The 57,671-nt window shown below is 40.1% G+C and carries 54 protein-coding genes and 1 riboswitch (1 of these 55 running past the window's edge); of the genes, 30 read left to right on the top strand and 24 right to left on the bottom strand.

What is annotated here, in order from left to right; all coding sequences use genetic code 11:
• The 3 genes from PE36_RS03195 to PE36_RS03185 all read left to right on the top strand — a co-directional run.
• Positions 1 to 618, top strand: the final stretch of a protein-coding gene (locus PE36_RS03195; RefSeq protein ID WP_006030516.1) for a lipopolysaccharide assembly protein LapB. Its footprint begins 717 nt before the window's first position; the window shows 618 of its 1,335 coding nt (coding positions 718-1,335); the start codon falls outside the window, past its left edge; it ends in the stop codon at positions 616 to 618.
• A 361-nt stretch (positions 619 to 979) separates the two neighbouring features.
• Entirely contained in the window at positions 980 to 1,282 is a 303-nt protein-coding gene (locus PE36_RS03190; protein WP_006030515.1) for a hypothetical protein, read from the top strand.
• Positions 1,282 to 2,640 carry a PKD domain-containing protein gene (locus PE36_RS03185; RefSeq protein WP_006030514.1) on the top strand — a complete coding sequence of 453 codons (1,359 nt, stop codon included), beginning with the start codon at positions 1,282 to 1,284 and terminating at the stop codon, positions 2,638 to 2,640. The genes PE36_RS03190 and PE36_RS03185 overlap by 1 nt, the downstream gene beginning before the upstream one ends.
• Positions 2,641 to 2,764: 124 nt before the next feature.
• On the opposite strand, the gene PE36_RS03180 is transcribed toward PE36_RS03185, so the two are convergent.
• Positions 2,765 to 3,172: a hypothetical protein gene (locus PE36_RS03180; protein ID WP_043993782.1), complete on the bottom strand. Its 408-nt coding sequence runs from the start codon at positions 3,170 to 3,172 to the stop codon at positions 2,765 to 2,767.
• A gap of 281 nt (positions 3,173 to 3,453) precedes the next feature.
• On the opposite strand from PE36_RS03180, the gene PE36_RS03175 reads away from it, so the two are divergent.
• A complete protein-coding gene (locus PE36_RS03175) occupies positions 3,454 to 4,491 on the top strand; it encodes a phosphagen kinase (RefSeq protein WP_043993781.1) in 1,038 nt (345 codons plus the stop codon).
• An 80-nt stretch (positions 4,492 to 4,571) separates the two neighbouring features.
• Here the strand turns inward: PE36_RS03175 and PE36_RS03170 are convergent, their stop codons facing one another.
• Entirely contained in the window at positions 4,572 to 5,405 is an 834-nt protein-coding gene (locus PE36_RS03170) for a sterol desaturase family protein (protein WP_006030511.1), read from the bottom strand.
• 186 nt (positions 5,406 to 5,591) lie between these two features.
• Between PE36_RS03170 and PE36_RS03165 the strand changes: the two genes are divergently transcribed.
• Genes PE36_RS03165 through PE36_RS03155 form a run of 3 tightly spaced genes read left to right on the top strand, consistent with a single transcriptional unit; the run spans position 5,592 to position 7,756 of the window.
• On the top strand, positions 5,592 to 6,023 hold the full coding sequence (locus tag PE36_RS03165; RefSeq protein ID WP_006030510.1) for a hemerythrin domain-containing protein: 432 nt from the start codon (positions 5,592 to 5,594) through the stop codon (positions 6,021 to 6,023).
• 18 nt (positions 6,024 to 6,041) lie between these two features.
• Entirely contained in the window at positions 6,042 to 6,377 is a 336-nt protein-coding gene (locus PE36_RS03160; RefSeq protein ID WP_232286518.1) for a DUF2249 domain-containing protein, read from the top strand.
• On the top strand, positions 6,374 to 7,756 hold the full coding sequence (locus tag PE36_RS03155) for a hypothetical protein (RefSeq protein ID WP_006030508.1): 1,383 nt from the start codon (positions 6,374 to 6,376) through the stop codon (positions 7,754 to 7,756). Before PE36_RS03160 ends, PE36_RS03155 begins: the two co-directional genes overlap by 4 nt.
• Before the next feature lie 64 nt (positions 7,757 to 7,820).
• Here PE36_RS03155 and PE36_RS03150 read toward each other — a convergent pair whose 3' ends face one another.
• Together PE36_RS03150 and PE36_RS03145 are read right to left on the bottom strand one after the other, a co-directional pair.
• Complete coding sequence (locus PE36_RS03150; RefSeq protein WP_006030507.1) at positions 7,821 to 8,843, bottom strand: calcium/sodium antiporter; 1,023 nt, start codon at positions 8,841 to 8,843, stop codon at positions 7,821 to 7,823.
• 103 nt (positions 8,844 to 8,946) lie between these two features.
• A riboswitch (yybP-ykoY riboswitch) is annotated at positions 8,947 to 9,030 on the bottom strand.
• A gap of 123 nt (positions 9,031 to 9,153) precedes the next feature.
• On the bottom strand, positions 9,154 to 10,182 hold the full coding sequence (locus PE36_RS03145) for an endonuclease/exonuclease/phosphatase family protein (protein ID WP_006030506.1): 1,029 nt from the start codon (positions 10,180 to 10,182) through the stop codon (positions 9,154 to 9,156).
• 329 nt (positions 10,183 to 10,511) lie between these two features.
• On the opposite strand from PE36_RS03145, the gene udp reads away from it, so the two are divergent.
• Together udp and PE36_RS03135 are read left to right on the top strand one after the other, a co-directional pair.
• Positions 10,512 to 11,279, top strand: a complete 768-nt coding sequence (gene udp, locus PE36_RS03140; RefSeq protein ID WP_006030505.1) for a uridine phosphorylase — start codon at positions 10,512 to 10,514, stop codon at positions 11,277 to 11,279.
• Between the two features lie 157 nt (positions 11,280 to 11,436).
• Positions 11,437 to 11,832 (top strand): hypothetical protein, encoded by a 396-nt coding sequence (locus PE36_RS03135; protein ID WP_006030504.1) that lies wholly within the window; start codon positions 11,437 to 11,439, stop codon positions 11,830 to 11,832.
• A gap of 92 nt (positions 11,833 to 11,924) precedes the next feature.
• Here PE36_RS03135 and PE36_RS03130 read toward each other — a convergent pair whose 3' ends face one another.
• Positions 11,925 to 12,587 (bottom strand): glutathione S-transferase, encoded by a 663-nt coding sequence (locus PE36_RS03130; protein WP_043993779.1) that lies wholly within the window; start codon positions 12,585 to 12,587, stop codon positions 11,925 to 11,927.
• Positions 12,588 to 12,764: 177 nt separating this feature from the next.
• On the opposite strand from PE36_RS03130, the gene PE36_RS03125 reads away from it, so the two are divergent.
• The 5 genes from PE36_RS03125 (at position 12,765) to can (ending at position 18,389) form a co-directional block, all read left to right on the top strand.
• On the top strand, positions 12,765 to 13,268 hold the full coding sequence (locus tag PE36_RS03125) for a Tfp pilus assembly protein FimT/FimU (protein ID WP_006030502.1): 504 nt from the start codon (positions 12,765 to 12,767) through the stop codon (positions 13,266 to 13,268).
• A 297-nt stretch (positions 13,269 to 13,565) separates the two neighbouring features.
• Positions 13,566 to 15,047, top strand: a complete 1,482-nt coding sequence (zwf, locus tag PE36_RS03120) for a glucose-6-phosphate dehydrogenase (RefSeq protein ID WP_006030501.1) — start codon at positions 13,566 to 13,568, stop codon at positions 15,045 to 15,047.
• Between the two features lie 46 nt (positions 15,048 to 15,093).
• A complete protein-coding gene (pgl, locus tag PE36_RS03115; RefSeq protein WP_006030500.1) occupies positions 15,094 to 15,813 on the top strand; it encodes a 6-phosphogluconolactonase in 720 nt (239 codons plus the stop codon).
• Positions 15,814 to 16,365: 552 nt separating this feature from the next.
• Positions 16,366 to 17,559, top strand: a complete 1,194-nt coding sequence (nhaA, locus tag PE36_RS03110; protein WP_006030499.1) for a Na+/H+ antiporter NhaA — start codon at positions 16,366 to 16,368, stop codon at positions 17,557 to 17,559.
• A gap of 206 nt (positions 17,560 to 17,765) precedes the next feature.
• The gene (gene can, locus PE36_RS03105; protein ID WP_006030498.1) at positions 17,766 to 18,389 is read left to right on the top strand and encodes a carbonate dehydratase; all 624 of its coding nucleotides are present in this window, start codon (positions 17,766 to 17,768) and stop codon (positions 18,387 to 18,389) included.
• Positions 18,390 to 18,562: 173 nt separating this feature from the next.
• Here can and PE36_RS03100 read toward each other — a convergent pair whose 3' ends face one another.
• Together PE36_RS03100 and PE36_RS03095 are read right to left on the bottom strand one after the other, a co-directional pair.
• A complete protein-coding gene (locus PE36_RS03100; protein WP_006030497.1) occupies positions 18,563 to 18,772 on the bottom strand; it encodes a cold-shock protein in 210 nt (69 codons plus the stop codon).
• A gap of 727 nt (positions 18,773 to 19,499) precedes the next feature.
• Entirely contained in the window at positions 19,500 to 19,766 is a 267-nt protein-coding gene (locus PE36_RS03095) for an acyl-CoA-binding protein (RefSeq protein WP_006030496.1), read from the bottom strand.
• Positions 19,767 to 20,264: 498 nt separating this feature from the next.
• Between PE36_RS03095 and PE36_RS03090 the strand changes: the two genes are divergently transcribed.
• Entirely contained in the window at positions 20,265 to 21,104 is an 840-nt protein-coding gene (locus tag PE36_RS03090; RefSeq protein WP_043993777.1) for a hypothetical protein, read from the top strand.
• A gap of 72 nt (positions 21,105 to 21,176) precedes the next feature.
• Here the strand turns inward: PE36_RS03090 and moeB are convergent, their stop codons facing one another.
• Both moeB and moeA read right to left on the bottom strand, forming a co-directional pair.
• Complete coding sequence (gene moeB, locus PE36_RS03085) at positions 21,177 to 21,974, bottom strand: molybdopterin-synthase adenylyltransferase MoeB (protein ID WP_006030493.1); 798 nt, start codon at positions 21,972 to 21,974, stop codon at positions 21,177 to 21,179.
• The gene (moeA, locus tag PE36_RS03080) at positions 21,974 to 23,206 is read right to left on the bottom strand and encodes a molybdopterin molybdotransferase MoeA (protein ID WP_006030492.1); all 1,233 of its coding nucleotides are present in this window, start codon (positions 23,204 to 23,206) and stop codon (positions 21,974 to 21,976) included. The genes moeB and moeA overlap by 1 nt, the downstream gene beginning before the upstream one ends.
• Before the next feature lie 185 nt (positions 23,207 to 23,391).
• Here moeA and folE point away from each other — a divergent pair, with 185 nt between their 5' ends.
• Together folE and PE36_RS03070 are read left to right on the top strand one after the other, a co-directional pair.
• Positions 23,392 to 24,042, top strand: a complete 651-nt coding sequence (gene folE, locus PE36_RS03075; RefSeq protein ID WP_006030491.1) for a GTP cyclohydrolase I FolE — start codon at positions 23,392 to 23,394, stop codon at positions 24,040 to 24,042.
• A 256-nt stretch (positions 24,043 to 24,298) separates the two neighbouring features.
• The gene (locus PE36_RS03070) at positions 24,299 to 24,856 is read left to right on the top strand and encodes a hypothetical protein (RefSeq protein WP_006030490.1); all 558 of its coding nucleotides are present in this window, start codon (positions 24,299 to 24,301) and stop codon (positions 24,854 to 24,856) included.
• A gap of 42 nt (positions 24,857 to 24,898) precedes the next feature.
• Here PE36_RS03070 and PE36_RS03065 read toward each other — a convergent pair whose 3' ends face one another.
• A complete protein-coding gene (locus PE36_RS03065) occupies positions 24,899 to 26,842 on the bottom strand; it encodes an exoribonuclease II (protein ID WP_006030489.1) in 1,944 nt (647 codons plus the stop codon).
• A 72-nt stretch (positions 26,843 to 26,914) separates the two neighbouring features.
• Positions 26,915 to 27,394 (bottom strand): glutathione peroxidase, encoded by a 480-nt coding sequence (locus PE36_RS03060; RefSeq protein WP_006030488.1) that lies wholly within the window; start codon positions 27,392 to 27,394, stop codon positions 26,915 to 26,917.
• Positions 27,395 to 27,676: 282 nt separating this feature from the next.
• On the opposite strand from PE36_RS03060, the gene htpG reads away from it, so the two are divergent.
• From htpG to hemH, 3 genes are all read left to right on the top strand, one after another.
• A complete protein-coding gene (gene htpG, locus PE36_RS03055) occupies positions 27,677 to 29,587 on the top strand; it encodes a molecular chaperone HtpG (RefSeq protein ID WP_006030487.1) in 1,911 nt (636 codons plus the stop codon).
• Between the two features lie 186 nt (positions 29,588 to 29,773).
• On the top strand, positions 29,774 to 30,418 hold the full coding sequence (adk, locus tag PE36_RS03050; protein WP_006030486.1) for an adenylate kinase: 645 nt from the start codon (positions 29,774 to 29,776) through the stop codon (positions 30,416 to 30,418).
• Between the two features lie 160 nt (positions 30,419 to 30,578).
• Positions 30,579 to 31,559: a ferrochelatase gene (gene hemH, locus PE36_RS03045; protein WP_043993775.1), complete on the top strand. Its 981-nt coding sequence runs from the start codon at positions 30,579 to 30,581 to the stop codon at positions 31,557 to 31,559.
• A gap of 10 nt (positions 31,560 to 31,569) precedes the next feature.
• On the opposite strand, the gene PE36_RS03040 is transcribed toward hemH, so the two are convergent.
• From PE36_RS03040 to PE36_RS03030, 3 genes are all read right to left on the bottom strand, one after another.
• A complete protein-coding gene (locus tag PE36_RS03040; protein ID WP_006030484.1) occupies positions 31,570 to 31,875 on the bottom strand; it encodes a hypothetical protein in 306 nt (101 codons plus the stop codon).
• A 194-nt stretch (positions 31,876 to 32,069) separates the two neighbouring features.
• Positions 32,070 to 33,398: an amino-acid N-acetyltransferase gene (gene argA, locus PE36_RS03035; protein WP_006030483.1), complete on the bottom strand. Its 1,329-nt coding sequence runs from the start codon at positions 33,396 to 33,398 to the stop codon at positions 32,070 to 32,072.
• Between the two features lie 76 nt (positions 33,399 to 33,474).
• Positions 33,475 to 33,789, bottom strand: coding sequence for an HI1450 family dsDNA-mimic protein (locus PE36_RS03030; protein ID WP_006030482.1), 315 nt, complete (start codon positions 33,787 to 33,789; stop codon positions 33,475 to 33,477).
• Between the two features lie 193 nt (positions 33,790 to 33,982).
• On the opposite strand from PE36_RS03030, the gene aroG reads away from it, so the two are divergent.
• Both aroG and PE36_RS03020 read left to right on the top strand, forming a co-directional pair.
• Positions 33,983 to 35,044, top strand: coding sequence for a 3-deoxy-7-phosphoheptulonate synthase AroG (aroG, locus tag PE36_RS03025; protein WP_006030481.1), 1,062 nt, complete (start codon positions 33,983 to 33,985; stop codon positions 35,042 to 35,044).
• A gap of 108 nt (positions 35,045 to 35,152) precedes the next feature.
• Positions 35,153 to 35,647 (top strand): DUF3085 domain-containing protein, encoded by a 495-nt coding sequence (locus PE36_RS03020; protein WP_006030480.1) that lies wholly within the window; start codon positions 35,153 to 35,155, stop codon positions 35,645 to 35,647.
• A gap of 99 nt (positions 35,648 to 35,746) precedes the next feature.
• Here the strand turns inward: PE36_RS03020 and ylqF are convergent, their stop codons facing one another.
• Positions 35,747 to 36,673 carry a ribosome biogenesis GTPase YlqF gene (ylqF, locus tag PE36_RS03015; RefSeq protein WP_006030479.1) on the bottom strand — a complete coding sequence of 309 codons (927 nt, stop codon included), beginning with the start codon at positions 36,671 to 36,673 and terminating at the stop codon, positions 35,747 to 35,749.
• Positions 36,674 to 36,990: 317 nt separating this feature from the next.
• Positions 36,991 to 37,902 (bottom strand): LysR family transcriptional regulator, encoded by a 912-nt coding sequence (locus tag PE36_RS03010; RefSeq protein ID WP_006030478.1) that lies wholly within the window; start codon positions 37,900 to 37,902, stop codon positions 36,991 to 36,993.
• A 160-nt stretch (positions 37,903 to 38,062) separates the two neighbouring features.
• Between PE36_RS03010 and PE36_RS03005 the strand changes: the two genes are divergently transcribed.
• Together PE36_RS03005 and tdh are read left to right on the top strand one after the other, a co-directional pair.
• Entirely contained in the window at positions 38,063 to 39,253 is a 1,191-nt protein-coding gene (locus PE36_RS03005) for a glycine C-acetyltransferase (protein WP_006030477.1), read from the top strand.
• 88 nt (positions 39,254 to 39,341) lie between these two features.
• Entirely contained in the window at positions 39,342 to 40,367 is a 1,026-nt protein-coding gene (gene tdh / locus PE36_RS03000) for an L-threonine 3-dehydrogenase (protein ID WP_006030476.1), read from the top strand.
• A gap of 275 nt (positions 40,368 to 40,642) precedes the next feature.
• Here tdh and PE36_RS02995 read toward each other — a convergent pair whose 3' ends face one another.
• The 5 genes from PE36_RS02995 to PE36_RS02975 are packed head-to-tail and all read right to left on the bottom strand — an operon-like array spanning position 40,643 to position 46,330.
• Positions 40,643 to 41,341: an ABC transporter ATP-binding protein gene (locus PE36_RS02995; RefSeq protein WP_085983521.1), complete on the bottom strand. Its 699-nt coding sequence runs from the start codon at positions 41,339 to 41,341 to the stop codon at positions 40,643 to 40,645.
• Between the two features lie 40 nt (positions 41,342 to 41,381).
• Entirely contained in the window at positions 41,382 to 42,632 is a 1,251-nt protein-coding gene (locus PE36_RS02990; protein ID WP_006030474.1) for an ABC transporter permease, read from the bottom strand.
• 35 nt (positions 42,633 to 42,667) lie between these two features.
• A complete protein-coding gene (locus tag PE36_RS02985) occupies positions 42,668 to 43,885 on the bottom strand; it encodes an ABC transporter permease (RefSeq protein ID WP_006030473.1) in 1,218 nt (405 codons plus the stop codon).
• Positions 43,882 to 45,189, bottom strand: a complete 1,308-nt coding sequence (locus PE36_RS02980; RefSeq protein WP_006030472.1) for a TolC family protein — start codon at positions 45,187 to 45,189, stop codon at positions 43,882 to 43,884. The genes PE36_RS02985 and PE36_RS02980 overlap by 4 nt, the downstream gene beginning before the upstream one ends.
• A complete protein-coding gene (locus PE36_RS02975) occupies positions 45,182 to 46,330 on the bottom strand; it encodes an efflux RND transporter periplasmic adaptor subunit (RefSeq protein ID WP_043993830.1) in 1,149 nt (382 codons plus the stop codon). Before PE36_RS02975 ends, PE36_RS02980 begins: the two co-directional genes overlap by 8 nt.
• An 874-nt stretch (positions 46,331 to 47,204) precedes the next feature.
• On the opposite strand from PE36_RS02975, the gene PE36_RS02965 reads away from it, so the two are divergent.
• From PE36_RS02965 to PE36_RS02950, 4 genes are all read left to right on the top strand, one after another.
• Positions 47,205 to 48,671 carry a hypothetical protein gene (locus PE36_RS02965; RefSeq protein ID WP_006030469.1) on the top strand — a complete coding sequence of 489 codons (1,467 nt, stop codon included), beginning with the start codon at positions 47,205 to 47,207 and terminating at the stop codon, positions 48,669 to 48,671.
• Between the two features lie 262 nt (positions 48,672 to 48,933).
• On the top strand, positions 48,934 to 50,076 hold the full coding sequence (locus PE36_RS02960) for a fatty acid desaturase (protein WP_006030468.1): 1,143 nt from the start codon (positions 48,934 to 48,936) through the stop codon (positions 50,074 to 50,076).
• 89 nt (positions 50,077 to 50,165) lie between these two features.
• Positions 50,166 to 50,501, top strand: coding sequence for a hypothetical protein (locus PE36_RS02955; RefSeq protein ID WP_043993828.1), 336 nt, complete (start codon positions 50,166 to 50,168; stop codon positions 50,499 to 50,501).
• A 144-nt stretch (positions 50,502 to 50,645) separates the two neighbouring features.
• Entirely contained in the window at positions 50,646 to 51,947 is a 1,302-nt protein-coding gene (locus PE36_RS02950; RefSeq protein WP_006030466.1) for an inosine/guanosine kinase, read from the top strand.
• Between the two features lie 221 nt (positions 51,948 to 52,168).
• Here the strand turns inward: PE36_RS02950 and dacB are convergent, their stop codons facing one another.
• Positions 52,169 to 53,608 carry a D-alanyl-D-alanine carboxypeptidase/D-alanyl-D-alanine-endopeptidase gene (gene dacB / locus PE36_RS02945; protein WP_232286517.1) on the bottom strand — a complete coding sequence of 480 codons (1,440 nt, stop codon included), beginning with the start codon at positions 53,606 to 53,608 and terminating at the stop codon, positions 52,169 to 52,171.
• A 153-nt stretch (positions 53,609 to 53,761) separates the two neighbouring features.
• On the opposite strand from dacB, the gene PE36_RS02940 reads away from it, so the two are divergent.
• Positions 53,762 to 54,025, top strand: a complete 264-nt coding sequence (locus tag PE36_RS02940) for a GIY-YIG nuclease family protein (protein WP_006030464.1) — start codon at positions 53,762 to 53,764, stop codon at positions 54,023 to 54,025.
• Between the two features lie 29 nt (positions 54,026 to 54,054).
• Here PE36_RS02940 and PE36_RS02935 read toward each other — a convergent pair whose 3' ends face one another.
• Positions 54,055 to 55,842, bottom strand: coding sequence for a GMC oxidoreductase (locus tag PE36_RS02935; RefSeq protein WP_006030463.1), 1,788 nt, complete (start codon positions 55,840 to 55,842; stop codon positions 54,055 to 54,057).
• Between the two features lie 314 nt (positions 55,843 to 56,156).
• On the opposite strand from PE36_RS02935, the gene PE36_RS02930 reads away from it, so the two are divergent.
• A complete protein-coding gene (locus PE36_RS02930; RefSeq protein WP_006030462.1) occupies positions 56,157 to 56,834 on the top strand; it encodes a metallophosphoesterase in 678 nt (225 codons plus the stop codon).
• Here PE36_RS02930 and PE36_RS02925 read toward each other — a convergent pair.
• Positions 56,831 to 57,671 (bottom strand): sulfatase-like hydrolase/transferase (locus PE36_RS02925; RefSeq protein ID WP_006030461.1); only part of this gene is annotated, 841 nt, incomplete at its 5' end. The genes PE36_RS02930 and PE36_RS02925 overlap by 4 nt on opposite strands.

Below are 57,671 nucleotides of genomic sequence, written 5' to 3'. Positions count from 1 at the left end.
CGCATCATTGCTGTAGAACCTGATAAGCTATTATGGTGGCAACAACTGGCTGGTTTGCAACTGCGAATTTCACAGCCTCAAGCGGCATTAACCACTTTAATTTTAGCGCAGCGTCAAGGGCTTGCATTAAGTGTACAAGAACGTCGTACCTTGGCTCAGCTATATGCACAACAAGGTATACCTGAGCAAGCTGCACGTGAATTAGGCTTATTAGCAGCCAATATTACGGACAATGATGAGCGTCAGAAACTATTAACGGAACAAGCGCAATATTGGCAGATGGCGAAAGAGTGGAATAAGGCGATTGGCACATGGCGTGATGTTATAGCCTTGTCTCCAGGTGATGCTGCGGAATATCGCTGGCCGCTCGCACAACTATTGTTACAGCAGGGACGTTATGAGTTGGCACTGCTGGAGTTGAATCACCATCAAATTAACCAAGGTAAAACTAACAAGGAGCAAGCTGCAATCGAACTAGCCAAAGTTCGATCTTACTATAAACTTGAGCAATTTGACCGCGCGATCACCCATGCAAAATTAGCTCAGCACCTTGCTCCCTCGGCGAGTGCAAAAGGCTGGCTTAAGTACTTACAACAAGTACGTCAAATAAATAGTTAGTACCTACTATAACTATGCTTCGTTAAGACTATTATTTAAGTAATGGTTCTATTTATTCGAGAATGTCGGCATTGTTGCTGGCATTTTCATTCATCCCGCATGCTGTCTGTCACGTTTTTAACTTAGCGTATTAATGGGTTCTATAGCTCAATTAGTACTTAAGTCTAGATTCACTTATTCTCTAAGCCTTTATTATACTTGACCTTACCTTTCTCAAATAATTGCATTTCTCATACTTCTTCTTTTGCCATTATCATACTGCTGATGTGTCGTTGGCACTTTTATTTTAATCGGAAATGTTAACCTTTTCAGCGGGTGAATAAGGACTGTTCATCGACAACATTAAATAAGGATATTTACCATGTTGAAGAAGTTACTTCTTGCTGTGACATTGATAAGTGCCAGTACTGCTGCTGTCGCACAACTTCAAGTCATCTCTGCGAGTTACGATAAAAATGTATTGGGTGTTATTAATGCCACGAATGGCGCTGTAGATATTGTCGTCGATGGTGACGCGGTAACGCTCGCCGATAGTAATTACATTATTCCATGTTCTCCAATTGTTATTTTTATCCCGAGGACGGTGCAAGTCACTGTGCCTGCCGCTGGTTATGATGAAGTGGTTACTTGCCCAGTATTTATAACGATTGAGGAGACAGAATAATGAAAAAATTATTACTCGTAATGACACTTGGCGTATTATCTGGCTGTTTTGGCGAATCAGATGATACTGAGGAGTTGAGTTCACCGATCATCACTGCAGACTTTTCTACAGAAAAAGATGATCTTAAAGTTACTTTTACTAGCACATCAACAAGTGCAGGTAGCCTGATAGACAGTTATCAGTGGGATTTTGGTGATGATTCAGTAATTAATTTTGATACAAACCCGATTTATACTTATGCAACGGCAGACACCTACAGTGTACTGCTAACCGTGACGACTGAAGGCGGAAGTAGTGCTAGTGTGACTCGTGACGTAACGGTTGCTAAAATACCAGGTACACCGACGGCTGACTTTACTTATAGTCCTGATGGTTTAACGGTTACTTTTACTGATAGCTCGGCAGTGACTAATGATACGATTGCCAATCACAGTTGGAACTTTGGTGATGTGGCGCCAGGTAATACATCGGCGCTTGCTTCCCCATCACATACTTACACAGCCTCTGGTGATTATGATGTTACCTTGAGTGTGAACTCTGAATTAGGTAATAAAACCGCTACTGTTAGTTACCAGGTTACTGTGACTGATAATGTGGTTGACCCGGTGAATCCGCAAGCGGACTTCAGTTCGGTTGTTAATGACTTAGAAGTGACATTTACTGATTTAACCAGTGTGGATAATGGTAGCATTACTGACTACTTATGGGACTTTGGCGATAGCGCGTCGTCTGCACTTGCTTCACCTTCCCATCTTTATGCGGCGGGTGGCACTTATACGGTGAGACTTGATGTAACAGGGAGTGATGGTACGACAGCAAGTAATAGTAAAGAGGTTACCGCTTATGATCCTGCAATCGAACCGACCACACCGACGGTGAGCTTTACTGCTGATGCATTAGAGGTGTCCCCAAACCTAACGGTTAACTTTACCGCTGACGCAGCAAATGAAACAAGTCCAATTACCACTTACGCATGGGACTTCGATAGCTTAGGTGTATCAAGTGCGGCGAATCCAACATTCACGTTTGCTAATGCAGGTTTATACACAGTAGCGTTGACGGTCACTTCAGAAGAAGGTATTGAAAATAGCTATTCGGATAATGTTGAAGTATTTTCCCCTGTGGTTGAGCAGCCTGAATACATTGCTTGCCAGGTGACTTCAACAACGTCATCGATAATTGTCGCTAACCGTAATGAAGAGCTCGCGAGCTGTTTTAGCAGTGACACATCGATTTTAGATAAGGCTCTGGCAGCTACTTGGTGTGCAGTACAAGTGTCTACTTACATTACTGATATGCCACTGGGGCGTTTCCGTCCGACATTAACGGCTAATGTATTAGAAACGGCTTGTCCATAAACACATCTCGTTATAAAAATTGGTGTAATAAAAATGCATCAACGTTAATATAAAATGAAGTATTTAGCCCTGTATTAGTTAATTTTAACTGAGCAGGGCTTTTTGGTTGTAGGGCGTTAACCTCTTAACCTTTTAGTAACGCGAGTAATGCCATTTCAATCAGTTGGCTATCATTGAGTTGCTTATATTTGTCTTGTTGTTTAAGGGCTTCAAGCATGTTTTTATGAGTTTTACTGAGTTTCAAGTAATGGCTATTAGCATCTAGCGCCGTTAAATTTTGTGTTTGCAGTGATTCAGTAATCACGCGTAAATAACTCGGGCGTAGATGGGCTGTTAATATTTCCAAGTACGCGCCTGGCTCCATGCCTTGGTATTCTGTTACCGCGATCTGTATATCTAGAGACACGTTATTGTCGCTAAATATTTCATCGAGCTGTTTAGTGGCAATATCAGCAGTAACTTTACGGCTGAGTTTACGGGCATCATCATTAGACATGATTGGTGTTGTAGAAATAATGTTAGCTTGAGTCACTGAAATGATACCTTGTTAGTGCTTAATATTTATTATTAGCCAGAATAACATAACCTTGAAAATAATCGATTTTAGTCATGGATTGCATTGTTGCTATTTTAGTCAATAGTGGTTTGATTGAACGACAAAGAAATAAACTATTTTAGGTTCTTAGTTTCTATCTCTCATTATCGAAATGCACTTTTATTGACCATGGTATTCAGCCGTATTTAGTTGTATTTTATAGTCATCCCCAAACTATGCCAATATTTACTTATTACACCGTTAACGAGCAGGACGCTATGAAATACCCAGACTTTACCGACAAACATGAATCACTTATGGCAAAACATCTAACCCCTGATTTGTTCACTCAATTGCAGGATGTAGTGACTAAAAATGGTTTTACATTACACGATGTGATTAATTCAGGGTTAATAAATCCTGATAGCGGTATTGGAGTCTATGCTGGTGACACTGAGTCATACCAAAGTTTCGCGCCCTTGTTCAATCCAATTATTAGTCAATATCATGGTTTTGACGAAAATACCTTACACACTACTAATTTAAACCCTGCTGATATAGATGCGAATGATCCTGATCCGACTAATAAGTACATAGTATCTACACGTATTAGGGTAGGGCGAAACCTTGCTGATATGCCACTCGGGCCCGCGATAACTAAATCACAACGCAATGAAGTTGAAACACGTGCAGCTGCCGCATTGGCAAACATGTCAGGTGAATTATTGGGTAATTATTATACCTTATCTGACATTCCTGAAACGGTGAAAACACAACTGGTTAATGATCACTTCTTGTTTAAAGCGGGCGATCGTTTTTTTGAAGCTGCGGGATTAAACCGTGACTGGCCTGCCGGACGTGGTATTTATCATAATGATGACAAGACCTTTTTAGTCTGGGTGAATGAAGAAGACCAATTGCGTATTATTTCGATGCAAGCTGGCGGTAATATTCAGCAGGTGTTTGTACGTCTGACGACTGCACTGGCTGAGCTTGAGCAGCATTTAGATTTTGCGTTTACTGAGCACCTCGGCTACATAAGTAGTTGCCCGACAAATCTGGGAACGGCTATGCGAGCCAGTGTGCATATTAAACTGCCCTGCTTAGGTAACAACATGGCTAAATTTAAAGCCATTACCGAAGCGCATCATTTACAGATCCGCGGCATCCACGGTGAACACTCTGAAAGTGAGGGGCATGTTTATGACATCAGTAACCGCCGTCGTTTAGGGGTTACTGAAGTCGAATGTGTACAAGATTTATATCAAGGGGTGGTTGCATTAATCGCCAAGGAACAATTGCTCGAACACGCTTAAAATAAGCAATAACATTATCTCTACATCCAGCCTTCAGAAATGCATAAGTAGTGGCGTTTTAACGTTGTTTTTATGGCGAGTTACTTATCTCTGAATGGTTGGGTAAGCATTCGCTGCACCTGGCATTCTTTGGTATCACGAAAATAAGGTAAACCAATCTGCATTTTTTGATGACCTAATGCTGGTTGCGCTTGGTAACTACCAAATAAACGATCCCACCAAGGTAAGCAGAAGCCGAAATTATGATTGGTTTCACGGCCATTGATCGAGTGATGCACGCGGTGCATATCAGGCGTAACTAAACAGTAGCGAAGATAATGATCTACTTTACTTGGTAATCTGATGTTGCTGTGATTAAACATCGCGGTCAGATTCAATAACATTTCAAATAACACCACGGCTATCACTGGCACCCCCAATGCGATAATGACCGCAATTTTGATCAGCATAGACAATACAATCTCAATGGGATGAAAACGGATTGCTGTGGTTAGGTCTATATCAAGATCGCTGTGGTGCATCCGGTGTAAACGCCACAGTACTGGAATTTTATGGAATATTCGGTGCTGAAAATAAATAGCAGCATCAAGCAACATGATAGACAAGACCACGATTAGCGTACTTCTTATTAGGTCCGATTCTAGCATTAGTTCCGTTCCAGCCATTAGGGCTACGAACCCCCATTGCTGTTGCTGTGCATACAGGGCTGCATCGATAGCAACAAACGGCATTAGCAATTTTAGCGTGAGATTATTAAGCATCACCATTGCGATGTTATTGCCCCAACGCTGGATTTTTGCAACGGTTAGCGGTCGTTTGGGTTGATAGTGTTCCCATACGGCTAATAATATAAACAAACCAATAAAAGCACCAAGACGCAGTGCATTACTGTTAACGATAAACCAGTCGTCCATCTCTTTTACCTGCTGTATTTCTATTAAGCGTTATTGTGCTGGATAAAAATGACATTGCCAAGTCTCGCTGTGATGCTTTGTTGCAAAATAAAGTTATTCTTGGAATAGACATATATCAATTACAAGCAAGTAGGGGATCCGTAATATGATCGTAATATTATTACAATTTGTTATTTTGAGGTACTTATGGATACTATTCCTACTTTTATGACCGCACAGCATCGCCATTGTGATGATTCTTTTATTGCCACTGAGTCGGCTGTATCGGCAAGCAATTGGATACAAGCAGATAGCCAATGGTCTGTATTTACAACCGATCTTGAATGCCATTTACAGCAAGAAGAAACGATTTTATTCCCAGCATTTGAACAGGCGACGGGTATGACGATGGGACCAACGCAAGTTATGCGTGCTGAACATGCTCAAATGCGTCAATTGGTCGCTGAGATGACGCAGGCATTGTCTGCGCAGAATAAAGATCAATTCTTAGGGTTATCTGAAACGTTAATGATCTTAATGCAGCAACACAACATGAAAGAAGAGCAGATGTTATATCCAATGACGCAAGCTCACCTTCCGGATGCAGCTGCAGTGTTACAGCAAGTCAAAGCATACTAGTTGATGGAGACGAATTACTTGCAAGCAATCGATCTTGATGTAAGCGAATTACCCGCTCCGGAGCCGATGCGTCAAATTTTGCTGGCGTTAGCGGCACTATCCCCTGGCCAGTGTCTGGTTATTTATCACCGTAAAAATCCCGTGCCGTTATACCCTAAATTAACCGAATTAGGTTTTGTCTATAGAGTCGATGTTGAGTATAGCTTGAATGATTCGACGGCATTACGTGATAGCCAAAGCAGTAAACATGCACGTAGCAACGGCAGTTGTGAAGATCTAGCGGTTGTCATCAAGGTTGCTTTTAAAACCGATGAGTCGGCATTAGCCTCATTTTCTGAGATGGAGTTAGCATGAATCTTGCTGGATTGGATTTTGACAATATACCGGCATTTTCAGTGCCGATGCGGTTCTTTTTGGCTGCGCCTGTATTTGCATTCATCAGCGCATTGATTATTGCTTTTGCAGGGGAGTCTCTGTGGTTAACCCGCTGGCATCCTGCCACGCTCGCGCTGACTCATGCTATGGTGCTGGGTATTATTTCCATGATCATGTGTGGCGCAATTTTACAGTTATTACCGGTACTGGCTGGCAAGTCAATCCCTCATGTTAAACTTATTTCCACGTTAACATTAGTGACGATGTCATTAGGCACGCTGTCGTTAACCACGGCATTCTTAGCGAGTATGTTTGGGCTTAGTCAGGTTCTCTTTTTCGCTGTTTCAGGCGTGTCGTTTACACTTGGCTTAGGCGGTTTTATCGGTGTAATATTATGGCTAATTAGGCAACGAAGTCGGGCCAGTGTATCAATTAATACCATGCGATTAGGCTTTGTTGCGATGCTGGTGGTGGGCATTATTGCCAGTTTACTCTTGGCGGATTATTTATTCGCCAGCCAATTTAATATCACTAAAAAGCTGACTGATAACCATGCCAGTTGGGGATTGATTGGCTGGATCAGTTTAGTGATTATGGGTGTTAGTTTTCAAGTGTTACCTATGTTTCATGTTGCACCTGCATTTCCATTGTGGTGCTCTCGTTTCTTGCCTGGTTTTTTATTCATCATCTTGTTGGCACATACGTTAGTGACTTTGGGGATGACACAACTTGCGTTGATTAATATTCCCGCATGGCAAATGATTCAATCTATTTGTACGGCGTTATTAAAGTTAGGCTTGATGGTATATGCAATAACGGCGATTCATTGTTTAAACAGACGTAAGCGAAAAATTAACGATGTGAGTGTAACCTGTTGGTTTATTGCATTATGCTGCTTATTTCTTTGCTGTGCGATTAGTTTAGTGATGCACGTAATGATGAATACTATGACGGGAGCAGAGAGCTTGTTATTCAGTTTAGGTTGGTCACCGCTGACATTGGCTGCGGTATTTATCTATGGTTGGATAATCAGTGTGATCATGGCGATGATCATCAAGATCATTCCTTTTTTGGCATACCTGCACTTGCAACGTCAATGTGGATTTCATATGCAGGCGTTCTCACTGTTGCCTAATATGCACGAACTATTAAGTAAATCGCGAATGCAGTACTTATTATATAGCCATGTTTTTAGTTTATTTGCGTTGATTCTGACGTTATATAATCCCGCGAATTACTGGTTATTATCGTTAGCGATAATGGGACAGTTTGGATATTTATTGTTTTTGATGGTCAGTGTGAGTGGTCGATATGGTGACAGGGCTAAGGCAATTGATGAGGCGCTACTATTACCATAACTAATAAAGTACGTAACGCATCAAGCGAATACCTGATGCGTTAGATAGTTTTAAGCTGTAAAACTTATGATGTAAACAGTATCCAGCTATAACCAATAAACATAGTTAACAGTATTGCGCCAGAAAGACGGCCAAAACGATAGTTTAGTTTACTGTCTGCCGCAATTAATTCATCTGTTTGTTGTTCTGGTGTTAAAGCGGCACGACGTTTAGTCACAGCAAAATAAGTCATTGTGAATGAGATAACCATGAATGCCGTCATAATAGATAACATTGGTAAATCACGCGTTAATACTTCTGCTGGCAGTTGTAATCCATCACCAATTAACCCTGGGAATGCTAATACACCTAATAGGTTAAAGGTGTTTGAACCAATCACAGTTGCGAATGCAATTTCAGGCATACCACGGCGAACACCCGCGATAGCAGCGGCTAGTTCTGGCAAACTGGTACCAAATGCAACAATCGTTAGACCAATCAACAAGTCGCTAACGCCCATCGCTTTAGCAAGTTGTACACTGCCCCAAACCATAATTTGTGAGCTGATTAATAACATGAACAGCATGGCTATAGTTTCAACTAATGCACGATTCTGGCTAACATCCAAAAACTCTAGCTCGTTCTCAACATCATCAGCAGACGATGATTTAGCGAGGTATACGCAGTAAAGTGCAAGCAATAAGATCAGGATAAGACTGTCCCACATCGTAATTGAACCGTTTGACATTAACGCGATAGTTGCAATAAGTGCGAATACTAAAATAGGTAATTCACGTTTAATAAAACGTACTTTAATTACTAACGGCATAAACAGGGCACAAAGCGCTAATACTAAACCACAGTTGATAATGTTAGAGCCGATAGCATTACCGACCGCAAGACCTTCTGCACCATTAAATGACGCAATTGCGCTGACGACTAATTCTGGGAATGAAGTACCAAAGGCAATGACAGTCATACCAATAAACATGACTGAAACACCAAACTGTTTGGCTAATGTTGATGATACTAAGATAAGACGGTCGGCACTTACTGTTAGTAAGATAAAGCCAACTAACACTGCAATGATGGGTAATAATAAAGACATAGGATTCTCGTACGAGGGCATTTTGACATAAACAAGCGACACCCCGCCCTCGAAAGTAGGTGTTTACTTGTTCAAGTCTCATCAAACTTAGTCTCGGGTTGTTAACCTCGAACTAGGTTGAATACACCATGACCTGTGGGTCAGTTATGTTGATGTACTCCTTCACGTGCGTGAAGCGACTACTCCCTCGAATAGATTTGGGCATTATAAGACAGAACCGAACTAACGCAAGTAGATTGTGTAATTTAATTACACAATGAATTAAATGGCCTTATGTATACCCAAGTTACTTCGGTATAAGCGTTAAGCGCTAACTTCTCAATTGTAAATTGATTTGCACAACCGCATGGTCGGTGCTTTCGCTATCACGCTCATAGATAGGATTAATCAAGTGGCGATCATAAGTATGGTAATCACTGACCTCATAAAGGCTACGCTGATACTCTGCATTAAACTCACACGATAATAAGATGTAATCTAATACCGAACCTTTATTATAAAAGTAATGGGTCGCCGGGCGAGGGGCTGGTGTACTACTTGCCACTACACCGTTTGCTGCGTGTTGGTATAAATGCCAGCTATCTTGCAGACTAAATTGTTTTACAATGTCTTGTGCTTGCGGGTCTGAGTTGAAGCGTAATGTATTCATAGTCAGGTGTGATAGTATGCCATCTCGATCATGATCTAATACATCGTTAAAGTCACCCATTAACATCATCGGATTATTGGTCGCTAGCCGACGTTGGATCATTTGCTGGAATAATAATGCTGCTTCAGAGCCCCGTTGCATTGATGAACCCCAACTACCGCACATTTGTTTGCTAAAAGCATCTAGTACGGCTTTGGTTGTGGCTAATTCATTATCTTCACTTTCTAACATTGGTCGCTTAGATTTAAAGTGCACTACATAACAATCGGTTGTACCAAGGTGTGGTAATTCTATACTGGCGCGCAGGGGCTTGCGACTGAATTGGTATTCCGATGATAAACCCATGCTCACGGCAAGATCGCCATCAGGTATGACTGCTGCGATAGCTGTTATCGGGTAACGTGATGCTATTGCCACTACTGGACTGCGAAAAATGTAGTCTTCGATAACATCTGCGCTATCAACGACTTCAAAATACGGATAATCACATTCAGCGACTAATGCTTTGAGAGAGTCAGGGCTAAACACTTCTTGAAAACCGATGACATCAGGCTGATGCTCGGCAAGATAATCACGGATCCACTTCTGCTTTTTCTGCCATTGTTGCTCGTCATAGATACGATCAAAATCATAACAGGCAAACGGTGGTTCAATGTAATTGAAAAGATTAAAGGTGGCAATTTTTAGCATAGGTAAGAAATACCAGAAATAGAGAAGAACTGTAATGGTTATAACAAGCTTAGCAGGATGGAGCAAGTAAGTTTAAATACCCAAGAGGTTTGAGCTGCTTTTAACATTGTGATAGCTGCATTTTAATGACCTTCACTTGAAATACATTTGTATGTTGTTCATAAATCCAGCAATGTCGATATTTAAAGCTATCATGTATGAGATATGTGATTATTATCACTTTATAGATATACATGCTGAATTATGATTGTTTTATAATATTTACCGTTATTTTAATATCGTTATATGATTTCTATTATAATGATTCTCTCAGTTTTAAGGAATACGCTATGACTACTGCAAATGTTTTTCACCTTGGTATTAATAAATCTGATTTAAAAGGTGCCGAATTGGCTATTATTCCGGGTGATCCTGCTCGTGTCGAAAAGATCGCAGCGCAGATGGAAAACCCGCAATTTTTAGCAAGTCATCGTGAATACACAGTTTATTTAGCCGAGCTAGAAGGCAAGAAAGTTGTTGTATGCTCAACGGGTATTGGTGGCCCATCAACATCTATCGCGGTTGAAGAGCTTGCTCAGCTTGGTGTGAATACTTTCTTACGTGTTGGCACCACTGGTGCGATCCAAGAAAACATTAATGTTGGTGACATGATTGTCACTACAGCATCAGTGCGTCTTGATGGCGCCAGTTTGCATTTTGCGCCTATGGAATTTCCAGCGGTTGCTGATTTTACTGTCGCAACAGAAATGAAAGCGGCTGTTGATGCTGCAGGAATTAAAGTACACATGGGCGTAACGGCATCGAGCGATACTTTTTACCCAGGCCAAGAGCGTTACGATACATTCTCGGGTCGTGTTACTCGCCGTTTCCAAGGTTCAATGCAAGAATGGCAAGAAATGGGTGTATTAAACTTTGAAATGGAATCTGCTACTTTATTTACTATGTGTGCAAGCCAAGGACTTAAAGCAGGTTGTGTAGCCGGTGTGATCATTAACCGTACGCAAAAAGAGATCCCAGATCAAGCAGCAATGAAAGCGGTAGAAATGTCATCAATCAAGGTCGTTGTTGATAGTGCGCGCCGCATGCTAATTGCATAATAGTGACATTTATTACAATTTCTAGTTATTGATATATAAACTATATTATAAATAATTAGGCTAAATATTTCGTTTGGATTAATTAAATTTCAAACGAAATATTCCCCCCTCCTATTATCAAGTACTATTTCGTCATCAAATCAATTGAGGTTTTACGATGAAAAAGTTACTTATAATGATCACTGCATTTTTGACGCTTAACGTATCTGCAATTACAACTGCAGACGCAGCTGTAGGCTGCAAACGTGCTGGTGGGGTTCAGTGTCAAGAGCATGGTCGTGTAGGAAAATCTGGTAAAGTAGTTAGAGCGCCAGCTAAAGTAATCAGAGCTCCTATTTATCGTGGCCGACCTGTTGTTATCGTGAATGGTTACCAACGTCCTGCTTGGTATCAAAACCCATTATTAGCCGCGATTGGTGCTGCTATCATCATTGATGTCGTGAGTGGTGAACCGAAAACTAAATCGGGTCAAAACGTAGTGGTATTAGGTGACGGCGACGAACTGTCTAAAGTATACGAAAAAGATGATACTGTTTACCTTGTAATGAAATAATCACAACATTTGTGCTAATAAAAAGTAATGCAATTCAAAGAACATTTAGATGAAAAAAGCCAGACTAAAGTAGAGGTCTGGCTTTTTTGTGTCTATGTCGATGCAAAATAAACTGCTTTGTCACCGGCTGACCATTGCGGGTATTTATACATAATATCAGTAAATAATGCAGAGCTTGTGTGGCGGTTTAACCAAGCCCGTAATTTAGGGTAGGGGCATTGCTCGAACCAAGCTTTATCAACACTTGCAAATTGACGGATAAAAGGAAAAATTGCGATATCGGCTAGACTCACATCGTCACTAATAAGGTTGCTATGTAAGGTCAGCAGCAGTTCTAGTTGATTGAGAAAATGGCTACCTTGTTCACGGTATTCCGTTTCAGTATATTCTGGGTGGCGATCGGCGTATTTATATTTATCTAAGATGGTTTTAAATTCGTTATCATTTTCATCGATCAGTGAGCTAATTTGTTTTTGTAAATGTGGCTGATTTTTACGGAGCCAATCATTACTGTCATTTTGTGACAGCGCCCACTGCATAATATCGCGGCTCTGATCAATGACCTTTTTATCCTGGGTAACCAACACGGGCACAGTGCCTTTAGGCGAATAAGCTAATAAACTTGTTGGTTTATCTTTTAATACCACTTCTCTCAATTCAACTTCAACTTGGCTATAACAAATAGCAAGTCGTGCTCTCATTGCATAAGGGCAGCGTCGAAACGAGTAAACAATAGCAGGGCGTATAGGTCGCATTTATAAACTCCAACAGAAAACGTTTAAGATAGTGAAATTAAACTATCTAACATTGTTTCACTGTATCAAATCAACACTATATATACATTAAAATGATTGTATTATTAGTCTTTTATATCCTTTGGCTGTGTTAATATTTGGCCGAATTAATTGGAAATTTTAAGGTATTAGATTTTAATGAATGAAAAAATGGGTTTTTCATTACTGGAACTAACATTTGTTATTGCTGTGCTTTCTATTTTAGCTATGTTCGCTATTCCGGAATATACAAAAACACATCGCGAAGCTAAAGTGGCAGTACTTAATGATTTACGCGGTAAGTTGACTAGCGCCGTTGATACCTTGAAAACAGCCTCAAATATTGAATCGCGAAAACAGACGATTAATGGTCAGAGCTATGTTCAATACGATGTAAGACAGTACTACCAGGTGGCTGGTAAACTGCTTCATCCGAGTGAAATATGTCATATTTTAGGGCTTACCACAGCACAACTTGTCGAAGGTGAAGCTGTAACCTCGATTGACGGGATGTATACTTGTAAATTCGAAAGCTTCAAAACTAGTTGGATTAAGATGAATAAGCTTGAGTCGACTGATTGTGCGTTATCATATATCGCAAGTTATAGTAATGAGAGTATTACCACTGTTGATATTAAGTTAGTTGGCGATTGCCTAGAGTGACTGAACACTTAATTTACGCTGATAATTTATACATCTGTTAACATTGATTTAACCTGTCTCACTTTCTAAACTTTCGATTATTTGTTTCATTCGAAAGTGTAAAGCCGTTAAATTTGCAATACACTTTCAATCAAGTACTTATTTGTGGGTATTTGGTGGATATATTACTGAAACCATTTTAATTTTCGGCCATTTTGAGTGATAATGCCGCGCCCTAGTCTGTTATCTACTCGCAATACGGACTGGCTAGAGCGATATATTCTAATCTTTTCGATAAAATCTTTAGGAAATAAAACCATGGTAAAACCTGAGAATAACAGTATCGTCATTTTTGGTGCTTCGGGTGATTTAACAAAACGAAAGTTACTCCCCGCGCTTTATCACCTTTATGTCAATGAACTGTTACCTGAAGATTTTTCTATTTTGGGTGCGAGTAAAACAGCATTCACGGATGATTCATTTCGTGAGAAAGTAACTAATGATTTAATCAAAAGTGAAGGCGTCTCTCAGCAGCAAGCTGAAGAATTCTGTCAACATTTGTATTATATATCGATGGATATGACAGATGCTGATAGTTATGTTGCCTTTAAAGAACGCTTAGAAATATTATCTGAGAAGCATAATACGGTTGGCAATGCTATTTATTACATGGCAACGCCACCAAGCCTATATGCAGCCATCTCAACTAATTTAGCTAAACATAAATTGAATAAAGACCGTAACGGTTGGAAACGATTAATCGTTGAGAAACCGTTTGGTTATGATCTTGCGTCAGCCAACGAGTTAGATGAACATCTACATACTTGTTTCCGTGAACGTCAGGTTTACCGTATCGATCATTACCTAGGTAAAGAAACAGTACAGAACCTATTAGTATTCCGCTTTTCAAATGGTTTCTTTGAACCACTTTGGAACCGTAGTTTTATTGATTACGTGGAAATTACTGCCGCAGAGAGTTTAGGTGTTGAAGAGCGAGGTGGTTATTATGATCATTCTGGCGCGGTTCGAGACATGCTGCAAAATCATCTGTTACAGGTACTAGCCTTAGTTGCGATGGAACCGCCTGCGGTTATTAACGCGGATGCGATGCGTAACGAAGTGGTTAAAGTTATTCAAAGCTTACGTCCACTTGAAGAACAAGATTTAAAAGAGAATCTAGTACTTGGTCAATATACAAAGAGTGTTGTAAATGGCGAAGAATTGCCTGGTTACCGTAGTGAAAAAGACGTTGATGAAGATTCACGTACACCTACGTATGTAGGCATGAAGATGATGATTGATAACTGGCGTTGGAACGGTGTACCTTTCTATGTACGTACCGGTAAACGTATGCCAGAACGTCTAACTGAAATTGTGGTTCATTTTAAGAAAACCCCACATCCAGTGTTCGGTCAAAATGCCCCAGAGAATAAGTTGATCTTACGTATTCAACCAAATGAATCGATTCAGATGGATTTTGGTTTGAAAAAACCGGGTGCAGGTTTTACTGCGCAACAGGTATCAATGAGCTTTAATTATAATAGCCTGGAAGAAAATAATTTATTAACGGCTTATGAGCGCTTGCTACTGGATTGTATGAAAGGCGATGCGACTTTATTTGCTCGTTCCGATGCGGTTAAAGCGTGTTGGGAATACGTGCAGCCAATCTTAGATTACAAAAAAGAAGTGAAATCTTTATTTGGATATAAGTGTGGTACTTGGGGTCCGAACCGAGCAGATGAGATGTTAGAAAAAGACGGCCGTGAATGGCGCTTTTCTAGCGAAGAAGTAATTAATTAAGTAATAACTCAGTATAACTCAGTAAATAATATAGTAGCGTGGGATCATGATGGATTATCGTATTTTTGAAACACCTCAACAAGTTGTTGAATCATTAGCTAACTCGCTTGTTGAATACAGTAAGCAAGATAAGCCTGTGCATATCTCGTTATCAGGTGGCAGTACACCGAAACTTCTGTTCAAAGTATTAGCGAAGGCACCATTTTCAACAAGTATTGAATGGGGCAACTTACACTTCTGGTGGGGTGACGAACGTTGCGTAGCACCTGATGATGCTGAAAGTAACTTTGGTGAAGCGCAAGCGTTATTATTTTCACAAGTAGCATTACCTGCTGAGAATATTCACCGCATTTTAGGTGAAAATGCGCCAGAGCAAGAAGTGGTTCGTTTTGCACAAGAGATGCAAGATTGTATTCCGGCTAATAATGGTCTGCCGTGTTTTGATTGGATCTTGCTTGGCATGGGCGGCGATGGGCATACAGCTTCATTATTCCCAGGTCAAACTGATTATAATGAGCAAAATATTGCAATTATTGCGCAGCACCCAGAATCAGGACAGTATCGTATTTCTAAAACGGCACGTCTGTTAGCAAATGCAGAACGTATTAGCTATTTAGTGATGGGTGAAGGTAAAGCACAAGTGATCAAGCAAATTCATGATAATGATGATGCCGCACTGGCTTACCCTGCAGCACAAGTAAAAGCAAGTCAGGGTAAAACTGAGTGGTTTTTAGATGCGGATGCAGCTAAGTTAATTAACGGTTAATCCACATAAGTCATTACGATAGCTCAACGAGCTTAGCGTCAAAGACCTGTTAGTTTATGCTAACAGGTCTTTTTTTGTGCGTTTGATTGCTTTTCATACTCATCTTAAATATTTAATTCTTCATTAAATTACCCTAAAAGCCTTTTTAAAGCATTGTTGAGAATTCAGCTGATATTAGTTTGAGTTATATTTAGATCGTCCCTTAGGTAGCTAATTAAGTGCCTTCTGAGTAGGATTTTATTTCTATTCTGTGTTTGTTTTTGGTTTTGATAGGTTTTACAGCTGTTTTAGCAATGTAACTTAGCCATTTATGGTTATTTTAAAGAACTGTATCTGATATTTTTATGTGTAATTCCCACATTTTATGTGTCATATTATGTCGAATGAACAGAAACGGTGGCAAGCACCTTAAATAGCATTAAGTATAATTACTCTTTAATTAATAGTATTTGATAATACTGAAATATCTTCATTCTATACTGGTGTAATGGACTAGCGTTGTATTGTATTGAGCGACCATTTATAGATGAATATATAAGTATAAGGACAAGCATGAACAACACACAAGATTCATTTTTAACTAGTTTCTTTAAACTAGAATCAGCGGGTGGCATTATCTTAATGTTCTCAGCTGTATTAGCTATGATTTTAGCTAATAGCCCTGCACAAGGTTTATATGCATTATTTCTGGAAATTCCAGTAGAGATCAAGCTTGGCGGTTTAGAGATCGCGAAACCATTATTACTTTGGATTAATGATGGTTTAATGGCAGTGTTCTTCTTTTTAGTTGGACTTGAGCTAAAAAGAGAATTAGTCGAAGGGGAGTTATCTGATCGTCGTAATATTATCCTACCGGGCGTTGGTGCTATCGGTGGTATGTTATTCCCTGCGCTTATTTATGTTTACTTTAATATAGATGATCCCGCCGCATTAAGTGGTTGGGCTATCCCTGCTGCAACAGATATTGCATTTGCGTTAGGTATCTTGAGTCTATTAGGTTCTCGTGTACCTGTTAGTTTGAAAATATTTTTAACATCGTTAGCTATTTTTGATGATATTGGTGCGATCCTGATTATTGCTTTCTTCTATACATCGAAGATTTCGGTTGCAGCACTTATTGTTACAGCATTATGTATACCTGTGTTGGCTTATTTCAATAAACGTAATGTTGATTCGAAAGCATTGTATATCATCGTTGGTATTGTGATGTGGGTAGCGATGCTGAAATCTGGCGTTCATGCGACATTGGCTGGTGTTATCCTTGCACTGTTTATTCCGATGCAGTCAAAAGATAAATCACATTCACCACTGAAGTCGATGGAACATGGTCTACACTTCGTTGTTGCCTTTATTATCTTACCTGTCTTTGCATTTGCAAATGCCGGGATTAATTTATCGGGTGTTGGTCTAGAACAAATTTTACACCCTGTGCCGATGGGTATTGCGTTAGGCTTATTTATTGGTAAGCAAGTTGGTATCTTTGGTTTATGCTGGTTGGCAATTAAATGTAAGATTGCAAAAATGCCAAAAGGTATGGACTGGTGTTCTTTATACAGTACCGCCATCTTATGTGGTGTTGGTTTCACCATGAGCTTATTTATTGGTTCACTAGCATTCGAAGAGACGGGTACAAACTTATTATTTGATGAGCGTCTTGGTATTATCTTGGGTTCATTACTGTCTGGTATCGTTGGTTTCTTCATGCTGAAATCATGTCTATCCAAGCAAGCGGAGGTCGCTAAATAACTTAGCGCTCACCTTGTGATTTAACTTAAAGCACCCTTGATTGGGTGCTTTTTTATATCTGGCTTGTACAGTGTTTTTTTTAATTATGACACTCATAAGTCCAGTGGCTTATATCCGAAGATTACTTATTTATCAGTTGAATATATTGATTAAACAAGCTAGTTTAAGGATTCAAAATGTAGTTATCATAATCAGAGAGCGTAGTCTTGAGTACTATTAAATCGATATTTGAACGTAATCGCGCATGGTCAGCACAGATTAATGAACAGTTCCCTGACTTTTTTGAGCAACTTTCTAAACAACAATCACCTGAGTATCTATGGATCGGTTGTTCCGATAGTCGCGTACCTGCAAACCAGATCATGGCCCTGCCTCCGGGGGAAGTTTTTGTTCACCGTAACATTGCTAATGTTGTTGTGCACACTGACTTAAATTGTTTATCAGTGATCCAGTACGCCGTCGAGGTGCTTAAAGTTAAGCATATTATTGTGTGTGGCCATTATGGTTGTGGTGGTGTTAAAGCCGCCATGGGCGATGAGCAGCATGGCTTGATTGATAATTGGTTACGTCATATTAAAGATGTAGAACGTTTCCACATGGACGAGTTAAAAGATGTCACTGGCGAAGATAAAATTGACCGTATGTGTGAATTGAATGTTGTCGAGCAGGTTAGAAATGTCTGCAATACCACCATTGTGAAACGAGCTTGGCGCAAAGGCGAAGAGTTAACCATTCATGGTTGGATTTTTAATATCAGTAATGGTGTATTGAAAAGCTTAACTGAGAGTATTAATTCGAGAGAGAAGCAACTGGAAGTAATTACTAAGTAGTCCAAGTATTTTAGCGCGAAGTCATACGTATAAAAAAAGCCAATGAGATGTCTCATTGGCTTTTGTATTACCTAAACCTAATGCCACATTACATGTCATAAATTTTAGGTAATAAAAAAGGTGAACTAAGTTCACCTTTTTTGATATCTGTTTAACCGATTAATAGTAAACTATTAAAGAGGTTTAACGTTCTCAGCTTGAGGACCTTTTTGGCCTTGGCCTACAGTGAACTCAACTTTTTGACCGTCAGTAAGTACTTTAAAGCCATCAACTAAGATAGAGCTGAAATGTACGAATACATCTGGGCCATTTTCTTGCTCGATGAAACCGAAACCTTTAGCTTCGTTGAAAAATTTTACTTTACCGATTACTGTATTAGACATATTAAAAAACCCTGTATGTACGTTATTAAAAAATTTGTTAAAAAACCAGGGTGTAACTTATATAAACAATACAAAACAATAATAGATACAAGTATCAACTAAAGCTCATTCTACCGATATAAACTAGCCTAATTTCTTAAGACGAATTATACATGGTTAAAGTTTCATAGCAATACACTCGTTCATTATTTTTATGAGATTGTTGTTTTTATTAGCAAATTTAATATTTTCAGGGGCCGTTTGATGTATTTTCAGCCGCTGGAACTGCTATTTTATTCAATATCAGTTCATATAACATCCAATCTATATCACGATCTAATTTTTGAATTAAGGTCGACTGTAACGATTGAAAAGTTATTATTTATTTCTAGTTTAATGGTGTGTAGACCACTATGTCGTATTTGTAAGTGGTTGATATAAAGCTAATAAATTGAAATTGTTATAAATGTAGGTTAGCACTGGATGACAGTGAAGAAGCATATGCTAACGATAAAATTAAGGAATGATGATGAGTAAGCGTGTTCGTAGACAGTGGTTTTTCCACCAAAAGAAAGTAGGAAAGCGCTTCTATTAAGACATAGTGTGAGTGAGATTTAAAATATATTCAATAATGAGTAGTTGTTCTACTCTAAAAGTTGTCAGTAAATAGTACTATTTACTGACAACAGGTCACAGACTAGGTGTTATTTAGCTATACCTTGTAATTAGCTATAATACCTTGTAATAGTTAAGCCGCGTTTTCTTCTTCTACTAGTGCAATATATTTTTCCATTGCTTGGTCGGAAGATAAACCACGTAATTTATTCCATGCTGTCCATTTAGCAAAAGCAACCATATCAAAGATAGAGGGCTTCTTAGCCGCGACATCACCTTCAGTTGCTTGTTTGAATAATGAGTAAAATTCTAATTTAACTTCTTGTGAAGGCTTTTTTTTGGCCGTGCCGTTTTGAACTTGGTCTACTGTAGCGTCAAATTTAGCGCGTAGGTCTGTCATGCTATATTCCTTTATCTAATTATTGAATCAATAAGTACTTAAATATAATTACAATTTGAAACCTTGTAATGCACCTACTAATGAGTAGTTGAGTCACAACTCGAATATTACCTTTATTTTTGAAATAATACATCATTTTATTTTGATTTTAGGTATGAAATTAAATAATAAAAAATCCTTATGATTCAAACTAATAAGGTTGATATTTCTAATTCCTACACTCAGTATAGTGTCGATAACGACGTTTTATTCCCATCTCATCTCTGATATAGCATCTTGAAGTAACTTGGGTATATATGTTGATCATGGCAAAACGTTACACTGTGTTGTACTGATTTGATACATGAATGCAGAGGTTTGCCTGATAAAATCTGCCATTGGACTTGTAATATATGGAATTGTATATATCATTACCCATTTGTAGTTACGACCTTTGGGGTGTTAGTAAAATTAACGCCGGGGATAGGTAACGTTAAATTCATTTTTTGTAAGTAAGATATGATTGAACAACAATCGAAGAGACAGATAACATTATTCGAGGACGTATTGAATAACTACTCTACATTACAACGCTGCTTGATGTTTACTTGCGCTTTTTTAGTGGTTAGTGGGTTTGTGTTTGCTGAAAGAGCGAACATAGCATCATTTTTGTTTTCTGGTTTACCAATGGGCATTGGGTTAACAAGTAATTTTATTGCGCCGTTAGTGGCTGTAGGATTTTTAGCGCTTTCTTGTTCTGCATATTTTGGCATTATTTGCGTGTCTAACGTGTCTAACGTGTCTAACGTGTCTAACGTGTCTCCGTCATCCCAACAGACAAACGGTAATAGATTCTTATCTGATTTACGAATGACTCTTGTATTTGGTGCTTGTTTTGGTTTGTTGACTGCTATTTTATGTAGTTTGATTTTTGTGATCGCAGAGCCCCATTTACCGCAGGCGTTCCTTAAGTATCATCAAATATTTGGCTCGTTAGACTTTGTGTTAATTGTACTCACGGCTATATTTTCGAGTACATTGTATTTGTCAGTATTAATGTTACCGCTATCAATAGTACTCTCAAGGTTAATGGTCTTTGAAACAACACCGTCACAGTTTAAATTAACCACAGGAAGCATTGTTATTTCATCAATTATCCTGTCATTGTTGATGGCTTTATTGGTGGCAGTGATCACGGCTACTTTATCGATAAACCTGATCATTTTTATCGTTATCATAACCATTATAGCGTCTTCAACTTTAGGCTTGTTATATTGGTTTGTGGGTTTGGAAGCGAGCTTAATTGCCAACCTTGTGTATTGCTTATTGGTTGCTTATCTCGCCCATATTTTCTTATAGAACTTTTTAGTAGGTAATTTTTAATCGGTGTGTAGCGCGATTAAGCTAAATAATCGCGCTATCTAATCACATTTATTTTATGCGTGGGGCATGACATACAGAACAAGTTGGTAGTTTTGGTAATTTCATCTGTTGAAATGACAGTGTAAGACCATCTACAAGTAAGATTTTTCCTATCATTGGCGACCCAAAATTAGCGACGACCTTAATGGCTTCCATCGCTTGCATGGCTCCAATAATACCCACCATAGGTGCCATGATGCCAGATTCAACACAACTAAGCGTACCACTTCCAAATAATTGACTTAAACATTGATAGCAAGGTTCATCATCCGCATAGGTAAAGACGCTTATTTGTCCTTCCATACGGATCGCAGCACCGGACACCAAGGGTGTTTTTAATGCAAAACAAGCGCGGTTAATTTGTTCGCGTGTTTCTACATTATCAGTACAATCAAGCACGATATCATGCTGTCTGATTAAATGAGCTAATTCATCTTCAGACGGTTTGTTGGTGATAGCCTGGACTTTACAATGCGGGTTTATTTGCTCAAGTTCATATTTCGCTGAAATTGCTTTAAATTCACCGATCCGACTGTCACGGTGCAGTAATTGACGCTGTAAATTGGATAATTCAATATGATCAAAATCGACTAATGTCATCTGACCCATACCGGCAGATGCTAAGTATTGACTGCTCGCACAACCAAGACCGCCAGCGCCAACAATCAAGACTTTTGCTTGTTTCAAGGCTTCTTGACCGTCAAAATCAAAGTGGCGTAAGACAATTTGACGGTTATAGCGTAACTCTTCTTCCGAAGATAGAATGTCTTCGGAAGGCAAGTCGCCACCAATAGCTGGGTTGGTCATTAATTTAGGATCTCGTTAAATGGTTCGATAGTGACAGTTTCACCAATTTCAACATTACCGCGATCTTGCTCGATGATGGCATAGCAGTTTGAATGACTCAAACTACTGAAAACGCCAGACCCTTGGCTACCTGTTGATACGACTTCAAGTTGACCTTGCGCATTGACACTATAAATAGCGCGCTGGAAGTCCATACGACCAGGTGCTTTTTTCATTTTCGTTGCCGCAATCGCATTGAAACGTGGTGTCGGTGTATAAACTTGGTTGGTCATCTTAGCTAATGCGGGTACCACGAGTTGGTGAAACGTCACCGTCGCAGATACCGGGTTGCCGGGTAAACCAAAGAATTTGCTGTTTGGCAGCGTACCAAATGCGAACGGTTTACCTGGTTTAATTGCCAGTTTCCAAAAGCCAATTTCCCCCAGTTCTTCGAGTAATATTTTAGTGTAGTCAGCTTCACCAACGGATACACCACCTGATGTGATCACGGCGTCTGCAACCGCATCGGCTTTGATAAAGGTTTCGCGTAGCAGGACTTCGTTATCAGGGATAATACCAAAATCGATGATGTCTAAATTTAAACGCGATAACATGGCGTTGATGCTGTAACGGTTACTGTCATAAATCTCACCATCTGCAAGCGGTTGGCCTAAGCTTTTTAGCTCATCACCTGTTGAGAATATAGCGACTTTTAAACGACGATACACAGTCACTTTATCAATGCCAATAGTTGCTAGCATGGGAATATCACGAGGGGTAAGCCGACGACCTTTAGTTAGTACGGCTTGGCCGATAGCGATATCTTCAGCGGCATTACGAATATTGTCATGCATTGGTGGTATGTTTTCGAAGGTGATTTGCTCACCGTCCACTTGTGTTCTTTCTTGCATGATAACGGCTTCGCAACCTTTCGGTACTGGCGCGCCAGTCATAATGCGGATACAAGTACCGAGTGGCCAATCGCCATTAAATGGTTGACCAGCAAATGCCTTACCTGCAAGTGGTAGGGTCATTGATTGAGTAAGGTCTGAGATCCGAACTGCATAACCATCCATTGCTGAATTATCAAAAGGCGGGACATTCATTGGAGAGGAAATGTCTTCAGCGAGAATATAATCGAGCGCATCCGCTAAATCTAATGTCAGTGTTTCTTTTACTGCATCAATATTGGCTAACATCTCTTGCATCGCTAAATCCAGTGGTTTTAGCCCTTGTACATCACAACATCCCATTACATACCCTTGTTGGTTATTTTTTGTTATGTCGTTAATTATGACAAACTCGGCAGGTTGACGATAGGATCTATAACAATAAAAAGCTTAATTAACGCTATTTCAGCTAATTTGTTTATCTTATTAATTGTTAGGTGTTATTATGCGCCCATATTTCTTAAGTCGATCCGTTTGTGGAGTAATTAATGACCTGCCTAAGTAAAGAAGCTTTATTAGTTCGTTCAGTTTTGGAAGAGCGAGGGTTAGAAACTCCGATGATCGGAACGGGACTATCAAGCACAGAGAAGAAAGAACGCATTGAATCGCATTTTACCGAGATCCTGAAACTATTAGAGCTCGATTTAAGTGATGATAGTTTGGCTGAAACGCCACACCGTATTGCAAAAATGTACGTGAATGAAATATTCTCAGGTTTGGATTATGCGTCATTTCCTAAAATCACTTTAATCGATAATAAAATGCAAGTGGATGAAATGGTTAAGGTAAGTAATATTACGTTAACAAGTACTTGTGAACATCACTTTATTACTATCGATGGTAAAGCTACTATTGCCTATATTCCTCGCAGTAAAATAATTGGCTTATCAAAGATTAACCGTATCGTGCAGTTTTTCTCACGCCGTCCACAAGTGCAAGAACGTTTAACGCAACAAATCTTAGTTGCGTTGCAAACCTTGCTTGATTCGCAAGATGTTGCCGTAAGCATTACCGCGACGCATTATTGTGTGAAAGCACGTGGTGTAATGGATGCAACAAGCGAAACAACAACCACATCTTTGGGTGGTATTTTTAAATCACGTCCAGAAACAAGAGCTGAATTCTTGCATTGTCGCTAGTTGATGATTCGCTGTTGAGCAACCTATTAAGTTAACCTGAACTACAATTTACGAGTGTTTCCACTCTGTAGTTTGGGTACTTTTCATAATACTAAATTACCACGCCTTGTTTTTATCGTTAGCCCACTTCCTAAGTCTCTTGATAATGTTATTGCCACATTTAGTCATAATTCATCTTTTCTTGCCATTTTAGTGAAATTTAATCGCCACACTTGTTTGTTTTAATAGCCTCATTGATGATTAATGAGCAGCGGAAATGAACTCGATATTAAAACTAAACACGTTATGGAAATGTCGCTACGATCAACAGGTATTAGCCCAGCAGCTATTATTTTTATGCTTTGTTGTTTGTTTGACGGCAACAGTCAGTTTGATCTTTACTAATGCCAATAGTTCTTATGCGAAAGAAATGGCTATTCTGTCAATGTATGATGCTAGCGCAACGCAAGGCTTGGTGAATGTTGATGGTATTTATGCGGATGCGATAAGGTTTGACCACCAAGCGAGTGTGGATCTTACGCTGGTGAAAGAGCAGGTAAAGTATGAACAAACGTTAGCTGATTTAGGCTTTGTGTTACAGCAATACCAAATGATGGAGTTACAAGCCTTTAAGTTTGTAATTGATCTGCCGAAGCGTGCGCAAGTCACGACGGTAATGCTGACGCATTTAAAAAACATGCTGGCGGAGTTTACGGCGTTAAATCCGGATATTAATGCCAGCTGGCAGATAGATCCAAATAATGCGCTTAAATTAATTGTGCAATTGAACACGGAACGACAACGACATTGGGGTGAGATAGGGTTTATTATTTAACGAGGGCAAATGACCTTGCCCTCGTTAACAGCGTTGTAGCGATTAACTCGCTATTCTTTCAACTGGTTTAGCAACAATGTTACGTTTTTCTTTGTTGATTTCAGCAATGTTAACGTAAATCACGTCACCTAGGCTGTATTCAACTTGATCTTTAATACTGATTTGGCCAGTTTCAACTAAGCATTTAACTTCTTTCTTATTATCATGTAATAAGCTAGCAGGGATAAATGCAACCGCGCCATTTTCAAGTAAACGCACGCGTAAACCACCACGGTTCACATCCATAATACTTGCTTCGAATGCTTGTTTGCTCTCTACTGCAGGTGTTAGGTAGTCCACGTATAACCACGATGAGATATCACGTTCAGCCATTCTGTGTTGACGACGACGTTCTGACATTAAGATCACTTCATCTTCAGTTGCAGACGGTGCAGAACCATTGGTCAATGTTGCTTTGATTAGACGGTGGTTAATGATGTCACCATATTTACGAATAGGTGACGTCCATGTTGCATAACCGTCTAAGCCCATCGCGAAGTGGCGTTCTGCACTTGCACTGATTATGCTGTAGCTTTGCATGCGACGTAAACGGCTGTCTAACGCTGGATTGGCTTTTTCAGCTAACGTACGTTGTAATTCAACATAACCCGGTAGTGATTGGATGTGCTCTTTAGTACATTCAATGCCATGCTCAGTTAATAATTCGACAACCAAATCAATTTTCTCTGGATCGAAACCTGCGTGGGTATTAAATACACCAACATCACCATTTTGACGGAATAAACGTGCCGCTGTAATGTTCGCTGCAACCATTGTTTCTTCGATCATTTGATTGGCAATACGGCGGTGCTCTACATGAATAGCCAGTACGTTACCGGTTTCATCTAGCTCAAAGCTGTAATCTGGTTGGTCAGGGAACACGATGGCATTGTTTTTACGCCATTGTTGACGATGACGAGCAAACGTAGCCAATGACTGTAGCTGTTCTGCCAGTTGTGCTTCAGGTTGCCATTCAGTTGATACTTCTTCTATCCAATTAGATACTTGGGTATAAGACAGTTTGTGCTGTGACGTGATCCATGCAGTGAAAAATTCAAATTCTTCTGCTAATGCACCATCTTCTTGAATAGTATAAGTACAGCATAATGTCGGGCGCTTTTCGCCAGCAACTAATGAACAAACGCTATCACTTAATTCACGTGGCATCATTGGGATATTACGACCCGGTAGATACACGGTGAAAGCACGTTCTGCTGCAATTTTGTTTAATTCTGAATCGGCAGGGATATATGATGTTGGATCGGCGATCGCAACCGTCACTTTTAAGTTGCCCTCTGCTGTTTTTTCAATAAGCAGGGCATCATCCATATCTTGTGTTGACGCTGAATCGATAGTAAAGAATGGCTTATCTGTTAGATCAATACGTGTTGTATCATCTTTAAATTCAACAGAATCTGGCATCGCTGGTACATCTTTAGCTAGATCTTGACGTGCTAGTGTTACCCACCATGGTGCATTTGGATCGGTTGCTGTTGCAACGAAACCCGTTACTTCAGCTGCAAAGCTACCATCTTTTAATGCGTGAGATTTTAGTTGTGCTACAACCCAGTCGCCGTCGTTAACTTTTTGCTTGCCCAGACCAACTAACTTAGCTCTAATTGGCATGTTGATAACAGGGCTGTCTGCAAGAACAGTTAGCTTATTTTTAGTCATACTAATACGGGCAATAAAACGCGTTAGCTTAGCTTCAACTAAGGTATCTGGTTCTGCCGATGTTTTATCGCCGTTAGTTTCGATATATGCTTTAATTCTATCGCCATGCATGATTTTTTTCATGTGAGGCGGGGCAATGAAATAGCTTTCGCCATCATCCGCTTCAAGGAAGCCAAAACCACGTTCAGTGCCTTTAACTGTGCCTTCTACACTCGGCGTGTTTTGGCGCATATTCTGTTTTAATTGAGATAGTAGTGGATTGTCGCGAAACATGTAAAGCCTTCCTATAATGAATTGCGCATACTATACGACAGAGCAGGGCTAAGTGCTAGCCCTGCGGAGGGCTTACAGCAGTTTCTCAATATCTTTTACCATGCCTTTTGGCGAGAGTGTCGGTGCAAAGCGATCGACTACATCACCGTCACGGTTAACCAAAAATTTAGTGAAGTTCCACTTAATGCCTTTACTACCTAACAACCCAGTGGCTTCTGACTTAAGCCATTTATAAAGTGGGGCTGCATTATCACCATTCACATCAATCTTGCTAAACATATCAAAGGTGACACCGAAATTAAGCTGACAGAACGCGTTGATATCAGCATCTGAGCCTTTTTCTTGTTGCTTAAACTGGTTGCAAGGGAACCCCAGAATAGCTAATCCTTTACTTGCATAGGTTTGCTGTAACTCTTCTAATTCGGCATATTGATTAGTGAATCCACATTTACTCGCTGTATTTACAATCAACACTGCTTGACCTTTATAATCACTGAGTTTTTTTTGTTCACCTGTGATCGTAGTTACTTCGAAATCATAAAGCTTAGTCATTTTAAGTTCCTTAATAATAGAATGAGCACGAGTGCTAATGTGTGATACTTAATTTAAGTTGTGCGCAATATATTGGTGGTTAGTATACTAATATGCAAGGACTTTATTATATTTAATGTTATTTTTTAGTGTGTTTTATAGTTGTTGCGTTAGAGGTCACAGATAAAAATTATAAACTGCCCTTGAAAACACTGATAACAAACCCATCTATCTATTAACAAATATATTCAGATAGTTTGTTATCTGAATATGAATCACCCCATTAGAACAAAGGAACAAGTAATGACTGATACAGTTAATACTGAGACTCACGGCTTTCAAGCTGAAGTTAAGCAACTGCTTAAATTAATGATCCATTCTTTATACTCAAATAAAGAAATCTTTTTACGTGAACTCGTCTCTAATGCGGCAGATGCAGCCGATAAACTTCGTTTTAAAGCATTATCTGATAATAGTTTATATGGCGATGATGGTGAGTTACGCGTACGCATTTCGTTAGACAAAACGGCCCGTACAATCACGATTGATGATAACGGTATCGGCATGTCACGTGAAGACGTTATCTCACACCTAGGTACGATAGCACGTTCTGGTACCTCTGAATTCTTTGGCAACCTATCTGGCGATCAAGCGAAAGATTCGCAATTAATCGGTCAGTTTGGTGTTGGTTTCTATTCTGGTTTCATTGTTGCAGACATGATAACAGTGAATACACGTGCAGCGGGCGCAGCAGCGGACCAAGCGGTACAGTGGGAATCAGAAGGTGAAGGCGACTACCGTCTAACTAATATCACCAAAGAAAGCCGCGGTACTGAAATTATCTTACACTTGCGTGAAGGCGAAGATGATTTATTGGATGCATGGAAACTGCGTCAAATCGTAAACAAATACTCTGATCACATCAGTATCCCAGTTGAAATGTGGAAAGAAGAACAACCTGAATCAGATGGTCCTGACGGTGAAAAAACACCTGCAGTACCAGGCGAATGGGAATCGGTAACACGTGCAAGCGCATTGTGGACATTATCGAAAAATGAGCTGAAAGATGAAGAATATAATGAGTTCTATAAGCACATTGCCCACGACTTTGAAGATCCACTAACATGGAGCCATAACCGTGTAGAAGGTAAGCAAGAATATACTAGCCTACTTTATATCCCAGCGCGCGCACCATTTGATATGTGGAACCGTGAAAAAGAACACGGTCTAAAACTGTATGTGCAACGTGTATTCATTATGGATGACGCAGAGCAGTTTATGCCAACTTACCTGCGTTTCGTGAAGGGTGTGTTAGATTCAAACGATTTACCACTAAACGTTTCTCGTGAAATCTTACAAGATAATAAGATCACAACGTCATTACGTACTGCTTGTACTAAGCGTGTACTAACTATGCTAGAACGCATGGCGAAAAATGATGACGAGAAATACTTGAAATTCTGGAATGAATTCGGTCAAGTACTTAAAGAAGGTCCAGCTGAAGACATGGCGAATAAAGAGAAGATTGCTTCTTTATTACGTTTCTCTTCAACGTCTGTTGACGGCGCTGCACAAGAAGTTGGTTTCGGTAAATACATCGAAAACATGCAAGAAGGCCAAGACAAGATTTATTACATCACCGCTGATAACTACACAACTGCTGTGAAGAGTGCTTATCTTGAGATCTTCAAGAAAAAAGGCATTGAAGTATTACTATTAACTGACCGTATTGATGAGTGGTTATTATCACATCTAACAGATTTTGATGGTAAACAACTTGTATCTGTAACTAAAGGCGATCTTGACCTTGGCGCGCTAGATGATGAAGATGCGAAAAAAGAAAAAGAAGAAGCGACAGAAGAATTTGCAAGTTTCCTTGAGCGTGCGAAGTCAACACTAGGTGAAAAAGTAGCCGATGTTCGTTTAACTCATCGTCTAACAGAAACACCGTCTTGTATTGTTACAAATGAAGATGGCATGAGCAGTCAAATGATCAAGTTAATGGAATCTGCTGGCCAAGCTGTACCACCACAGAAGTACATTTTTGAGCTAAATCCTGAGCACGAAATGATTAAACGTGTTGCTGATGAAACAGATGAAACCGTATTTGCAGACTGGGTTCAGCTACTGTTAGAACAAGCACAGTTGACTGAGCGTGGTAGCTTAGATGATCCAGCGGCATTCATTGCACGCATGAATCGTCTTATCCGTTAAGTACATTTAACAAGATTTAACAGTGTGGATATGTTTTTTTAGCGTACTACTCACAAAGTTATATACAAAAAAGCAACAAAGCTGGGCTGGACTTGAACACATCGGATTTCACGTGTAGTCTAGCGTTTCTAAAATTTAAGCAGTTTAAGTAATTTAAACAAGTTAAAATCAATTTAAGGGCAATTTATGCGTATTATTTTATTAGGTGCACCAGGTGCAGGAAAGGGAACTCAAGCACAGTTCATCATGGAAAATTATGGTGTTCCGCAAATCTCTACTGGTGATATGCTACGAGCTGCTATTAAAGAAGGTTCTGAGTTAGGTCAAAAAGTTAAAGCTGTTATGGATAGTGGCCAACTAGTATCTGACGGACTAATTATTGAATTAGTTAAAGATCGCGTTAAGAAAGAAGATTGTGCAAAAGGTTTCCTACTAGACGGTTTCCCACGTACTATCCCACAAGCTGACGCTATGAAAGAAAACGGCATTGACGTTGATTTCGTACTTGAATTTGACGTGCCTGATGAAGAAATCGTTAAACGTATGAGTGGTCGTCGTGTTCACGCTCCTTCTGGCCGTGTTTACCACACTGTTTATAATCCGCCTAAAGTGGCAGGTAAAGATAACGAAACTGGTGACGAATTAACAATCCGTGTGGATGATGTTGAAGAAACTGTTCGTAAACGTTTAGGTATCTACCATGACCAAACTGCACCACTTATTGCTTATTATGGCAAAGAAGCGGAAGCAGGTAACAGCAAATATGTTACATTCGACGGTACACAAACTGTTGATGCGGTAAGCAAGCAATTAGCTGAATTACTTGGCTAGTCTGGCTCTTAATTGAGAGAGTATTCTGTCGATTAATTTGTATACGGTTATGAAACCTCGAGCGTGCTCGGGGTTTTTTTATAACTAAATCTCAGTGAGTTATTGGATCCAATACGCTTAATCACATAGAATGTGCATACTCGTTTAACGAATAGTGATTATGTGTAATATGACTAAGCAAAGTATTTTATTGGTTAACCTTGGTACGCCAGAATCGGCAACACCTGCGGGCGTTAAAGCTTTTTTAAAACCGTTTCTTTCTGATCCTCGCGTTGTTAGCATTCCACGATTATTTTGGTTACCACTATTAAACGGTGTCATTTTACCTTTGCGTTGTAAACGTGTTGCTAAAGCCTATCAGTCTATTTGGTTTGACGATGGTTCACCTTTATTACATTACAGTCTATTACAGCAAAAAGCCTTGTCTTCCTTATTCGAAGAAGCGGGTCAAAATGTCAATGTTGAACTGGCAATGACCTATGGTGAACGCAGTATTAAAGCGGCGATAGCTAAGTTACAGCAATCGGGTTCTGAACATATTGTGGTGCTTCCATTATTTCCGCAGTATTCGTCAACGACAACTGCGCCGGTATTTGATCAGGTAGCTCGCTATCTGCAAGCAACTATCGATGCTCCGAGTGTGAGCTTAGTGAAGCATTATCATAATCATGATACTTATATTGACGCATTAGCCCTAAGCATCGAACGTCATTGGCAAGAGAATGGCAGAGCAGAGAAGTTGTTACTGTCTTATCATGGCATCCCTAAGTTCCTTGTAGAAAAAGGCGATATCTATGCTGATCATTGCGTTGAAACAACCGCGCTGCTTTGTGCGCGTTTAGGTATTACCGAAGATGAGGTGGTACATAGTTATCAATCACGTTTTGGTAAAGCTGAATGGTTACAGCCGTATACCAATGAAACGTTAGTGAAACTGGCTGCAAGTGGCACTAAATCGTTAGATGTCATTGCACCTGCATTTGCGGTTGATTGCTTAGAAACATTAGAAGAAATGGCGATTGAAAACAAAGCAGTATTTGTGAATGCCGGTGGTGACGATTATCGTTTCATTGCTTGTTTAAATGACGATGAAGCACATATTCGTGCATTGCATGCCGTTGCGAGTGAATATTTACGTTAGTGCTATCGCGTTATTTAGCGCGGATCAAACTGTGTTTAGCATTGGTGAGCTTGACGCTAACCACTTCGGCACGCTTCATGTTAGCCACATTTTCTAAATCAGTGACAGAGTAGTGTTTATTCAGCATCCATTCCATCGGTTGCTGAAAATTATCTTCATCAACAATAAACGATTGGTTTTTTAGACCCCCTTCATCCACTTGCACAATCCATATGCGTTTTTTACTGTCGAGTTGTGCGAGTAATCGCTGACTGAAATAATTAAATTGCGGACTGAGATATTGCAATCCTCGCTGTAAGATTAACCGCAATGACATGTATTGAACTCTGATAAAGAATTGAAGAGGGATTATAGGCTTAAAGATTCGTTGTTTAATAGTGGTTAACGCTCATTATTAACAAGGCAAGTGTACCGAATTGTAACAAGCTGTGTGGTGGATGATAAAGAAGGCAGTAACAGATAAGACAGTAACAAATAGCTGATGCACTGTGTTTCGGTTACTGCCAGATCTTATAAATTCTTCATTAATATTTTCGAACGACGCTGTAAATTATACAACTCTTGCTTTTCAACGGGTAATCGTTCCAGTTCGACAGGTTCAAAACCGCGTTCTCTAAACCAATGGATGCTGTGTGTTGTCAACACAAACAGGCGATCCATGCCTTGTTGCTTGGCTTGTTTCTCGATTTCTTTGACCAATAAGTCACCACGACTCAAGCGTCGATATTCAGGGTGGGTTGCGACACTGGCCATTTCAGCAATATTACCAGAGAAACAATAAAGTGAAGCGCAGCCAATAATGGTGCCATCACGTTCGACCACGGTAAAGTGCTCGATATCTCGTAATAACTGCTCTCTGGTGCGTTGTACTAGCATCCCCTGGTCAACTAAGGGCTGAATCAGTAGCATAATGCCTGGCACATCTTCAATCTTTGCTGGTCGTGTTTGCTCTGCACTTTGACGTACGATTTGAGTACCGACACCATCGCGTGAAAACAGCTCTTGTAATAACGAACCATCGGTTTTGTAACTCACCAAATGACAACGGGGGACCCCTGCTACAGAAGCGTTGATTGCCGCGCGTAAGTAAGAGGCTGTGCCTGTGTTTATTCCACCTTCAGTTTCAAGTTCGGCTAAACGCTCTTGCGCTTGTTCAGGAAACATTTCTGAAATTAAATTGCCGTTATAATCGAGTACGCCCTGTGCAGAGCAAAAGTTAATTAACTTATGGGCATTGAGTTTGATGGCTATTTTTGTCGCCACTTCTTCTGCGCTCAGATTAAAACTCTCACCGGTGACAGAATAGCCGAGTGGTGGGATCACGGTGATCGCATTTTGCGCAAGTTGATATTCCAGCGCGTCAGTATCAACTCGGCGGACACGACCGGTATGGCAAAAATCAACACCTTCATCAACCCCAATTGGTTGTGCGGTAATGAAGTTACCACTGACGATATTGATTTTGACACCGTGCATTTGGGTATTGACCAGTCCCATAGAGAAAGCGGCGGTGATTTCATATTGAAGTTGACCAATAACTTGCTTAATTAACGGGAAGGCTTGCTCATCAGTGACGCGTCGGCGTTTATGAAACTGACTCTCGCAGTTATTATTCGCGAGTATGCTGTTGATTTGAGGACGTGCGCCAAAGACTAATACAATGCGAATGCCGAGAATATTTAATAAGGCAATGTCATTGACGATATTGATGAAGTTAGCATGTGCTATGGCTTCACCACTTAATGTCAGCACAATTGTTTTATCTCGATGCGCATTGAGGTAAGGCGCTGATTGCCGAAACCAACGTACTAACTGGTTATCTTGTTGACTCAATTCCATCTCCTTGGATTTAACTTTTTAGTCTAGCAGCTAATATTCCTTAAATTGAAGATGAAATCAAGTTATCGTAGATTGATTATTCAGTTTTCCAAAGAATATGGATAAACTTATCGTTGGCTTTTTTCTTTACTAGTACACGTCCGAATATATCATTGAGTAAGTCGTTGTCATCAACTAAGCCAATGTGTAATTCGCAGTATTCATTTTCATTAATACCCATTGCCACGTTTGCAGGCCAATCACTGCCAAGGTCGACGATGTCAACGGCACCGCGATCTTCGAATTGCATGGCAAATAAAATTTGATCTGCAGGTGATAATTGCTTTTGTGCATCCTCTAGGAAGGCGTCATAGGCAAAGTCAATTAGCTCGTCTTCAGTTTTTAATAGCATAGGGTTTCCAAATTTAACTTATTTGTGGTGGATTTTACCTTAATCTCGCTAAGATAAGAATATTTCTTACAATATCCACTGAATTTTTATGTGATTTGTAATTGCTTCCGAGTGAAATAGACGTTACATTGAATGCGGACAATATCACATTAGAGTATGAATGCCTGAGGGCGAATAAAGGAATATTATTAGTATGCATTATCAAACAGACGACGTCAGAATCCGTGAAGTAAAAGAATTATTACCGCCAATTGCAGTGTTAGAAAAATATCCTGCTTCTGATGATGTGACTAAAACAATATTTGAATCACGTAATAGCATTAGCCAAATTCTTAAACAAGAAGATGATCGCCTTTTAGTGATCGTTGGTCCTTGTTCAATTCATGACACTGACGCTGCATTAGAATATGCAGAGCGACTAGTGGCATTACGTGTAAAGTATAAAGATACACTCGAAATTGTGATGCGTGTTTATTTTGAAAAACCGCGTACAACGGTTGGTTGGAAAGGTCTAATCAACGACCCGTATCTAGATGACAGCTTTCAATTAAATGATGGTGTACGTATCGCTCGTAAACTGTTACTTGATGTGAATGCAATGGGTTTGCCAACAGCTGGCGAATTCCTTGATATGATCACGCCACAATATGTTGGTGATCTAATGAGTTGGGGCGCAATTGGCGCACGTACTACAGAGTCTCAAGTTCACCGTGAACTGGCTTCTGGTATGTCTTGCCCAGTTGGTTTCAAGAATGGTACTGACGGTACTATTAAAGTTGCTATTGATGCGATTGGCAGTGCAAACGCGCCGCACCATTTCTTATCAGTAACTAAATTTGGTCACTCTGCAATTATTTCGACAGCAGGTAACCCTGATTGCCATATCATTCTACGTGGTGGTAATAAGTCGACAAACTATTCTGCTGATGATGTAGCGTCAATTACAACTCAGTTAGAGTCTGCTAAGCAAGACGTTAATATCATGATTGATTTTAGTCATGCCAATAGCGAAAAGAAATTCCAAAAACAAATGGATGTTTCAACTGATGTTTCTGGCCAAATTAGTGCTGGTAATAAAGCTATCTTTGGTGTGATGGTTGAAAGTCACTTAATCGAAGGTCGTCAAGATCTGATTAATGGTAAAGTAGAAACTTACGGTCAAAGTATCACTGATGCTTGCATTGGCTGGGCTGACACCGAAACGATGATGGCACAGCTATCTGATGCAGTTGCTACACGCCGCGCAGTTAAATAAGCCAGCGATAACCTGACTTGCATTACAACGCGGTTTAGGTATATAGTCCTAGCATATTATAAAGCACAAACTTTGGTTTGTGCTTTTGTCATTAAAGAGCGCACCAAAATGAAACGAATTATATTTTCTCTTGATGAAGTTTTGCCGATTGAAGCTGAAGCGTTAGCAGCAAAGACTTTTACCCCTACTTATGATGATCTTTGGGACCCGACTAAGTTTAAAGGTTCTAAAGTTATTGATGAACACGGTAACAATGAAGTTGAAGCATTAAGTAAAGGTCTTAACTTCTGGCCAGATGTTAATCAACTGAACCCTAAAAAGCTAACAGCACAATTAACCTTGATGGCTGAGCACGGCGTTTTCATTATGAACAATGTTTCAAGTGATATCTCGCCAATCGAGCGTGGTACGTTAGCGTATGCACAAGGTTGCCACCCTGAGAACGATGCTGATTTTCAATTCAATCAAGATGAAGTTTTTGATGGTGAAATGGGTTCAATTACGATCCCTCTGGACTGGGTGAGCCGTTCTGTGAAAGCAGGCAAGAAACAGTTCATTATTGAACTTGGTGATGATGACGATGTACGTCTAATCATTAAATAAAGCATTAAATTAAATTGAATAAAAAAGCCTCTGGTTACTGTAACCAGAGGCTTTTTTATTTGTTCGAATAACGGTTAACGACTGTTTAATCTTTCTTGATTAACGACGTTTTTTCTTTGGCTTACGTTTTTTAATCTTCACGCCTTCAAGGGCTAAACGTTCAATCACTGCTTGTTTTTCTGCTTCAGCCATTGCTGGTGTTTCTAAACTGATGCGACAGATCTTAGCGGTGCGTAATTCATTGATTAAAATAGCTGCAGCTTTGTTTAAATCAACCAAACCACCAGGGCCTAAACAACCACGACCACGGCCAATATCTTCTAATAACTCTATGTCAGTCTTGTCTAGGTTATCTAGCTTGTAACGTGCACGCATTGCTTCTGGGTAAGTTTTACATAAGTATTCTGCTGCATACATACCGATGTCATCGTATTCAATCGCAGTATCTTTAATTGCGCCTGTTGATGCTAAACGGTAGCCAGAAAGTGGATTTTGTACTTTTGGCCATAACATTCCTGGAGTATCAGACAACACGATACCGTCGTCTAACTTGATACGTTGCTGCTGTTTAGTCACTGCAGGCTCGTTACCCGTTTTAGCAATAATACGATTGGCGAGGATATTAATCGTGGTTGATTTACCCACGTTTGGAATACCCATAATCATCGCTTTAATGACTTTATGTGCGCCTTCTTTATTTGGCACTAGCGCACGTATTAATTGCGGGATCTTTTTGATCTCAGACGGCTGTTGTGTCGTTAAGGCATAAGCTTTTACACCTTCTTCTAATTCTAAATATTCTAACCATTGCGCAGTAACGATGGGGTCTGCAAGGTCGCTTTTATTGAGAATTTTAATACAAGGGGTATCACCACGTAAATCGGAGATCATTGGATTCGAGCTGCTATAAGGGATCCGTGCATCAAGTACTTCGATAATCAGGTCCATTTGCGGCATAACTTCCGCGATCTCTTTACGGGCTTTGTGCATATGCCCTGGGTACCACTGAATCGTTTGTTTACTCATTTGAAATATAAGCCTTTTATTTTTATCTTTTTATCACATGGGGTACGCTGTGGGGTACTCAATGTGTAGGTCTGAAAGTTGGTTGCTAGAGCAGGCGTTAAATATTTTCTGCGATAGTCTGATAATTGCCGCTAGTTTAACTCAAATAGTGATCTTTATCACCAGTGGTTAATGCTTCTATCCAAGTAATTTAGCTAAGGGCCGTAAGGTAAGATTTAAGCCGCCAGTGATATTGGAATACTTGATACAATTTAACGCGTTCTAATAGCCGCATGTATGGTGATTCCCGATTGGCTCTGTGCTGCGCTTTCATAGCGTTAACACAAGTGCTGTATAGCGTAATCGATAAAAACTCTGAGCTTTGCTGGCATATATTTGGTTTGGGCATACTGCAGTGCAATTATTCCCTGATAATTACTCTTAATCGTCCAGTCACAGAGAACCTCTGTTACATCACCTTTGCTTATTGCTTCCTGCACGACGAAGTCGGGGAAAATTCCGATACCCAAGCCATTAATGACACCGTTTAGGCGCATTTGAGAGTGGTTGACTGCGTAACGGCCTGAGACTGTAACGGTATGGGATTCGTCGCCTTTCACAAAATCCCAGATGTGGTCGGTTTCATTCTCTGCTAAATATAGGCAATCGTGTTGTTTTAATTGTTCGGGGTGGGAAGGAATACCCTTCTCTTTTAGATAATCAGGGCTTGCACATAACACTAAGTAGGTTTTAGCAATCTCTTTTAGAACCAAATTTTCATCTGGCTTATCCGTTAGCATAAAGGCGATATCGATACCGTGTTCAAAGATATCGATTGGCCCATCAATAGCACGTAGCTTGAGTTGGACCTGCGGATACTGCTGTAAAAATGGAACGACAAAAGGCTGTAGCACCACATTTAAAAATGCCTCAGGTGCCGCAACGGTTATTGAACCTGCGGGTTTAGTATGTTCGATACTTGATATTTCAACAACTTGCTTCGCAGCATTAACCATAGGAACACATTGATCGTAAATCTTCTTTCCGGCTTCGGTAATGATCAGTTTTCTGGTCGTGCGTTCAAACAGTTTAACGGATAAGGCTTGCTCAAGCCGGGTAATGGTTTTACTCAGCGCAGAAGGGGTGACATTTATTTTCTTTGCTGCTGCAGTAAAACTGCCCTCCTGAACAACGAGAGTAAAACTAGCCAAGTCGGGTAATAAGGCGATCAGTTTGTGAAATATCATCATTCTATTTGTGCCTGTGTTTCACTAATGTTTTTCCATCTACAGGGATAATAGTCTTATATAGGATCAATTAGAATAGTTTTATAGTATAAATTATTTCATGGCTTGTTCGGCTGTTCTTAATAACAAGTTGTTTCAAATAAAGTTAAAAAGGAATATTTACATGACTTCTACATTCTACAATCAGATCAGTAAGCAGTTAGAACAAACTAAAGCTGATGGCCTTTATAAAAACGAGCGAGTGATCACTTCAGCCCAAAATGCCAACATTCAAGTGGCAGGTAATGAAGTTGTTAACTTCTGTGCGAACAACTATTTAGGTTTGGCTAACCATGCAGACCTTATTGCGGCTGCGCAATCAGGTTTAGATAGCCACGGTTTTGGTATGGCGTCAGTACGCTTTATCTGTGGAACACAGGATAAACATAAAGAATTAGAAAGCAAGATCAGTACTTTCCTAGGTATGGAAGATACTATCTTGTATACGTCTTGCTTTGATGCAAACACGGGTTTATTTGAGACGTTATTAAGTGCAGAAGATGCCATTATCTCAGACGAACTAAACCACGCGTCAATCATTGATGGTGTACGTCTATGTAAAGCAAAACGATTCCGTTACAAAAATAACAACATGGCATCACTCGAAGAGCAGCTTATTGCTGCCGATGCTGCAGGTGTGCGTCACAAGTTGATCGCAACTGACGGTGTATTTTCAATGGACGGCGTGATCGCGAATCTAAAAAGCGTTTGTGACCTTGCAGACAAATATAATGCACTGGTGATGGTTGATGATTCACATGCGGTTGGTTTTGTGGGTGAAGGCGGTCGTGGTACCCCTGAACATTGTGGCGTAATGGATCGTGTGGATATCATCACTGGTACATTAGGCAAAGCATTAGGTGGCGCGTCAGGCGGTTACACATCAGCTAAAAAAGAAGTCGTTGATTGGTTACGTCAGCGTTCACGTCCATACTTATTCTCAAACTCGGTTGCTCCTGCGATTGTTGCTGCATCAATTCGTGTTATCGACATGATGGAAGAAGGCCATGAATTACGTGTCAAAGTTAAATCTAACGCAGAACATTTCCGCCGTGAAATGAGCGCAGCTGGTTTTACACTGGCAGGTGCTGACCACGCAATTGTACCGGTAATGATTGGTGATGCGGCACTGGCTGCTGAAATGTCAGAGCGTTTATTAGCGGAAGGCATTTATGTTATCGGTTTCTCTTTCCCAGTGGTTCCACATGGTAAAGCACGTATCCGTACGCAAATGTCAGCAGCGCACAGCGTAGAACAAATTGATATTGCCATTGCCGCATTTACCCGTATCGGTAAAGACCTTGGCATCATCTAAATAGACAATTAATTAAGCTTCGAAGTACCTAGTACCTAGAGTCTAAGTATCGAAGCTTAATATCATCGAGACAAGTGGATTAAAGAAAATGAAAGCACTAGCAAAATTAAAACCTGAACAAGGTATTTGGATGACAGACGTGGAAAAGCCAACACTTGGCCACAATGATCTGTTAATCAAGATCCGTAAAACCGCGATCTGTGGTACCGATATCCATATTTATAACTGGGACGAATGGTCACAAAAAACCATTCCAGTACCTATGGTTGTTGGCCACGAGTATGTGGGTGAAGTTGTTGGTATCGGCCAAGAAGTTCGTGGTTTCACTCTCGGTGATCGCGTTTCTGGTGAAGGTCACATTACCTGTGGTCACTGTCGTAACTGTCGTGCCGGCCGTACCCATTTATGCCGTAATACGATTGGTGTTGGTGTTAACCGTGAAGGCGCATTTGCTGAATACTTAGTTATTCCTGCATTTAACGCATTCAAACTACCAGATGATATTTCTGATGACATGGCGGCAATCTTTGACCCGTTTGGTAATGCAGTACACACAGCGCTATCATTTGATGTGGTTGGTGAAGATGTATTAATTACTGGCGCTGGTCCAATCGGTATCATGGCTGCGGCAGTATGTAAGCACGTTGGTGCACGTAATGTTGTGATCACTGATGTGAATGAATTCCGTTTAGACCTCGCTCGCAAGATGGGTGTTACACGTGCAGTGAACGTAACAACAGAGTCACTGACAGATGTGATGGACGAGCTTAAAATGACAGAAGGCTTCGATGTTGGCCTTGAAATGTCAGGTGTGCCATCTGCATTTCGCGATATGCTAGACAAGATGAACCATGGCGGTAAAATTGCTATGTTGGGTATTCCACCAAATGACATGAGCATCGAATGGGGCAATGTTATCTTTAAAGGTTTAGTTATTAAAGGTATCTATGGTCGTGAAATGTTTGAAACTTGGTACAAAATGGCTGCATTAATTCAGTCAGGTTTAGACCTAACACCAATCATTACGCACCACTTCCCAATTGATCAATTCCAAGAAGGTTTTGATATTATGCGCTCAGGCATGTCAGGTAAAGTGATCCTTGATTGGGAATGATAAAAACATAACATCTACCCAGAGGCACTTGGCTTAATACCTGTCAGTTCTTAACTGACATTTTTTGCGTTCAAATTATTGCTACTATAATAGGCAGGTTTTACTTGGCTATTATAGTAAGTATCAATTATTCAAATCCTCAGAATTTATTTTATTCACAAGAATCTATTCTAAAACCACTCCATCAGCACAGGATGGCGGACTATATTATGTGGTTGTCCTTTTAGGTCATCGAGAGTGCATTGACTAAATTTTGCAACAGAATCGGCTACAGACTAAACCACACGTTCATCTGACACAATTTTTCCATCTTTAATATTGATGATGCGTTTGGTGCGCAACGCTAAAGCGTTATCATGAGTAACGATAATTAAGGTTCGACCTTCTCTGTGTAATTCATTAAACAAAGCTTCAATTTCGGCCCCTGATTTAGAGTCCAATGCGCCAGTCGGTTCATCAGCTAAGATAATTTGTGGGTCATTGACCAACGCGCGAGCAATTGCGACACGCTGCTTTTGACCGCCAGAGAGTTGATTGGGTTTATGATGCATGCGATCGCCCAACCCGACTCGCTCAAGCAATGCAGCCGCTTTTTTTCTTCTTTCTGTAGCTTTCACTCCACGATATACCAAGGGCAGTGCAACATTATCTAGTGCACTGGCGTATTCCAACAAATTGAAACTTTGAAAAACAAAGCCAATGTTCTGATTACGAATGCCTGCGAGTTGATTGCCACTTAATGCGGATACATCTTGGTTATTTAAATGATATTCGCCAAAGGTTGGTTTATCTAAACAACCGAGCATATTCATTAATGTTGATTTACCCGAACCGGAAGGCCCTAATATAGACAGAAATTCACCCTTGTTTATCGACAACGAGACGCAGTCCAACGCGCGTACTTCTTCATCACCACTTTTATAATGCTTGCTGATGCCAGTTAGCGTGACCAGTGTTTCAGCTGTAGAAAATATGTCATTTTTATTGTTATTAAGTTCGTTATTATTAATATAGTTATTCACTCTGTAATGCCTCTAAAGGTGTAATACTGGCCGCTCTATTTGCTGGAAACCAAGCCGCTGCCACACCCACTAAACCTAAGGCAAGAATAACCAAGCCGATAATAGAAAAAGATAATTCCGGTGTTGGCTTTCCGAGTTCTTCATACAAGCTATTTCCTGTCAGCGGAAATGCCTGAATAGAACTGATTAATCCAACCGTCATCCCCAACCCGAGTAAGCCACCTATTGCCATAGTAAAAAGAGACTGAGTCAAATAGTGTGCTTTGATGGTTGCAGGACTTGCACCGACAGCCATTCTTAACCCGATGTCACGAGTCGCACGCTTAACCGCAGCGTACATCACATTCGCTATCCCAATTCCGGCCACGCCTAATGTCACCAAACCGATAATACCCAGGAAGCTTTGTAAACCGATCAAAAAACGCCGCATGGTTTTTTGTCTCAGCAACATATCTTGGATTTGTACCAACTGTTGGTCCTCGACACTGGCACCATACTTTCTCGCAATTACTTGTTTCACCGTGGCTGCGACTTGTTTGCGGTCCACTTGTGGTACTGGCTCGATATTGAGTGCAGAAATGGCGCTGTTGGGGTGAAAACGTTGCCAAGTAGAAAAGGGGACGAAGAGTGACTCGTTCAGCGGTATGCCTTGCTCTACATTGGCACTGCTGCTTTTTATCAATCCGATAACCATAAATTCTTTACTGCCGACTTTGACTTTCTTACCCACTGGATCAATGTCTAGCGCTGGTGGGTTAATCCAATCAAAATCATCCGATTGATTAAATAGCGAAATAGCGGCGCTTTCCCCTATAACAATGACGTTGCGTTGTTCTTTCATGTCCATAGAGTTAAACCAACGACCTCCGGCTGCAATCTTTAAACCCGTCAAGGTTTGATACTCAGGATAAACACCCACCGGGTTTTGCCATGTGCGATGATCTTCAAATGTCACTCGTTCATTCCACTGGGCACTGGGTTGAACATGTTTAACGCTAGGTAGCGCTTGGATCACTTTGAGATCGTCATACTTTAATTTAAGCTGTTTACCTGTATGAAAATTACCAAAATCTTTAGTCGCATAACTGCCAGTCAGATACATCAGTTTGCCATTACCACTCTCTGAACTTCGGATCAGCCCTTGGCGTAAGCCTTCACCAGCCGCCAGCATAAGCGCAATACATAAGGTTGCCCACGCTACAGCAAGAATCGTTAAACAGAGACGCAATTTTTCAGCCGCCATCTCCTGAAAAATTTGCCTTATCGGAAGTAACATCATCAAGCCCTCGAATTCAAAGCAATAACTGGTATAAGGTTTGAAGCCCGTCGAGCTGGAAAATAAGAAGCAAGCAGGGCAAGCACAGTAATAACAGCCAACGACATCCAAACGGCTTCAAGAGTTATCACTGGAAAGCCTAACCACTCTGGCATACCGATATAGTTCAATAATGCGATAATGGCATAAGAAGAGATAATGCCGATCACTGTCCCGCAAGCGACTAAGATCGCGCCTTCAACTAAAAATTGCCCGAGGATATTATTTGGTGTTGCGCCAACTGCCAAACGAACGCCAATTTCGCGAGTACGCTCAGTAACGGATAAAAACATAATATTGGCCACTCCAAGCGCGCCAACAGCTAACGTCATTGCGCCACTTGCACCCAGAAATAACTGGATGCCACGTAACAGGGTCTTAAAAAATACCGCTTCTTTTCCAAAATCTGGCATATATATAGCGCCTTTATCACTGGGATCAAAATGTTGCTGTTTGGCAAAAAATGACTGTAAACTCTTTCTCAATACTACACCTGAAATCGCGTCAGCAGGTGACACCAATAACATCATTGGCTTACTTTTCCATATGTCATTAAATGTTGTGCTGGGGATCATAACCTGGCTTTCTTCATTATTTAATGAAATACCATTTTCCTTTTTTTGGCTCACACCAATAATAACAAAAGGAATGCCATTAACTTTTAATTCCCCGCCAACCTGTAGATCACCAATTTCAGCTAGTTGCCAGCCAACCATCGCTACACGATTGTGATTGTTTAAATCGCTTCGATTAATTTTTCGAGATTGTTTTACTAATTTCAGATTTCGTAATGCAACAAATTGGTTATCTATCCCACTGACATAACCCGGTAACATATGCCCTTTAAGATCGGTCACCTTTGCATCCCACTTTCCATAAACGACAGAGATATTCCGCACCGCGGATTGCTTAACGAGTTGGCGCATTTCATTCTCGGAAGGTGATACATCTCTTTGTGCTGAAAATCCTTGCCACGCCTTTGTCGTCTGCCCTGGAAATACAATTTGCGTATCACTCATCAATAATTCAAACGATTTAGTATTAGTTTGATAAAAACCTTCACCTAAACCAACCAACACTAATACTGAAATCACGCCCCACACAATAGCAAGAATGGCTAAAAAACTACGTAAACGGTGAGCTAGTAGCGTTTGAATTGTTTGAGACAATAACCCTGTCATGATTGCAAAGCCTGCGAGATCAAGGCAATGGTATTGTTATCTAACTTTCCCACCGACTTAAGCAAGGATATGCGGTGTTGCCAGTATTGATAAAACCGAGATTGCAGCGCGTTTTTACTACCAAAAAGGCGATTATGCGCATCGATCACATCCGATGCATCAGCCAATCCCGCGTCATACACGACTTGCTTAGTTTGTAATGAGCGCTGGCGGGATTCTACCTGTTGTTGCGCAATTTCAATACGCTGCCAATCAATGGATAATTGAGAGTATCGATTTGAAATCGTGTTGTTAATACGAATTTCGACCGCGCGGGCCTCTTCTTTGGCTCGCTTTATCCGTAACTTAGCCCGATCTACATTTGCGCTGGTGGAGCCATTTAAGTCCAGCGGCACGCTTAGGAGCAGGCTGGCGTTAAGCGTATCATCACCATTATTACCATTGTTATTATGGCTACCGTTGTAACCGAAAGATCCAATTACCGTTGGGTAATATCCTGCTTTGGCCTGATCTTTTTCAAATTCAATCACGCGAATATTTTGTTTCGCAACAAGTAGTTCCGGGCTGTTGTTATTAGCCAGTTTTAACCAGTCTTTTTCACTGCTCACAATCAATTTTGGAGGCATAAAGTTGGTCGTATCAATTTCATTGACTGTATTTGGTGCAAAATTAATTAAAGCGATTAATATTGCCTTTTTATCGGCTACGTTGGATTGGTTTGCTAAGATCTCAGCACGCTCATCGACATGATTTGCGCGCATGTCTTCCAGTGCTGTTGAATGAATAGCCCCCGCCTTATAACGCAGCTCGGTAATATGCAGCATCTTTGTTCCTTCGGTGAATTTCTGCTGTGCTAAACGAAAATCACCCTGCGACTGAGCAAGATCTAAATAAGCCTTAATAAGGCGTGCGGCCAGATCATTGTGGCTCTGCTTAAACTTTAATTGCGCAGTCACAAATACTGCTTGAGATTGGTCCAATGCTGACCACTTGCTACTATCCCAAATCGTTTGGTTCAAACTCAGCTTATAGCTGTTGGTATTACTACTACCATAGCTATTATCATTCCAATTGCTGCTCGCGGTTATTTCCGCGCTGGGCAGTAAGGCACTGCGGCTTGATCTTACTTCTGTTGCGCTGATCTTTTCATCTAATTGAGACTGCTGGTAAGCGGGATCATAATACTTTGCCGCCTGCCATGCCTCTTCAATAGTGAGCGCATAACTTGATATGCTCAAGCTACCCAATATAAGGCCTAATAAAGCATTGCAGCAAAGGCGCTGTACTGCGTTTTTTTTATGCATCTGGCTGACCCATCATCATGCTAACATCGATAATGTTTTCTCCATTTTCTAAACCTGAAAGCACCTCGACGGTAATACCATCAGATAAGCCGAGAGTCACTTTACGTGGGGAATATCCTGTTTTTGATTCATCAGCTATCCATACTTCCGGGTCTTCGCCATTGAAGTTCAGTACACGCTCTGGGATAGTAACTACATCGGTTGCCTGTTTTAGAATGATTTTTGCTGTCGCAGAAAAACCAGAACGAATCGTAATATCTTGCGGAAATTGAATATTACCAACTTCAACTTTAAAGCCATTATCAAAACTTCGACTGCTACTTGTTGTGGTGGCATTCAGCGCCTCAGATTGTACCGCCACTTTACTTAGCGTCCCTTTCATTACCATTCCCGGGTAAGGTGCTAACGTAACATTAACTGACGTCCCAACTTGCAGCTGGGCAGCATCATGTTCACTGATGCTGCCTTTAAAAATCATGTTTTTCATATCTGCAATGGACATCATTTCTGTCGCTGCCTGCCTTGATTCTGTTGAGGTAATAGGTTCACCGACCTCAACTTTTAAGTTCAAGATAGTGCCATCAATAGGGGATATAATTGTCGAGGTCAGTTTTGAGTTACCCACTGATGATTCTCCGCTGCGGATCAGGTCGAAGTTTTGTTTCTTCTGCTGCACATCCGCCAAGTTGGATTTCACATCCGATTTAGCCTGAATGTATTCGCCATAATTCGTCGGAATAATATCTTGTGATACAAGTTGTTTTAAGTTATCTAATTTTTGTTGTGCCGATTCTAACGCGGCTTCGCTGCGCATTAATTCTGTATTAGCCTGTGTTAACGCCGCAGGAGTCGGGTTGGGGCGAACTTTAATCAATGGCGTGCCAGCCGTGACGACATCGCCGACTTGATGATAAATCTCACCTACAATACCGTCTATTTGAGACTTAATCGAAATAGAATGTGCTGGGACGATTTGGCCGACCGCTATGGCTTGTTTTTCAATCGAGCCTAATGCAGCTGTAATAGAAGGTAACTCGTTCTTTTGATTAGATGAAAATATTGTATTGTAATAACCGACACCTGCAACCGAAGCAGATAATAAGACTATGATTAACAATCTCTTTTTTAAAATATGTGCCATATGAAATGCCAATGAATGATCCATAATAAATATTATACATAGTTTAAACATACTCATTTGTATAGTTTTGTATGGTTTTGTTGCAGGGCTCAATAATGCATCTATTTATGTTTACTTGATACATAAAATATCATTGAATTAAATTGACAAACAAAGCTTCAATATTATGCAGCATAAGTCTAATTTAGGATTATGTTGCAAAGTTTAGTCAATGCACCAACCTTCAGGCGCGACTAGGCTGCTAGAAAATAAAACATGTTCCACGGAGTCAATTCTTCAGATGACATCATTTTCCCTGACTTAATTATTGAACAAAGTTCAGCATCTGCTAAGGTCGACTTAGAACCAGTTTAAACTTCCATCTGAGACATTGATGGATTTAATTTTTAATGACTTTACTCGACGATATCATTAAGTTGTTTAACGGTGAATATTTCAATTATAGGAAACACATATCCAGACAGCCAAAGACGCATTTTGAGGGTATCCAGGGCCGTAATATTCACTCCATATTTATCTACAGCTCTATAATCGGCCACTTGCCTTTGAATTTTATGTAAGTTTCATCCTTTAAATACACCAAATATCACCAAGGTTATTTTGTACAATTTTGGTAAATATCCCTTTCACGTAGATTCTTATTTCTAATAATTTTTTCATATCTATGAAAGTAACTTTAACGAGCGCTCTATCGTAACTAACTAAGTCAAGATGATTTTATGCATCTTTACATTGGTAATAAATCAAGATAGTTTTATGTATTTTTATATAGCTATAACTATGTAGCTGGTATAGTCCGCGAAATTTTGTTTCTATCACCAATGATTTAGGTGTTGTTTTAAATAGATAAAATGAATTAATAAAAGGTAATGATATGAGTTGTATTACGAGAAGTTTATTGTGTTTGGCTATAGGTTCATTGCTAGCTGGTTGTGGTGGTGGTTCTGATTCAGATTCTAACTCCTCAGGTGGTGTCGCAACGGCAATGTCAGGGAAGGTTATCGATGGCTACATCACTGGTGCGACTGTTTACCTTGACTTAAACTTTAATAATAAGCGTGATGAAAATGAACCTTTCACTGTGACCAAAGGTGAGGGTGATTTCGACTTAACTATCCCCGCGATGTACCAGAAATGCTCGCAATATGTTCCTGTAGTTGTTGATGTACCAGTTGGTGCGGTGGATAGTGATTCTCCCAATATTCCCATCGATGAAGCTTATTCAATGGTATTTCCACCGTCTTTTTCACTGAACTCGGATAAAGATATTCTCAACTTAACGCCATTAACAACAGTTGTGTGGAGCGAAGTTGAAAAGGAGTTATCAAAATCACAATCATCAGGTTTAAGCTGTGAATCGATATTGGCAGATCAACAGCTTAGATATGATATTGGGCAGAAATTAACAGAGCAAAGCAAACGAGTGGCAAGCCATTATAACGTCACTGTTGATGAACTATATGGTGACTATGTTGCTTCAGATGATGTTGCATTACATGACTTTGCTAAAAAATTAGTCCCTGGCTTACAAAAATCATACGCTGAGACAGTCGAATTAAATGAAGCTAACCCAAATGCCGATCTTGCGTGGGTTGAGTATTATTTAGGTGCGTGGGATGTAACGTTAGAAGCCTATAACCAAAAATGGTATCGCCATCAAGTGATCCTAACCGCTAACGGTAGCTTAAACTCTGAAACTCATTTGGTTTCGGATGACTTACAAACCAAAGGTGCTTTAATTGCACAAGGTGAAATGCTGACAACCGTTCGTTATGGTGTAGATATTACGAAAAGGATTAATTTATCGCGGAGCACTGACAATAGTAAGTTCAAGTGTTATTTCGATGAAATATTAGCGACACAATCATCGGAAGTTATGAATTCCATTGATGTTGAGGTGGATAATTGGGATGAATGTTCAGATAAAGCTATTGCTGGTAATGTTAAACAAACGTTGAAGACAAAAGACTATCAAGACAATGTTTTAATTCGAATGAGTGAATATAGCTATTTACTGGGTAATGATAGTGGTTTTAGTGATTTAATCGGCGTTGCAGATACTGTGAAGGATGAGCAGATTAAAGAACGAATTAATGCTGTTCGTGATGTAATTGTAGACACGGATTTTGATAGCGAAGCAAACTATAGTGCTGATAATTGGTCGCATACTAAATATGCGATAGGTAATTCCCAAGATAAAAATGCACGAGTTGAAACTATACGTTATAACGCCAAAGGCGCGGTAGGATGGCAGTGGCAAAGAGTGACATATTATGAAAATGGGAAGATTACTAATGAGTGTGGTACTTCAGAAGCGAATATGTTGTTAGAAGGGTGCTAGTTTAACACTTACGATTACCAATGAAGAGCCCTAGTTTTATCTAGGGCTTTTTAGTACGAAAAGTTAACTCCGTTATAGAACAAACCTCTAATGAAATTCACAAATTGAAAACGTAATATGTGCTATAGATCAAATTTAACTAAACTAAATAGTCGATAAAGTAACTATATTTGTAACATAGGTTTGCATTAATTAACAACTCAGCTTACACTTGTGCGCTGTTATTAATGAAACTACTTCATCAGGCTTTAGAGATAGTATTATGAAAAAACCACCGTTAATTTGGTTAAACGTATTCGTTTTTGCTTCAACCTTCCTTGTCGCTATTACTGCAGTGCCTTGGTATGGTTATACGTATGGCTTTGAGACATTCGAAGTTGTTGCGATGATCATTGGTATATTTGTATGTGGTTTATCTATTACAGGTGGTTACCATCGGCTTTGGTCCCACCGTACTTACAAGGCGCATTGGTCTGTGCGATTGATTTTTGCATTAGGTGGTGCGTTTGCATTACAAAATAGTGCCATCCATTGGAGTTCTGATCACCGACGTCACCACAAACATGTTGATCACGATGAGAAAGACCCGTACTCAGCAAGTCACGGCTTTTGGTATTCTCATATTGGTTGGATGTTACGTGAGTATCATGCAATGTTGTATAGTGATTATACGAATGTGCGCGACTTACAAAAAGATGCTATCGCAGTATGGCAGCATAAATATTATAACGTACTTGCACTGGTGATGAATGTTGGCGTGCCTATTTTAGTGGGGCTGTTGTATGGTGATGTTTGGGCTAGCATATTATTATTAGGTGTTGCTCGTTTAGTATTGAGCCATCATTTTACTTTCTTCATCAATTCATGGGCGCACATGTGGGGCTCACAGCCTTATACAGACCGTAACACGGCCCGTGATAATGCCTTATTGGCTATCTTCACTCATGGTGAGGGTTACCATAACTACCACCATATTTTTGAAACTGATTACCGTAATGGTATTAAGTGGTACCAATATGATCCGACGAAATGGTTAATCAACGTATTAGCTTGGTGCAACTTAGCCAGCGATTTACGTACTGTACCAGAAGCGCGTATCGAGCAGGCTAAATTGAAGATGGAACTTAAACGCCGTCACGATAAAGTGCAACACTTGCCTAATGCTGACGAAGTTATTTTACGCCTTAATCAAGAATACGACGTATTGTGTGAGAAACTTAACGCTTTTTATAAAGCAAAAATCGTATTATTTGAATCTAAGAAAAAATCACTGAATGAAAAATTTGATAAAATTCAATTTGAGCAACAAATTCGTGATACTAAATTGCAACTAAATCAACTTAAAAACGCCTTCTATGAACAGCGTAAAGTTTGGAATAACATGCAGCTTAGTTTTTCTCACTAGATAACAAATGTATGTAATAACAGTTAGGTTGTAATCTTAATACAGCCTATCTGATTGCCAAGGATGGCATGATATTCATGGAGGATATTTTGATTAAGCATAAAGATATGCGTAAGTATTTACTTGCACATGATTTACCAACCAATGATTTTGGTAACGCCTCGTTTTTCGCCTTTGTTGAATATGTTAGTCCATTACGTAAGTGTCATGTAGAGACACTTGTCAGTTTTGTTCTGGCTGGTTATTGTGAAGGCACTGTTCGTCTTGATCCTAATGACGATCTAACCCAAACCGATTATATGATGAACTTCACGTGTGCCTGGCATGAATGTAGTTTTGACCTTGCGAGTAGCAGTTTTACGATTCGTGGCAGTGATCAGGATAAAATGGGTGGTGATTTTGTCGTGAGGATCCGACAAGCTTAAGCGTCTTTTACCATTTATTTCGATTAAATCTATGTGATCGACCAGAATATGGTTAATAATTGGATCATTAAATTGGTTTTGCTGGTATTTCAGAATTAGACTGGTAAAATCAGCCCCCTTTTATTCTCTCATGCTGGTTCAAATATGAAATTTCCCGGTCAACGTAAGTCTAAGCATTACTTTCCTGTTAATGCAGGTAATCCATTTGTCAAACCAGTAAACATTGCAAATGTAGCTCAACCTGTATTATGTGGTATTGATCAGACACTCGTTGATATTGAAGCACATGTCGAAGATGCGTTTTTAACTCGTTTTGGTTTACGAAAAGGTGAGTCACTGATGATCAGTGATGAAATTGCCGAGCAAATTTATACCGAGTTAAAGCAACACGATCTTATCGTTAGTGAGTTCGCTGGTGGTACAGTAGCGAATACTTTACATAACTACGCGATCTTGTCTGAATCACAGTCACTGCTATTTGGTACTATGTGTGACCAAATTAAAATTGGTAGCTATGCGTACCAATATTTATGTAATACCAGCAGCAAGGTAAACCTTAATTACTTGCAACCTGTTAAGGGCCCGATTGGTCGTTGTTTTACCTTCATCTCTGCTGATGGAAATCGTAGTTTCGGTATCAATGCTGGCTTAATGAATAAATTAACCAAAGAGCATTTGCCTGTAGATCAACTGCAAAAAAGCTCAGGTTTACTTATTTCGGCTTATTTATTACGTTGTGCAGATGACGATCCAATCAAAGAAGCTGCAATGTATATGGTTGAGCAAGCCAAATACCTTAATATTCCAATCATCCTTACACTTGGTACGCGTTTCATTATTGAAGGTAATGAAAAGTGGTGGCAGAATTTCATTAACGAATATGTGACCGTTATCGCAATGAATGAAGATGAAGGTGAAGCGTTAACAGGCTTTAGTGATCCTTTATTAGCGGCTGATGCGGCACTGGAATGGTGTGATCTTGTGCTTTGTACTGCAGGTGCAGAAGGTCTGTATATGGCTGGTTACACGGATGAGAAAAATAAACGTGAAACCAGTGGTCAACTATTGCCTGGTGCCATTGCTGAATTTAACCGCTATGAATATAGCCGTCCAATGCGTTTAGTTGATACCACTGAACCATTAAAAATGTATTCACATATTGCACCGTACCTAGGCGGTCCTGTCGAAATCAAAAATACCAATGGCGCGGGCGATGGTGCCTTATCGGCAATCTTACATGATATGTTAGCTAACTCTTATCACCGAGACATTGTGCCTAATTCAGATAAGCACACGGCGAACTGTCTGGCTTATTCATCGCTTTCACAGTTATGTAAATATGCAAACCGTGTCAGTTATGAAGTATTAGCACAACACTCTCCGCGTTTATTAAAAGGCTTGCCTGAACGTGAAGATTCACTTGATGAAGGTTACTGGTCTAGCTAATCGCGTTAGCGTCAAAGCCGTGTTACTGATTGGTAATATGGCTTGATGGCTTGGTGCGTAGGTAGATAGGTTGATAAAGAAAAATGGCGAATGACTAAACGGATACTCAGTTTAGTCATTCGCCATTTTTGTCACTGTCTCTTTATCATTGATTACGATACCCGAGCTAAGCGCTGATATTGTATCTTGAAGTAACTTGGGTATATATCGTTAACCAATATTTAGTAATGGCTAACGATAGTATTAAAAAATGCCGCTGAATATTGTGTTAATGGTGATGGTTGCTTAGGTTTATCCGCATCGCGTGGTTGCGGGTTATAACCACTGACCATAAGAACGAAAGGTACCATGTGGTTTTTTTCTGTTTTTACAATACCGACTAAATTTGATAAACCTTTTAACGAACCTGTTTTCGCAACTACTTTCCCGGTTAGTTTTTTAGTCAGTAAACCACGACGGTATTGTAATGTGCCGTCCACACCAGATATCGGCATGGTCTTTAATAATTGCAGTTCATCATCATGACTAATTATATATTCAAGTACATTGAACATCGTTTGCGCTGACACTAAATTATGCCGTGACAGTCCGGACCCATCCGCGATCACATTTGAGGCTAACGATAAGCCTTCATCAGCCAAGATTTCACGCATGGCTTTAGCACCATTGCGGTAGTTACCTGGTTGCTGAAAGTATTCTGCCCCTATGGTTTTAAATAATATGTCGGCAATTAAATTATCTGATTCTTTCATCATCTCGGTGATAATGTCTGCCAGCGGTGGTGATTGGTGGTTAACAATGACAGCGGTATTTACTGTTTTAAAACTTTCAACCACGTTACCGGTAAATTCAATGTTGGCCTGTGCTAATTCAGCATTAAGTAATGCGGTAAAATAAGATACAGGATCGGATATCGCAAATGATAAGGGGAGGTTGCGTTTAGAGGGCGTAATACAGCCAAATAAGGTGTAATTATTGTTTGGGTGACGTATGACCTCTAAATCACAAAACTGCGCTTGTTGCTGCTCTTTGCTAATGATATCGACTTGGCTCGTTAAAATGATGGGTTCATATTCTGGAATATAGATTGTGGCTTTTTTAAGATCGGCTGAGCGTCTTAAATTGCCTAATACACAATTATTGTTTATGACTAAGGCTGATGCCTGTGTGGCATAACAGACTGCTTGATCGTTCCAAACCTGACCATTGCCCCAATTATAACCATTAAAGCGACTTTGATTGAGCGTGATATCGCCACTGATCTTTGTGATGCCACTTGCTTTCAAGCGCTTAAGCATGTCACGTAAATCGTCTCTGCTAAAGGTTGGATCACCGGTAAAGTTGAATTCCATCTCACTAATACTTTGTTTACTTATACTGCCGTGCAAACTGGTATTAAAGATATACTCGTCGGTAAGATAAAGTTTTGCGGTTAATGCTGTTAGTAATTTTTGTGTTGAGGCCGGTGTTAATAACAGCTCGGCATTATGCTGGCTGATGGCATTATGACTGACTTTTTCAGTCGCAGTAAAAGGCTGACCAATAATATAAGCGACATTTGTGCCTGATGGCAGCAGCTTTTCTAAAGGCGCTATTTCTGAGGCATGCGTATTCATGCTGATGAAGTAGAGAGTGATACAATATAGGTAAGTTCGTAACATATTATTTTTACATAGTTATCGTTATATGGATGATTATTCTATCTGAGATTGTAAAGCAATAGAATGGGTATAATTAATTTACACTAAAAATTCATAATATGAACTGTTATGATGCAGATATTAGAGTAGTTATTATAAGTTCGAGGCTAAGTTGTGGCGAAAGCGAGTTTATGGATTGTTTATCTTATTGAAACGGATGCGGGTTTGTATTGTGGCATTACGACTGACATGGAGAGGCGTTATCAGCAACATTGTAAAGGAACCGGCGCAAAATTTTTCCGTCGGGCGAAACCGATACGTATTGCTTACACTGAAATTCAACCCGACCGAAGCCGGGCCAGTAAACGAGAGTACGCTATTAAACAACTACCGCGTAAACAAAAACTCGCTTTAATCAATTCAGCTATTTGTTGTTAACACGGCATGTTAGTAATATTTTATAAATACTAAACTGCTTTGGCTATAATGTCTGGTACACCAGCCGTTTGCAGTGCAGAAGGATTACCATCGAGCGCTGCTGAAAAATGGATTGGTTTAATCTTAGCCGCTCTCTCGGCATCAAATACTGGGATCTGCGCCATCGCATGTTCAGTTAAGGCTAAGATCGTCAGCGATGGATTCACCCCTAAATTACCCGCAATAATTGAACCGTCAAGTATACGCAGATTTTTATAACCATATGTCTGACCAGTATCATCAATCACGGCAATCTCAGGATCTTTGCCCATTCTTGCACCGCCCATCATATGCGCTGTGATAGGGGTGCCTGCGATAACCTCTAAGGCGAGATTACCAGCATCACCACCAGAGTATTTAACGTAATGCTCAGCCACTTTATGCGCAATCGGGAAGTAGTTTCTGAGCTTTTCATCACCTTTATGTTGTACCGGTATCCAGGTCGGTTTGAACGGTGAGTACCAAGCACGTTTACTCTCGAGGTGGATATTGTTTTGCGCAGTTTGCATGACTAATAAAATGATGGTGTCTTTGGCTTTACCAACTGGGTTCATCATTTTTAGGGTTTTGATAGGCTGCTTGGCCATGTTAAGCAGCATACTAACAGAGCGTGGAATACCTGATTGCTTTGATGTGAGGGGGACAGACATGCCACCAGTGAATGCCGCATCGCTGCCTTTTGCATAACGCACGATTTCAACTTTCGTTTCATCATCAGGTGAAAAAATTGAAGTAATAGCAGCACCATTCCAAACTTCTTCTTTCTGCTCTTGCAAGGTTAAGCGATTATGTGAAACGGTTAATAATGTTTCTGAGTTTGTCAGTACATTTTGACCAAGGTTCGGGCTTAAGTTGGGTAATGTTTTGTCTACATCTCGCATTTTAAGCAATAACGGCATCGTGCCGAATACACCACCCGATACAACCACTCCTCGTGTCGTTAGGGTGTACTTTTTCTTATTAAATAGTCCCAGACCTTCAGTAATGTGGATGGTATAACCGGCGCTACCATCTTTGATGCCATTCTCATCAGCAATCGGTTCAATCTTAGTTACATTTGATTCTGGGCGGATCTCTGCGCCATTACGTTCAGCAAAGTAAAGGTAGTTTTTATCAAGACTATTTTTAGCATTATGACGGCAGCCTGACATACAGTTACCACAATAAGTGCAACTATTACGTTGTGGACCATCACCATTAAAATAGGGGTCGCCACGATCTTCACCTAAGCGTTCTACATCGATATTCTGTGAAACTTTATCTTCACCTTTTGGATAGAGGAGGCCGCTATATACTGTTTTAAAGGTATCTTCACGTCCCATATCGGTTGCAACGTCTTTTAAGATAAGATCGGCAGGACCAAAGTAGCGGTTTTTTTGTACGCCAATCATGCGTTGTGCTAATGCGTAATAAGGAGATAGGCGTGAGTGCCAGTCGTCATGCATCCCTGTCCAAGATGGGTGTGCAAATATTTCTGCATCTGGAATAAGATGGGTATTGCCGTAAACGAGTGAACCACCGCCAACAGCACTGCCGTGAACGAGGCTTATTTTACGGGTAACCGTGAATGTAAACGGGCCTGTTAATCCTAATTGCGGTAGCCACATAAAACGTTTTAGGTTCCAACTTGAGCGTGAAAACTCTTTGGTTCTAATACGCTTACCACGCTCTAATACTAATACTCGAAATCCTTTTTCTGTTAAACGCAATGCGCTGGCTGAACCACCAAAACCAGAACCGATAATTATCTGGTCAAAATCAAAGTTAGTACTCGACATGTATTACCCCTACTGCTTATCCGCTAGTTTCACACCAAGACTGTGCCTCAAGCACTATATTTATTTTAGAATATCTTTGGTGTGCTCATTAGGTTAATTAAGACTAATGACTGAAATATGTTATCAAGATGTAGTTATCATCGTATGTACCATACTGTAGGTACGTAGTTAAATAATACTAGTAAAATTACTGGGCTGTGATGTTTGGAGGCGCTTTCCTTTATTAAATCGTGTTAGCGCTAACTAGTCAGGGTATTAATGTGAGGGTTATCTCAAAAATAAAATATTGTTGGATATGTCTAATGAGGTAGGAAATGCAAATACATAAAAATATACCAGCTAATCATAAAGGGCAGGATTTTTTTGTGGGTGATATCCATGGTGAATACGATTTGTTATTAACAACATTAGCCCAGTGTCAGTTTAATTTTGAATGTGATCGCTTGTTTTCTGTTGGTGATATTGTCGATCGTGGCGTTGACTCTATTGCCTGCCTTGAATTATTGCATAAACCTTGGTTTTACGCCGTTCGTGGCAATCATGAAGAGATGTTGTTAGCGGATGAAGACAGTGAATTGGCTCGCATTCACCGAAATGCGGGTGGTGAATGGTTTTTTCAGTGCTCGTCACAAGAACAATCTCGATTAAAAGCTTTGGTTGAACAGTATTGTCCCTTTGCTTTTACGATTGAATCTAAGTTTGGAAATATTGGTGTTTGTCATGCAAGTTCTCCGCTACATTGGTCTGCGCTACAAAATGCACGCGCAGATAATATAGAGCTACTCAAAGACTGTGCTTGGTCGACAAAACAATATCAGCAGGTGAAAAAAGGGGAAGTCTTTCATATTAACGAGATCACATTTGTGATACATGGGCATGTAAACTGCGCAAGAGTCACAACGAATTTAAACCAATTGTGGATTGATACGTTAATGCGGACAAGACGATTAACGATCCTGTCCGCACAACAAGCCTATATGGTGATAGCTTAGTGCTTAATTTTTAACTCTTCATTCTGTTTTTGCGCTGGCGCTGCTTTGTAAAAGTAGTTTAACTCAGCAAAAATCTGTTTAAATTGAGTTTCATGCATAGCTGTTCGCGGAATAGATTTGTAATCATTACGATTTCGAACATCATGATTACCTTGACGGCTGAATAGACCTTGATAAGTGAATAATGTGATTGTGTCTTTCTGCAGGATCACAAAGTTATTTTTATCGCCGAGCAGTTGCCATGTTTTAAAGTGACCAGAAAAAAGGTCAATACCATTGCTGTAATCTGAGATCGGGTTCTTGACTGCTGCAAGGTTAGTCAAAATAGTCGGGACCAAATCGGTATTATTAGTATCCTGTTCTATCACGCTTGGCGTTTTACCTGGCCACACAATAAAGAGGGGTACTTGAGTTTGATACGTTGAGTAATTACTGCCATATCCCCACGAGTGATCTTCTGAATCATTAAATTCATTACCGTGATTGGCGGTGAAAATAATGACCGTATTATCATATTGTTTCGATTGCTTTAATTCATAAACAATTTTAGCGACGGCGTTATCAATATAACTGACACTATTTCGATAACTGTTAAACAGTGCGATTTGACGATTAATTGCTTGGCTATTTAAGTCTTGAATATTAGGGTAGAACAAAGCAGGAAAACCATTTGGTGTTTCCATGTTCTGTACTGATTGTAAACTCACGTAGGCAAACCAAGGAGTTGACTTATCTTGCTGTGTTATCCAGCGACGTGTTTCCCGCACTGTTTCATTATCTTTTTTTGTACCCGCTACTATGGTCGTGTTTGGGCCTTCCAAGTTAATGAATGTGGTT

This window comes from Moritella sp. PE36, assembly GCF_000170855.1.
GTDB lineage: Bacteria > Pseudomonadota > Gammaproteobacteria > Enterobacterales > Moritellaceae > Moritella.
This window is presented reverse-complemented; position numbering and strand designations above follow the sequence as displayed.

What these genes read in the sequence shown, in the direction of transcription:
- PE36_RS03165 (WP_006030510.1), top strand. Translation starts at nt 5,592, where the DNA reads ATGGATACTATTCCTACTTTTATGACCGCACAGCATCGCCATTGTGAT.
- PE36_RS03155 (WP_006030508.1), top strand. Translation starts at nt 6,374, where the DNA reads ATGAATCTTGCTGGATTGGATTTTGACAATATACCGGCATTTTCAGTG.
- PE36_RS02935 (WP_006030463.1), bottom strand. Translation starts at nt 55,842, where the DNA reads ATGTCGAGTACTAACTTTGATTTTGACCAGATAATTATCGGTTCTGGT.
- PE36_RS02950 (WP_006030466.1), top strand. Translation starts at nt 50,646, where the DNA reads ATGAAATTTCCCGGTCAACGTAAGTCTAAGCATTACTTTCCTGTTAAT.
- PE36_RS02960 (WP_006030468.1), top strand. Translation starts at nt 48,934, where the DNA reads ATGAAAAAACCACCGTTAATTTGGTTAAACGTATTCGTTTTTGCTTCA.
- PE36_RS03010 (WP_006030478.1), bottom strand. Translation starts at nt 37,902, where the DNA reads ATGATGATATTTCACAAACTGATCGCCTTATTACCCGACTTGGCTAGT.
- folE (WP_006030491.1), top strand. Translation starts at nt 23,392, where the DNA reads ATGACCTGCCTAAGTAAAGAAGCTTTATTAGTTCGTTCAGTTTTGGAA.
- PE36_RS03095 (WP_006030496.1), bottom strand. Translation starts at nt 19,766, where the DNA reads ATGACAGACCTACGCGCTAAATTTGACGCTACAGTAGACCAAGTTCAA.
- PE36_RS03005 (WP_006030477.1), top strand. Translation starts at nt 38,063, where the DNA reads ATGACTTCTACATTCTACAATCAGATCAGTAAGCAGTTAGAACAAACT.
- PE36_RS02965 (WP_006030469.1), top strand. Translation starts at nt 47,205, where the DNA reads ATGAGTTGTATTACGAGAAGTTTATTGTGTTTGGCTATAGGTTCATTG.
- nhaA (WP_006030499.1), top strand. Translation starts at nt 16,366, where the DNA reads ATGAACAACACACAAGATTCATTTTTAACTAGTTTCTTTAAACTAGAA.
- zwf (WP_006030501.1), top strand. Translation starts at nt 13,566, where the DNA reads ATGGTAAAACCTGAGAATAACAGTATCGTCATTTTTGGTGCTTCGGGT.
- dacB (WP_232286517.1), bottom strand. Translation starts at nt 53,608, where the DNA reads ATGTTACGAACTTACCTATATTGTATCACTCTCTACTTCATCAGCATG.
- PE36_RS03135 (WP_006030504.1), top strand. Translation starts at nt 11,437, where the DNA reads ATGAAAAAGTTACTTATAATGATCACTGCATTTTTGACGCTTAACGTA.
- ylqF (WP_006030479.1), bottom strand. Translation starts at nt 36,673, where the DNA reads ATGAGTAAACAAACGATTCAGTGGTACCCAGGGCATATGCACAAAGCC.
- PE36_RS03150 (WP_006030507.1), bottom strand. Translation starts at nt 8,843, where the DNA reads ATGTCTTTATTATTACCCATCATTGCAGTGTTAGTTGGCTTTATCTTA.
- PE36_RS02975 (WP_043993830.1), bottom strand. Translation starts at nt 46,330, where the DNA reads ATGGCACATATTTTAAAAAAGAGATTGTTAATCATAGTCTTATTATCT.
- PE36_RS03185 (WP_006030514.1), top strand. Translation starts at nt 1,282, where the DNA reads ATGAAAAAATTATTACTCGTAATGACACTTGGCGTATTATCTGGCTGT.
- PE36_RS03065 (WP_006030489.1), bottom strand. Translation starts at nt 26,842, where the DNA reads ATGTTTCGCGACAATCCACTACTATCTCAATTAAAACAGAATATGCGC.
- PE36_RS02930 (WP_006030462.1), top strand. Translation starts at nt 56,157, where the DNA reads ATGCAAATACATAAAAATATACCAGCTAATCATAAAGGGCAGGATTTT.
- moeB (WP_006030493.1), bottom strand. Translation starts at nt 21,974, where the DNA reads ATGACCAACCCAGCTATTGGTGGCGACTTGCCTTCCGAAGACATTCTA.
- PE36_RS03070 (WP_006030490.1), top strand. Translation starts at nt 24,299, where the DNA reads ATGAACTCGATATTAAAACTAAACACGTTATGGAAATGTCGCTACGAT.
- PE36_RS03190 (WP_006030515.1), top strand. Translation starts at nt 980, where the DNA reads ATGTTGAAGAAGTTACTTCTTGCTGTGACATTGATAAGTGCCAGTACT.
- PE36_RS03175 (WP_043993781.1), top strand. Translation starts at nt 3,454, where the DNA reads ATGAAATACCCAGACTTTACCGACAAACATGAATCACTTATGGCAAAA.
- adk (WP_006030486.1), top strand. Translation starts at nt 29,774, where the DNA reads ATGCGTATTATTTTATTAGGTGCACCAGGTGCAGGAAAGGGAACTCAA.
- aroG (WP_006030481.1), top strand. Translation starts at nt 33,983, where the DNA reads ATGCATTATCAAACAGACGACGTCAGAATCCGTGAAGTAAAAGAATTA.
- tdh (WP_006030476.1), top strand. Translation starts at nt 39,342, where the DNA reads ATGAAAGCACTAGCAAAATTAAAACCTGAACAAGGTATTTGGATGACA.
- pgl (WP_006030500.1), top strand. Translation starts at nt 15,094, where the DNA reads ATGATGGATTATCGTATTTTTGAAACACCTCAACAAGTTGTTGAATCA.
- PE36_RS03125 (WP_006030502.1), top strand. Translation starts at nt 12,765, where the DNA reads ATGAATGAAAAAATGGGTTTTTCATTACTGGAACTAACATTTGTTATT.
- PE36_RS03060 (WP_006030488.1), bottom strand. Translation starts at nt 27,394, where the DNA reads ATGACTAAGCTTTATGATTTCGAAGTAACTACGATCACAGGTGAACAA.
- PE36_RS03020 (WP_006030480.1), top strand. Translation starts at nt 35,153, where the DNA reads ATGAAACGAATTATATTTTCTCTTGATGAAGTTTTGCCGATTGAAGCT.
- moeA (WP_006030492.1), bottom strand. Translation starts at nt 23,206, where the DNA reads ATGGGATGTTGTGATGTACAAGGGCTAAAACCACTGGATTTAGCGATG.
- argA (WP_006030483.1), bottom strand. Translation starts at nt 33,398, where the DNA reads ATGGAATTGAGTCAACAAGATAACCAGTTAGTACGTTGGTTTCGGCAA.
- PE36_RS03170 (WP_006030511.1), bottom strand. Translation starts at nt 5,405, where the DNA reads ATGGACGACTGGTTTATCGTTAACAGTAATGCACTGCGTCTTGGTGCT.
- PE36_RS03145 (WP_006030506.1), bottom strand. Translation starts at nt 10,182, where the DNA reads ATGCTAAAAATTGCCACCTTTAATCTTTTCAATTACATTGAACCACCG.
- PE36_RS03090 (WP_043993777.1), top strand. Translation starts at nt 20,265, where the DNA reads ATGATTGAACAACAATCGAAGAGACAGATAACATTATTCGAGGACGTA.
- htpG (WP_006030487.1), top strand. Translation starts at nt 27,677, where the DNA reads ATGACTGATACAGTTAATACTGAGACTCACGGCTTTCAAGCTGAAGTT.
- PE36_RS03130 (WP_043993779.1), bottom strand. Translation starts at nt 12,587, where the DNA reads ATGCGACCTATACGCCCTGCTATTGTTTACTCGTTTCGACGCTGCCCT.
- PE36_RS02990 (WP_006030474.1), bottom strand. Translation starts at nt 42,632, where the DNA reads ATGGCGGCTGAAAAATTGCGTCTCTGTTTAACGATTCTTGCTGTAGCG.
- PE36_RS03040 (WP_006030484.1), bottom strand. Translation starts at nt 31,875, where the DNA reads ATGTCATTGCGGTTAATCTTACAGCGAGGATTGCAATATCTCAGTCCG.
- PE36_RS02985 (WP_006030473.1), bottom strand. Translation starts at nt 43,885, where the DNA reads ATGACAGGGTTATTGTCTCAAACAATTCAAACGCTACTAGCTCACCGT.
- PE36_RS02980 (WP_006030472.1), bottom strand. Translation starts at nt 45,189, where the DNA reads ATGCATAAAAAAAACGCAGTACAGCGCCTTTGCTGCAATGCTTTATTA.
- PE36_RS03030 (WP_006030482.1), bottom strand. Translation starts at nt 33,789, where the DNA reads ATGCTATTAAAAACTGAAGACGAGCTAATTGACTTTGCCTATGACGCC.
- hemH (WP_043993775.1), top strand. Translation starts at nt 30,579, where the DNA reads ATGTGTAATATGACTAAGCAAAGTATTTTATTGGTTAACCTTGGTACG.
- PE36_RS03100 (WP_006030497.1), bottom strand. Translation starts at nt 18,772, where the DNA reads ATGTCTAATACAGTAATCGGTAAAGTAAAATTTTTCAACGAAGCTAAA.
- udp (WP_006030505.1), top strand. Translation starts at nt 10,512, where the DNA reads ATGACTACTGCAAATGTTTTTCACCTTGGTATTAATAAATCTGATTTA.